Origin of the sequence: uncultured Veillonella sp. (assembly GCF_900545205.1) — a bacterium.
Lineage (GTDB): Bacteria > Bacillota > Negativicutes > Veillonellales > Veillonellaceae > Veillonella.
Genome location: NZ_UQYC01000004.1, coordinates 1 through 43209 on the forward strand (window position 1 = coordinate 1; position 43209 = coordinate 43209).

General features: G+C 39.3%; 41 protein-coding genes and 3 tRNA genes. 10 read left to right on the forward strand and 34 right to left on the reverse strand.

The window, feature by feature from the left end; translation table 11 throughout:
* Positions 1–401: 401 nt before the first annotated feature.
* On the reverse strand, positions 402–1967 hold the full coding sequence (gene hcp / locus QZR70_RS00695) for a hydroxylamine reductase (protein WP_295792391.1): 1566 nt from the start codon (positions 1965–1967) through the stop codon (positions 402–404).
* Between the two features lie 272 nt (positions 1968–2239).
* On the opposite strand from hcp, the gene QZR70_RS00700 reads away from it, so the two are divergent.
* A complete protein-coding gene (locus QZR70_RS00700) occupies positions 2240–2965 on the forward strand; it encodes a Crp/Fnr family transcriptional regulator (RefSeq protein WP_295792393.1) in 726 nt (241 codons plus the stop codon).
* 125 nt (positions 2966–3090) lie between these two features.
* Here the strand turns inward: QZR70_RS00700 and QZR70_RS00705 are convergent, their stop codons facing one another.
* The 4 genes from QZR70_RS00705 to QZR70_RS00720 form a co-directional block, all read right to left on the reverse strand.
* Positions 3091–4932 (reverse strand): LPO_1073/Vpar_1526 family protein, encoded by a 1842-nt coding sequence (locus QZR70_RS00705; RefSeq protein ID WP_295792396.1) that lies wholly within the window; start codon positions 4930–4932, stop codon positions 3091–3093.
* Positions 4933–4941: 9 nt separating this feature from the next.
* Positions 4942–5493 carry a TIGR01440 family protein gene (locus QZR70_RS00710; RefSeq protein ID WP_005385443.1) on the reverse strand — a complete coding sequence of 184 codons (552 nt, stop codon included), beginning with the start codon at positions 5491–5493 and terminating at the stop codon, positions 4942–4944.
* A 264-nt stretch (positions 5494–5757) separates the two neighbouring features.
* Positions 5758–6318 (reverse strand): Fe-S-containing hydro-lyase, encoded by a 561-nt coding sequence (locus tag QZR70_RS00715; protein ID WP_005385442.1) that lies wholly within the window; start codon positions 6316–6318, stop codon positions 5758–5760.
* 19 nt (positions 6319–6337) lie between these two features.
* Positions 6338–7180 carry a fumarate hydratase gene (locus QZR70_RS00720; protein ID WP_039968967.1) on the reverse strand — a complete coding sequence of 281 codons (843 nt, stop codon included), beginning with the start codon at positions 7178–7180 and terminating at the stop codon, positions 6338–6340.
* A gap of 742 nt (positions 7181–7922) precedes the next feature.
* Between QZR70_RS00720 and QZR70_RS00725 the strand changes: the two genes are divergently transcribed.
* From QZR70_RS00725 to QZR70_RS00740, 4 genes are all read left to right on the forward strand, one after another.
* A tRNA-Asn gene (locus QZR70_RS00725) sits at positions 7923–7998 on the forward strand.
* Positions 7999–8002: 4 nt separating this feature from the next.
* Positions 8003–8077, forward strand: a tRNA-Glu gene (locus tag QZR70_RS00730).
* 3 nt (positions 8078–8080) lie between these two features.
* Positions 8081–8156 (forward strand) — tRNA-Val (locus QZR70_RS00735).
* Between the two features lie 107 nt (positions 8157–8263).
* Positions 8264–9172: a hypothetical protein gene (locus QZR70_RS00740; RefSeq protein WP_295792397.1), complete on the forward strand. Its 909-nt coding sequence runs from the start codon at positions 8264–8266 to the stop codon at positions 9170–9172.
* Positions 9173–9243: 71 nt separating this feature from the next.
* Here QZR70_RS00740 and QZR70_RS00745 read toward each other — a convergent pair whose 3' ends face one another.
* From QZR70_RS00745 to QZR70_RS00825, 17 genes are all read right to left on the reverse strand, one after another.
* A complete protein-coding gene (locus QZR70_RS00745; RefSeq protein WP_105089722.1) occupies positions 9244–9600 on the reverse strand; it encodes a hypothetical protein in 357 nt (118 codons plus the stop codon).
* A gap of 148 nt (positions 9601–9748) precedes the next feature.
* On the reverse strand, positions 9749–10156 hold the full coding sequence (gene atpC, locus QZR70_RS00750) for an ATP synthase F1 subunit epsilon (RefSeq protein WP_105089723.1): 408 nt from the start codon (positions 10154–10156) through the stop codon (positions 9749–9751).
* A 3-nt stretch (positions 10157–10159) separates the two neighbouring features.
* The gene (atpD, locus tag QZR70_RS00755; protein WP_005385435.1) at positions 10160–11584 is read right to left on the reverse strand and encodes a F0F1 ATP synthase subunit beta; all 1425 of its coding nucleotides are present in this window, start codon (positions 11582–11584) and stop codon (positions 10160–10162) included.
* A gap of 18 nt (positions 11585–11602) precedes the next feature.
* A complete protein-coding gene (gene atpG, locus QZR70_RS00760; protein WP_295792398.1) occupies positions 11603–12457 on the reverse strand; it encodes an ATP synthase F1 subunit gamma in 855 nt (284 codons plus the stop codon).
* Between the two features lie 3 nt (positions 12458–12460).
* On the reverse strand, positions 12461–13999 hold the full coding sequence (atpA, locus tag QZR70_RS00765; protein WP_005385431.1) for a F0F1 ATP synthase subunit alpha: 1539 nt from the start codon (positions 13997–13999) through the stop codon (positions 12461–12463).
* Between the two features lie 16 nt (positions 14000–14015).
* Positions 14016–14567, reverse strand: a complete 552-nt coding sequence (gene atpH / locus QZR70_RS00770; RefSeq protein ID WP_105089725.1) for an ATP synthase F1 subunit delta — start codon at positions 14565–14567, stop codon at positions 14016–14018.
* 4 nt (positions 14568–14571) lie between these two features.
* Positions 14572–15069: a F0F1 ATP synthase subunit B gene (gene atpF, locus QZR70_RS00775; RefSeq protein WP_105089726.1), complete on the reverse strand. Its 498-nt coding sequence runs from the start codon at positions 15067–15069 to the stop codon at positions 14572–14574.
* An 18-nt stretch (positions 15070–15087) separates the two neighbouring features.
* Positions 15088–15315: a F0F1 ATP synthase subunit C gene (gene atpE, locus QZR70_RS00780; protein WP_004695064.1), complete on the reverse strand. Its 228-nt coding sequence runs from the start codon at positions 15313–15315 to the stop codon at positions 15088–15090.
* Positions 15316–15338: 23 nt separating this feature from the next.
* Entirely contained in the window at positions 15339–16037 is a 699-nt protein-coding gene (gene atpB / locus QZR70_RS00785) for a F0F1 ATP synthase subunit A (protein WP_295792401.1), read from the reverse strand.
* Between the two features lie 174 nt (positions 16038–16211).
* Positions 16212–16580, reverse strand: a complete 369-nt coding sequence (locus tag QZR70_RS00790) for a hypothetical protein (RefSeq protein WP_005385424.1) — start codon at positions 16578–16580, stop codon at positions 16212–16214.
* Between the two features lie 10 nt (positions 16581–16590).
* Complete coding sequence (locus QZR70_RS00795) at positions 16591–16785, reverse strand: AtpZ/AtpI family protein (protein ID WP_105089727.1); 195 nt, start codon at positions 16783–16785, stop codon at positions 16591–16593.
* 1 nt (position 16786) lies between these two features.
* Positions 16787–17929, reverse strand: coding sequence for a non-hydrolyzing UDP-N-acetylglucosamine 2-epimerase (wecB, locus tag QZR70_RS00800; protein ID WP_295792404.1), 1143 nt, complete (start codon positions 17927–17929; stop codon positions 16787–16789).
* A 55-nt stretch (positions 17930–17984) separates the two neighbouring features.
* Complete coding sequence (locus QZR70_RS00805; protein WP_227721101.1) at positions 17985–19136, reverse strand: glycosyltransferase family 4 protein; 1152 nt, start codon at positions 19134–19136, stop codon at positions 17985–17987.
* Positions 19137–19168: 32 nt separating this feature from the next.
* On the reverse strand, positions 19169–20527 hold the full coding sequence (locus QZR70_RS00810; RefSeq protein WP_227721100.1) for a PFL family protein: 1359 nt from the start codon (positions 20525–20527) through the stop codon (positions 19169–19171).
* An 8-nt stretch (positions 20528–20535) separates the two neighbouring features.
* A complete protein-coding gene (locus QZR70_RS00815; protein ID WP_039968964.1) occupies positions 20536–20811 on the reverse strand; it encodes an ACT domain-containing protein in 276 nt (91 codons plus the stop codon).
* Between the two features lie 134 nt (positions 20812–20945).
* Complete coding sequence (locus QZR70_RS00820; RefSeq protein ID WP_295792407.1) at positions 20946–22583, reverse strand: phosphoglucomutase; 1638 nt, start codon at positions 22581–22583, stop codon at positions 20946–20948.
* A gap of 123 nt (positions 22584–22706) precedes the next feature.
* Positions 22707–23636, reverse strand: a complete 930-nt coding sequence (locus QZR70_RS00825) for a YitT family protein (protein WP_295792409.1) — start codon at positions 23634–23636, stop codon at positions 22707–22709.
* Between the two features lie 205 nt (positions 23637–23841).
* Between QZR70_RS00825 and ispE the strand changes: the two genes are divergently transcribed.
* The 4 genes from ispE to QZR70_RS00845 all read left to right on the forward strand — a co-directional run bounded on the left by ispE (position 23842) and on the right by QZR70_RS00845 (position 28567).
* Positions 23842–24738, forward strand: coding sequence for a 4-(cytidine 5'-diphospho)-2-C-methyl-D-erythritol kinase (ispE, locus tag QZR70_RS00830; RefSeq protein WP_295792411.1), 897 nt, complete (start codon positions 23842–23844; stop codon positions 24736–24738).
* Positions 24735–25427, forward strand: a complete 693-nt coding sequence (locus QZR70_RS00835; protein ID WP_024065887.1) for a GntR family transcriptional regulator — start codon at positions 24735–24737, stop codon at positions 25425–25427. The genes ispE and QZR70_RS00835 overlap by 4 nt, the downstream gene beginning before the upstream one ends.
* Before the next feature lie 145 nt (positions 25428–25572).
* Entirely contained in the window at positions 25573–27033 is a 1461-nt protein-coding gene (locus QZR70_RS00840; RefSeq protein ID WP_295792413.1) for a sodium:alanine symporter family protein, read from the forward strand.
* Between the two features lie 277 nt (positions 27034–27310).
* Positions 27311–28567 (forward strand): Glu/Leu/Phe/Val dehydrogenase, encoded by a 1257-nt coding sequence (locus tag QZR70_RS00845; protein WP_005385406.1) that lies wholly within the window; start codon positions 27311–27313, stop codon positions 28565–28567.
* An 84-nt stretch (positions 28568–28651) separates the two neighbouring features.
* On the opposite strand, the gene QZR70_RS00850 is transcribed toward QZR70_RS00845, so the two are convergent.
* From QZR70_RS00850 to QZR70_RS00885, 8 genes are all read right to left on the reverse strand, one after another.
* A complete protein-coding gene (locus QZR70_RS00850) occupies positions 28652–29143 on the reverse strand; it encodes a QueT transporter family protein (protein WP_119208972.1) in 492 nt (163 codons plus the stop codon).
* Between the two features lie 590 nt (positions 29144–29733).
* The gene (gene queC, locus QZR70_RS00855) at positions 29734–30423 is read right to left on the reverse strand and encodes a 7-cyano-7-deazaguanine synthase QueC (protein WP_295792415.1); all 690 of its coding nucleotides are present in this window, start codon (positions 30421–30423) and stop codon (positions 29734–29736) included.
* Positions 30424–30491: 68 nt separating this feature from the next.
* Complete coding sequence (locus tag QZR70_RS00860) at positions 30492–31247, reverse strand: exodeoxyribonuclease III (protein ID WP_054748264.1); 756 nt, start codon at positions 31245–31247, stop codon at positions 30492–30494.
* A gap of 149 nt (positions 31248–31396) precedes the next feature.
* Positions 31397–31543: a hypothetical protein gene (locus tag QZR70_RS00865; RefSeq protein ID WP_241567136.1), complete on the reverse strand. Its 147-nt coding sequence runs from the start codon at positions 31541–31543 to the stop codon at positions 31397–31399.
* Positions 31544–31634: 91 nt separating this feature from the next.
* The gene (locus QZR70_RS00870) at positions 31635–32453 is read right to left on the reverse strand and encodes a sulfurtransferase (protein WP_295792418.1); all 819 of its coding nucleotides are present in this window, start codon (positions 32451–32453) and stop codon (positions 31635–31637) included.
* A gap of 249 nt (positions 32454–32702) precedes the next feature.
* Entirely contained in the window at positions 32703–33248 is a 546-nt protein-coding gene (locus tag QZR70_RS00875) for a hypothetical protein (RefSeq protein ID WP_295792419.1), read from the reverse strand.
* Positions 33249–33368: 120 nt separating this feature from the next.
* On the reverse strand, positions 33369–33773 hold the full coding sequence (locus tag QZR70_RS00880) for a (deoxy)nucleoside triphosphate pyrophosphohydrolase (RefSeq protein ID WP_105084958.1): 405 nt from the start codon (positions 33771–33773) through the stop codon (positions 33369–33371).
* Between the two features lie 6 nt (positions 33774–33779).
* Positions 33780–36683 (reverse strand): DUF3427 domain-containing protein, encoded by a 2904-nt coding sequence (locus tag QZR70_RS00885; RefSeq protein WP_295792421.1) that lies wholly within the window; start codon positions 36681–36683, stop codon positions 33780–33782.
* A 315-nt stretch (positions 36684–36998) separates the two neighbouring features.
* Between QZR70_RS00885 and QZR70_RS00890 the strand changes: the two genes are divergently transcribed.
* Positions 36999–37934 carry a DUF3829 domain-containing protein gene (locus QZR70_RS00890; protein WP_105084960.1) on the forward strand — a complete coding sequence of 312 codons (936 nt, stop codon included), beginning with the start codon at positions 36999–37001 and terminating at the stop codon, positions 37932–37934.
* 106 nt (positions 37935–38040) lie between these two features.
* On the opposite strand, the gene QZR70_RS00895 is transcribed toward QZR70_RS00890, so the two are convergent.
* The 4 genes from QZR70_RS00895 to QZR70_RS00910 form a co-directional block, all read right to left on the reverse strand.
* Complete coding sequence (locus tag QZR70_RS00895; RefSeq protein WP_295792424.1) at positions 38041–39594, reverse strand: ABC transporter substrate-binding protein; 1554 nt, start codon at positions 39592–39594, stop codon at positions 38041–38043.
* Between the two features lie 318 nt (positions 39595–39912).
* Positions 39913–40728, reverse strand: coding sequence for an ABC transporter ATP-binding protein (locus tag QZR70_RS00900; protein WP_295792427.1), 816 nt, complete (start codon positions 40726–40728; stop codon positions 39913–39915).
* The gene (locus QZR70_RS00905) at positions 40721–41518 is read right to left on the reverse strand and encodes an ABC transporter ATP-binding protein (RefSeq protein ID WP_295792431.1); all 798 of its coding nucleotides are present in this window, start codon (positions 41516–41518) and stop codon (positions 40721–40723) included. The genes QZR70_RS00900 and QZR70_RS00905 overlap by 8 nt, the downstream gene beginning before the upstream one ends.
* A 12-nt stretch (positions 41519–41530) precedes the next feature.
* Entirely contained in the window at positions 41531–43099 is a 1569-nt protein-coding gene (locus QZR70_RS00910; RefSeq protein WP_295792432.1) for an ABC transporter substrate-binding protein, read from the reverse strand.
* Between the last annotated feature and the right edge of the window lie 110 nt (positions 43100–43209).

The following is a 43209-nucleotide window of genomic DNA, read 5'->3' on the forward strand; positions in this document are numbered from 1 at the left end:
ATCTCTTACTTACCTATAGTATAACAATCAATATCGAGCCTTGTCTATATGCACATTAGGGGCATCTTTGTGCGTCTATGAGGGACTACTATTTATATGAAAACTATCAAAGAGCAGTATATTGATGGGACTTATATTTTAGAAACGTTTTACTAATGAGCATAACCTATTGAGGGCCGACTTACGCTGAGTATGGAGGCATGAGATAGGTTATGCCCATTAGTAATCTAGTTGTCGCAATACTGTCAGGCCCCATCAATAAACACTCGATAGATAGCTTTCACAATAATAGTAAAAAAAACGCACCTAAGGATAACCCTAGGTGCGTTATTTATAACAACAGTCCTAAATCATAAAAGAGAGGGGAAGTAGGACTGTGGTTAACAGATTAATGGATCCGATTAGCCCAAGATAGCTTTCATGTCAGCTTCTGGAGTTGTAATTGGATGTAATTGGAATTTTTCTACCAAAATGTTCAATACATTGCTGGAGAAGAATTTAGGCAAGGAAGGTCCGATGTAGATGTTGCGGATACCCAATGCCAACAATGTTAACAAGATACATACCGCTTTTTGTTCGTACCAGGACAATACCAATGTTAATGGCAAGTCGTTTACGTCACATTCAAATGCACCAGCCAAAGCTACTGCTACTTGAATAGCGGAGTAAGCATCGTTACATTGACCCATATCAAGGATACGAGGAATACCACCGATTTCACCGATGTTAAGGTCGTTGAAGCGGAATTTACCACAAGCCAATGTCAATACTACAGTATCATCTGGAGTTTGTTTTACGAATTCTGTGTAGTAGTTACGGCCTACTTTAGCACCGTCGCAACCACCAACTAAGAAGAAGTGTTTAATTGCGCCAGCTTTTACAGCATCGATTACTTTATCAGCAATGCCCAATACTGTACCATGACCGAAACCAGTAGTTACTTCGTGACCACCGTTGATACCAGTGAATTCTTGAGCTTCTTTGTAGCCGCCCAATTCGATTGCACGGTTAATAACAGCGGAGAAGTCTTTAGTGCCGTCTTCTTTTTCTTCTACGTGTGCACAACCGTCAAAACCTACCATATCTGTAGTGAAGATATTTGCTCTGTAGTTTTCTTTTGGTGGCATAATGCAGTTTGTAGTGAATAAGAATGCGCCAGGAACGTCAACGAATTCTTTTTGTTGGTTTTGCCATGCAGTACCGAAGTTACCTTTCAATTGAGGATGTTTTTTCAATTCAGGGTAAGCGTGGCAAGGTAACATTTCACCATGAGTATAGATGTTTACGCCTTTACCATCTGTTTGTTCCAACAATTGGTTCAAGTCATGAAGGTCATGACCAGTTACAACGATGAAAGGACCTGGTTCTACAGTCAAAGGTACTGTAGTTGGTACTGGAGTACCATATGTTTCAGTGTTAGCTTTATCAAGAATAGCCATGCATTTCAAGTTGATTTGGCCGAATTCCATCAACAAGTTCAACCATTCTTCAGCGCTATGATCTTTAGCGAATTCTACCATGCCTTTGATGAACCAAGCATCAACTTCAGGATCATGGAAACCAAGGCGTGCAGCATGCCATGCATAAGCAGCCATACCACGCATACCTAACAATAATGTGGAACGAAGAGATACGATATCTTCTTCACCTTTCCATAATTGTTCCCAATCGAAGTTTTGTGCTGCGCTATCGATTTTTGCATGATAAGCGTTTACTTCGTCGATGAATTCTTGAACGCGTTCTTCAGAGAAGTTTACGTTTGTTACACACATGAACAAACCACGCATTAAATAGTCAACGCCTTCTTTAGTTTGGCCTTTTACGTCTAAAGCGCGTGCTAAACCAACTAAAGCAGCAGTTAATTCGTCTTGTAAGTTAGCAACTGGTGCAGTTTTACCACATACACCTTGTACAGTACAGCCGCCTGGTGCTGCAGATTGTTCGCATTGATAACAGAACATGCTCATTTAAAAATCCTCCTTTGCGAGACTTTCTCGCATACAAGCTAGATAATATCAAACCTATACATTACACTGATGAATTATCAGGTGTCTGATTGATTACATTTGAAAGTATAACGTAAAGATGATACAATTTCTGTAGCTTGAGCAACAAATAAAAACTTTTTCAAAAATTTTCCTTGCTCCCCTTTTGGAACAGGTAGACCATTCGATCTAACTATATTATTATACAATAATCATTTTAAATTACTATAAACTTTTTCACACTGGAGGTATCTATGAAGCAAATACTTTCAAACGATATTATCAACCAATATCTACCTACCCTCATACATTGTCCTCTATTCAATAAATTAGGTGAGCCTGAATTAAGAGGCTATTTACATAATGCAAAGGTTATTGTACATAGCTATAAGAAAAACGATTTCATTGCCCTCTCTGGGGATCCTATGGAAGGTATCGGTGTTATTCTTGAAGGCAGTGCCTTGCTCACACGTGAAAATGTAATGGGCCAACGGGTCATCATGGCAAACCTTGAACAATCCGATATTTTTGGTGAAGCACTACTATTTAGTAAACAACCACTATGGCCTGCTACTATTAAGGCTACAAAGGTAACCAAGATTATGTTCATCCCTCTCGAAACATTTATCGATACATTGCCAGATTGCCAACAATGCCAAACTAAAATCTTATCTAACCTATTAGAGGACTTATCTGAAAAGGCTATTCTCCTAACAAGAAAAGTTCATTACCTAACACTAAAAGGTATGCGCGAAAAGATTTTTGCGTACTTAACAGATATTTATAAGCGCCAACACTCTACAACAATTCATCTACCGCATAACCGCGAGCAAATGGCAGAGGTGCTAAACGTATCCCGTACAGCACTTAGCCGTGAGCTCGGTCGACTTCGCGATGAAGGCATTATCGATATTACAGGTCGCACGGTAACGTTAAAAGATATTGAAGGAATTGAAGAATTTGGTTTTAATAGTTTCTAACATGTAACCAAATCGTCGTTTCTAATAAATAATACAATTATTCTTTCTAACATATAATCAAACGAAAAAGGTCTCCCTAGATCATCTAGGGAGACCTTTTATAGTTTAATTATTTTCTTTGGTTATTAGAACCAATGAGATAAATCGAATTCTTCACCAATAGTTGCTTTCACATGAGCACGGCCTAAGTAAAGGCCAAGCAATGTTAAGCTGATTTTAGACATCGGCGTATGATCAAATACATCCGCTAAATCTAGTAGAACTGGAGAAATATCATCCATAATATCACGTGCTTCTTGACCTCTGAAAGCAGTCGGTTTACTCTTCATAAGCGCAATGAGATCACGTTGAACCATAGAATCAGAAATACGAGTTTGTCTAAAGAAACGAGGTGCTAAAGACTCGTCAACTAACGCCAATTTATAAAGATTGGAATTCAAGCTACGCACCACATAACGTGGATCAACGCCATGACCATCAGTAGCACGGAAGAGTTCCTCCTTGGAGAAGCCACGATAGTTGAACACAAATGGATAGGAATTGGATAACACTTGAGCTAATGTAATTGGTTCGCGTTCCTCTTGCGTACAGCGTAAGTAGTCTAGCTGACGATAGAAAGAGTTATTTTGAGGCAAATCAGAAATGAATGGCTCAATATATTTTTCTACATAATGTTGGAAGTGAATCAATCCATAGTTATTAGAGTTTCTAGAGTATTGTAACAATAATGTCAATGCCATAACTTGGAAATGACCTAGCGTTAAATGTGGCAATACGCGTAACGCATCAAAGGCTACAAGGTACGGTGTACTAGACTTAGGCGATTGTACTACATCTAGGAATGCACCTAACGCAGCGGATTTCATCCACTCTGTATTCGTAGCAGCATACGCCTTTTGCATACTCATTAATGCTTCTTGAATAACAATATTGTCTAAAAGTGCGTTAACTTCAGCTAACTTTGTAATATTAAGTGCTGCTAACGCATCTCTTGTAATAGATTCCACATAATGTTGTGTATCACCATGTAATACACCAAAAGCATGAACAAATGGTGCAATCGCTAACTCAACACATTTGTCTTCATGTGCCGCTTTAGCCCATTGCCCTGTAGGTACCTCTTCTTCAACCATACTAGCTGCCGCTAATTGTGCCTCTATTTCAGAAGCGTCAAACAAGCGCGTTTCATCCAATACAGATGGACCTTCTGCTGTTTGTACCTCATCGGCACCACCAATCATTTGCGTAACATCTATATTCTCAGCTTCATCAGCTTCTAAGGCTTCTACAGATTCGCCCATAGCAATCGTATCTTCTACGGAATTAGCACGATTACGAATTTCATCTGTTACTGCATCGAGAACAATGGTCTTATCCATCAATGGAGTAGCATTATGCTCAACATTTTGAAGTCTATTAGCTGAAACAGCGGACATTACAATAGTTTCATCCATACCAGATGTTTTTGGAGTAGATACTGCCTCCTCTTGGGAAACAGATTCTTGTTGAATCAATTCGCCAGAAACAGTGGAATCTTGAACAGGTTCCTGTTCTTCCAAGATTGGTTTACCAGACTCTGACTGAGTTGACTCTGCATGATGACCTAATGCTAATGAATATCCTGTAGAGGAATCTTCAACATGTAATTGATTACCATCTCGTCGATTATAGGATGTATCTTCATGATTCACCATAGATTCAGAAGTTTCGGAATCCTTATTGTCCTCCATAATGGAGGCCGTATATACATTGGTTCCACCTTCATGTGTAACCGTTACATCCCCTACCTTGGATTCATTAACGGACCTTTCTTTATGATGTTCACTTTCAGGCTTAGTAACAGATCTATCACGATGCTCATGTTTCGATTGGCTTTCACCATCATTACGATTAAAAACAGCGTAACAAATAGCAAAAAATCCGAGCGCCACAACGGCTAATACAAAATACGGTATTACGTTTGACATACTAACCCCCTACATCAACGCTTCATTATATGCAGCACGTTCACCACCAATGCTCTTAGGTCGAACACGACAAGCTGTTACATGGGCCCCACCAATTTCTTTAATACTGAGTCGCACTGGTACGGTAACATGTTTCATGTGCATGCCTATAAAAGTATCCCCAATATCGATACCAGCATCAGCTTTAATAAATTCAACCATCACTGGATCTTCAAAACGTTCATAAGCAGTAACAGCCATAGCTCCACCTGCATGACGTTGAGGCACTACATTAACCTCTTCCTCCCATGTTACCGCGCTACGTTCCATAACAAGCGCACGATTAATATGTTCGCAGCATTGAACCGCCAAATTAAGACCTTTAGCTTTAACAGCTTTATATATTTCATCAAATAAGACCTGAGCCACATCAATGTGGGAATCAGTGCCTATTTTCTTACCCATAACTTCGCTAGTGGAACAACCCACAACGAATAATTGACCTTCTCGAACCTTTGCCAAATCGAGTAATTCAGCCATCGCTGTGCGCACAGACTGACGAATAGTTTCTACAGAAGTCATGATATCGCCTCACTCACTTTGAATGTATAAATCTATATGTATATTATCACAAAATGGACAGAATCGGTAGACTTTACTCTACGCAATACTAGTGAACATTACATAAGACTATAGTAATTATAAAAGTAGTTTTATTTATTACTATCATACTAATAAACAATGTAATAATCATTAAATATATACATTACAGTGATACATATGGATTTTCTACAAATAAAAAGAGGCTTGCAAATGCAAGCCTCTTTTAATCACTCAACGGTGATATTAGATTTTTCTGTAAGGTTTTTGACCTTGTTCGTAGAAGTTGTTACCTTCAGTATCGCCAACTACGATGCAAGGGAAATCTTCAACTGTCAATTCAGCCAAAGCTTCTGGACCAAGTTCACCATAAGCAAGTACTTCGTATTTTTTGATGGATTTTGCAATCAATGCTGCAGCGCCACCAACTGCTGCGAAGTATGTGCAACCATTTTTCTTCATGGATTCAACTACTGCTGGTTTACGGGAACCTTTACCGATCATGCCTTTGATACCTTGATCAAGCATTGTTGGTGTGTAAGCGTCCATACGACCAGAAGTTGTAGGACCAGCGGAACCAATTGGGTCACCAGGTTTTGCAGGTGTTGGGCCAAGGTAGTAAACGAATTTGTTAGTCCAATCGATTGGTAATTTTTCACCGCGTGCTAAAGCTTCAGTCATAACTTTATGAGCAGCGTCACGAGCGGAGTAAATTTTGCCAGTGATAAGAACGCTATCACCAACTTTTAATTTACGGGAAAACTCTTCATTATATTCTTCAGTATTAATGCGAATTGTTTCAGCCATTGTAATTACCTCCTACCGATTAAAGTACTACGTGTTTATGACGAGCAGCATGACACATAATAGTAACAGCAACAGGAAGGCCGGCGATATGAGTTGCACCCCATTCGATGTTTACACCGATACAAGTTGTTGTGCCGCCCAATTGTGGACCGATACCAGTTTTGTTAACCATTTCCAAAATTTCTTCTTCCAATTTTGCATACTCAGGATCTTTGTGAGGAGTGCTAATATCGCGAAGCAAAGCTTTTTTGGACATAACAGCTGCTTGGTCCATAGTACCACCAATACCTACGCCAAGTACGATTGGAGGGCATGGGTTAGGGCCAGCATGTTTTACGATTTCAAGAACTGCATTTTTAACGCCTTCAACGCCATCTGCAGGTACCAACATAGCTACGTCAGATTTGTTTTCGGAACCGAAACCTTTAAGTTCTACGTTGATTTCTACTTTATCGCCAGGAACGATATCGATGTAAATGATTGCAGGTGTATTGTTTTGAGTGTTTTTACGGTTGAACAATGGTTCTGCTACAACGGATTTACGAAGGTAACCTTCTACATAGCCTTGAGCAACACCTTCATTGATAGCTTCTTTAAGATCGCCACCAACAAAATGTACGTCTTGACCTACTTCTAAGAATACCAATGTCATACCAGTATCTTGGCAGTATGGACGATCTTCAGCATCAGCAATTTCTGCATTTTTGATGATTTGATCGAGAACGATGCAACCAACTGGAGACTCTTCTGTTTCACGGCCTTTTTTCAAGCCTTCATAGATGTCTTTTGGCAAGTGGTAAGCTGCGTCCATACACATTTGACGGACTGTTTTTGTGATTTCAGATACTTGAATCTCGCGCAAGATAATCCCTCCTCAGGAACATAGTTGAATATTAATTCTAATTACCGTGAGATAACTTTTTTCTCTCAAGTATAATGAGATATATGTATCTCATATACATCGAGATTAACTCTATGCATCAATCGTAACACACAATATACAGGCTTTCAACGGCTCAACTATACAGTTTTCTCAATGCTTTTTCATATTTTGAGAATAATTTTCATGAATATTGTTGTATATATTTCGGCATGTCACCATCACTTTTTTACCGTTTCCCGCATCCCAAAAATCACTTCAGCGATGTGATAAAAGTCATAGTTAATCATAGGTTAAAAGTATTTTTATACTCTATATCACAATCGACTTTTAGAGGTAAGAATTAGGTTAAAAGCACCTTATAAATCCAGAGTATATCTAAGATGATGAATACACTTTTAAGCTACTTGATATTACTTTTCAAATAAAAGGTTTAAACTTTTTTACAATGCATATGTATACCGATTATATTCAATATACTTATATTGCTAACTCTTAAGAAAATATACATTATGAATCCCCTATAAATATAGGAATTATCTAAGTTTATTCATCTCTATAGATTATATTAATTTTAATGACTTACTTATCACTATTTTTGATAAGCTATTTTTTGTATAAAGTTATGTGTTTTAGTCATAATTAACGCTTTTTGATTTATAGTAATTTTAAAAAAAACGCTTGCTTTTATAATTAATCTAACATATAATAACAATCGTACCATTCCTCGATAGCTCAGTTGGTAGAGCAATCGGCTGTTAACCGATCGGTCGTAGGTTCGAGTCCTACTCGAGGAGCCATTCTGGCCCGTTGGTCAAGCGGTTAAGACACCGCCCTTTCACGGCGGTATCCCGGGTTCGATTCCCGGACGGGTCACCACATGGACGATTAGCTCAGCTGGGAGAGCGCCTGCCTTACAAGCAGGATGTCGGCAGTTCGATCCTGTCATCGTCCACCAGACCAAGAAGCAAGCATAAAGCTTGCTTCTTTTTTTTGTATATGTGATATAATAGTACCAGTTGTTTTGTTTGTAAATTTCAAAGAGTTTTATTAAGAGGAGGAACTATGTTTCGTAAATTCGGACGCTATAAACGTTCGCTACTTACAGTACTAGGTGTACTATTGGCATCTACACTTGCTACAGCAAGTGCGGCCACAATTAATATGAGTCAATTAACATCCAATAGGACTCAACCGGTTGTTATTAACTCTGTGCAATCCAATGTAGATACAACTACACCTACATTACAATCCGATAATAATGGTCAACCTATTTTGAAGGTTGCCAACACACCGGTTTCTACTCCAGTTGTAGGAACACCTGAAAAAGCGACGATCAACACATCTAATTCTAATTATGATGGTCATTTAGATAATTTCCCTAGTCGCAAAGTAACAATCGTAGTACCTGCCAAGTTGCGCAATGAAAATACAGCACAATTTGGTCGTTACATGACAGATCGTCTATCTAACACACTTAAATATCCGTACTACGATACAGCAATCGTAAGTACTAATACGCCAACAGCAGAAATTAGAGCTGTTGACCTTGCACAAATTGCATCTGCGCAGAACTCTGAAATTGTTATCATGCCTGTACCATTGCAAGATGTATACGTACAAATCAATGGTGTAAATAGCCCATACGCATATAACAATGATGATCGCGAAATGTACATTGCAGCAAAAGTTAATGCATTGTTATATTACTACGATGTGAATGATCAAGTTATTCACACTGTACGCAGTGGATTCAATCAAACAGATGATTCCTTAACAATGCCAACACATAAGGCTGTATGGAATAAAGTTATGACTGTATTACTTGATAAATTACCGTATAAACGCATTCCAACAGACCGTGACCGCTATCAAGCGCCTGGCATCAACTCTGAATCTCCAGTTGTACTTGACTTCCAAGTAGAACAACCTAGAAATACTGCTTACTCCTTAAAAGGTGTTAGTGTATTATAAGAGACAATAAAGAAGACCGTTAAGCAATTGCTTAACGGTCTTTTGGTATTCACCTATTAACGATACATAACTTAGTGAATCAAGCCGATTAATCTAAGTTGATGCTCTGTAAAACCAGCATTTCTTAAAAGTGCAGTAAATGAACTACGGAAGGAATCAGATAAATCGCTTACGTAATAAATTGAATCATCATCTTTTGCACTTGCTGTACTTGTATTAGTAGTCACAGCATATTTAGCATTATCAGCTTCATTTTGTTTAACCATGTTAGCTCTAAAAGCATCATTTGTAGGAGTTTCTACTGGTGGACGAACCGAGTCAGTATATTTATAACCATAAGATGCGTCTACATGTGTTCCTAGTGTAGATGCACCAAAACAGCATGCTAATACAGCAAAAGCAATGAAAGATTTTTTTGATACGTTCATTAGAAAACCTCCAAATTAACACAATAAGTCATTAAATTTAAATGACAAATTTTAGTATAAGCAGATGACCTTAATGTTAGATGAGTGTTTCCTATAAACAAAATGAAATTCTATAGAAAAAGGCTAGCCCTATGGCTAGCCTTTTACTTTATAGTTGTTTAGTTACATGCAAGCGCAATAATGCACGTTGCAATGCTGCTTCTGCGCGTTCTACATCGATATCTGGTGTAGGATTAGATAACCGGCCTTCTGCACGTTCTTTAGCTCGACGAGCACGTTCCACATCAATAGATGATGGATCTTGGCAATCTGGAGTTACAATACTCACCTTATTATGTTCAATTTCACAGAAGCCACCAAATACGGCAAGTTCACGAGATGTTCCATCTGGTTGATCTATGCGTAATGGCGCTAAATCTAATGCGATAATCATAGGTGCATGATTTGGCAAAACACCAAATTGACCATCGATGGCTTTGCCTACAAAGAATGTAGACTTGCCTTCAAAGACAATCGCATCAGGTGTGATGATCTGTAGGGACATAGGTTCCGCCATGGATTATTCCCCCTTCTCTTGCATTTCCTTTGCTTTTTGAACGGCTTCATCAATGGTACCAACCATGTAGAATGCACCTTCCGGTAAATCGTCATGTTTACCATCAAGGATTTCTCTAAAGCCTCTCAATGTTTCGGACAATGGTACGTATTTACCAGGAGAACCTGTAAACACTTCGGCTACGAAGAATGGTTGACTCAAGAAACGTTGAATCTTACGAGCACGAGATACAGTCAATTTATCTTCGTCAGACAATTCTTCCATACCAAGGATTGCGATAATATCTTGAAGATCGCGGTATTTTTGCAATACTTCTTGTACGCCACGAGCTACTGTATAATGTTCTTCGCCAAGTACATGTGGGTCCAAAATACGGCTTGTAGAATCAAGTGGATCTACGGCAGGATAAATACCAAGTTCCGCGATGGAACGAGACAATACTGTTGTTGCATCCAAGTGAGCAAATGTTGCTGCTGGAGCAGGGTCAGTCAAGTCATCGGCTGGTACATATACAGCTTGTACGGAAGTAATGGAACCTTCTTTTGTAGATGTAATACGTTCTTGTAATGCACCTACGTCATTAGCCAATGTAGGTTGGTAACCTACGGCAGATGGCATACGACCTAAGAGGGCAGATACTTCGGAACCCGCTTGAATAAAGCGGAAGATGTTATCGATAAACAAGAGCACGTCTTGTTTCTTCACATCACGGAAGTATTCAGCCATTGTAAGGCCTGTAAGACCTACGCGCATACGAGCCCCAGGTGGCTCATTCATTTGGCCATATACGAGGGCCGTTTTATTGATAACGCCGGATTCTTTCATTTCATTCCACAAGTCGTTACCTTCACGAGTACGTTCGCCTACGCCGGAGAATACGGAGTAACCACCGTGCTCTGTAGCAACATTGTGAATCAATTCCATGATTAATACGGTTTTACCTACGCCGGCACCACCGAAGAGGCCAATTTTACCACCTTTTACGTAAGGAGCGATAAGGTCAACAACCTTAATACCTGTTTCCAAGATTTGTGTATCTGGAGAAAGGTCATCAAATTTAGGTGCTGGACGATGAATAGGCCATTTTTCGTCAGCTACAACTGGAGCTGGATCATGGTCTACAGTTTCACCCAATACGTTAAAGATACGACCCAATACACCTTCACCTACAGGAACGGCAATTGCAGCACCAGTATCTTCAGCATCCATATTACGGGTCATACCGTCAGTAGAGCTCATTGCAACGCAACGTACAGTATCATCACCTAAGTGTTGCATAACCTCTACTACAATTTTTTGTCTATCATGTGCCTTATGATCATGGTAGATGTTGATGGCGTTGTAGATGCTTGGCAAATGACCAGCATCGAAGCGCACGTCTACAACTGGGCCAATGACCTGCACAACTTTACCAATATTATTACTCATCGACAGATGTCTCCTTATTTATTGCAAGGCATTAGCGCCACCAACGATTTCAGAAATTTCGTTTGTAATGCTAGATTGACGTAACTTGTTATATTCAAGCCCCAAGGAATCAATGAGTTCCCCTGCATTGTCTGTAGCAGATGTCATGGCTGTCATGCGAGCACCAAGTTCACTTGCTGCAGATTGCAACAATCCATTATAAACAGTAATTTCTAAATATTTTGGTAGCAACGCCTCCAAGACAGATACAGCGGAAGGCATAAAGTCATATTCTTCCCCTTTTACCTCATCTTGTGGTTGCTCTATTGGCAACAAGCGCTCAGCCTGTGCAATTTGCGTCATAGAATTTACAAAACGTGTATATATCATGATGACTTCGTCAACTTCATGACTTTCGTATAGTGAAAGTGCTTCATGCATAATGGCACGCGCATGTTCATAGGAAGGTTTATCAGAGAAGCCCGCATAGGACTTATCGATATGAATTCCTCTGGATTTCATGCTGTCTCTTGGCTTTTTACCAGCCGTGATAACACGATATGTATCGGAAGATTTGCCATGCAATTGCTCCATAGCAAATTTCAATACATTAGACGAGAATGCCCCTGCAAGGCCCTTATCAGCACCTATTACAACATAGCATGTGCGTTTTATAGGACGTACCTCTAGTAAAGGACTGCTAAAGCCTTCTAAATCACTATTAGACATATGACGCAAGATTTGCCCAATTTTTTCTGCGTAAGGACGTGTAGATTCCGCTTTTGTTTGTGCCCTACGAAGACGAGCTGAAGCAACCATCTTCATCGCTTTTGTAATTTGTTGCGTATTGGTAACACTTTTTATGCGTTTTCGCAAATCTTGTGCACTAGCCATACATTACGCCTCCTTATGAGACACTAATGTATGCGTAGAACCAAATGCTTCTACACATTCTGGGATTGCTTGCTTCAATAGATTTTCAGTATCTTCATCAATTTTCTTAGACGTTTCAATATTCGTGATAATTTCAGGATAGTTAGCTTTCACAAAACGTAAAAGTTCAGATTCAAATGATAATACATCAGCTACTTGAATATTAGCTAAGTATCCTTTTGTACCAGCGTAAAGATTGATAACCATTTCTGCTACGCTCATAGGTTCATATTGACCTTGTTTTAACATTTCAGTCAAACGTTCACCGCGGTCTAATTGTGCTTTAGTAGCCGCATCAAGATCAGAACCGAACTGTGCGAAGGCTGCCAATTCACGATATTGTGCAAGGTCCAAACGCAATTGGCCTGCTACTTGTTTCATCGCTTTAGTTTGTGCACTACCACCTACACGGGATACGGACAAACCTACGTCAACAGCTGGACGGATACCAGAGTAGAACATATCTGTCCCCAAGAAAATTTGACCATCAGTGATGGAGATTACGTTTGTTGGGATGTATGCAGATACGTCACCGGCTTGTGTTTCAATGATTGGCAACGCTGTAATAGAACCACCGCCAAGTTCTGGTGAAAGTTTAGCAGCACGTTCTAATAGGCGGCTGTGTAAGTAGAATACGTCGCCTGGATACGCTTCACGCCCTGGTGGACGGCGTAATAATAGAGACATAGCACGGTAAGCAGCTGCTTGCTTAGTTAAGTCATCATATACGCAAAGTACATGTTTGCCTTTGTACATGAAGTATTCACCCATAGCAACCCCTGCATACGGAGCAATGTATTGTAATGGAGCACCTGTAGAAGCACTAGCAGAAACGACGATTGTATAATCCAACGCACCTGTTTCTTCTAATTTTTGTACTACACGAGCTACGGTAGATTCTTTTTGACCAATAGCTACATAGATACAAATAACATCTTTACCTTTTTGGTTGATGATTGTATCAAGAGCGATTGCAGTTTTACCAGTACCACGGTCACCAATGATGAGCTCACGTTGGCCACGGCCAATTGGTACCATTGCATCAATGGCTTTCAAACCAGTTTGCAAAGGTTCATTTACGGATTGACGATCCGCAATACCAGGAGCTGGATGTTCTACAGGACGACGTTCTGTCGCTTGAATAGCACCCTTACCATCGATAGGCTGACCCAACGGATTTACTACACGACCAATAAGTGCATCACCTACTGGTACGTCCATAATTTTGCCAGTACGGCGTACTTGGTCACCTTCTTTAATCAAGAAGTCATCACCCAATAGTACGGCACCAACATTATCTAATTCTAAGTTCAAAACCAAGCCATATACGCCGTGTGGTAACTCTAACAACTCACCGGCCATGGCTCTTTCAAGACCATAAATATGGGCGATGCCATCCCCTACGTCGAGAACAGTACCCACGTCATCGACATTGAGGTCAACATCATAGTCCTGAATCTGCTGTTTGATTATAGCAGTGATTTCTTCAGGCTTCATTTTCATATATACCCATTCACCCCTATCTAATAGAGTTCGTTCTTAATAAAGATTTTTCTAATTCTTGCAAGCGACGAGATACAGAGCCATCAATGCGTTTATCCCCTACTTGAATGATAATACCACCCATAATGGAAGGATCTTGACGCACGGATAGAATAACATCTTTGCCCGTTACCTCTCGTAATTTAGCTTGTACAGATGCTTCTATATCAGCTGTGATTGGTTCTGCTACAGTGACAGTAGCTTCTAGAATACCACGAGCTTCGCGTGATTTCTTAATAAATGCCGCAATAGTCTGCTTTATATAGCGATCACGACCACGTTTAATCATCACATAAATAAAATGCAAAGCAACCTTATCGAGACTAGATTCAAAAATTTTACCAATCAGCTTAATCTTTGCATCTTCTGTAACAGTTGGATTTTCAAGGAATGAGCTTAATTCAGGTTGCTCATCCATTACAGATGCTACATAGCCTAATTGCTCCTCCATGAGATCCAACTTATTTTGTTCTTGAGCTAATTCAAACATAGCTGAACTGTATTTATCTGCTACAATTTCTATGCTCATCGTATCACAACCCTATCGTTTTACTATCAAGTTGACGAATAGCGTCTTCGATCAATTTCGTATTAGTTTCGCTGTTCATATCTTTAGCAACAACTTTACCAGCCATAGCTACAGATAAGGAAACAACTTCATTGCGCAAGCTGTTCATAGCACGATCACGTTCAATGGCAATATCTTGACGAGCACGATTTTTTTCTTGTTCAATTTGCTCGCGAGCTGTTGCTAATTGTTCACGTGTTGTATTTTCTGCTTCTTGAATTGCTTTTTCAACAATTTTTTGTGCCTCTACACGAGCATTAGAAATTTGAGCTGCATAATCAGCTTTAAATTCCTCTGCTTCTGCACGAGCTTTTTCTGCAGCTTCTAAGTCTTTAGCAATTCGTTCTTTACGTTCTGTCATCATAGCCAATAATGGTTTATATGCAAAACGAGCCAATAGCCAAACTAATATAAAAAAGTTCAACATTTGAGCAAGAATCGTTCCAAGGCTTAAGTCAACCAAGGTTATTCCTCCTCGTTATTATCTGAATAACAAAATAAATGCTACTACTACACCGATGATAGGCATCGCTTCGATCAAACCAATCGCTACGAACATTGTAGACATCAATTGACCACGTAATTCTGGTTGGCGTGTAATACCTTCGATTACTTTGCTAGATACAAGACCATCACCGATACCTGCACCAATGGCACCACAACCTACTGCGATTGCTGCTGCTAATGCGAATAAACCTTGAGCTTCCATAATATATCCTCCATATAAAATAATTAATGTTCCTCACTAAGAGCCATCCCCAAGTAGGAGGCAGTAAGAACTGTGAAAATAAAGGCTTGAATAATACCGATAAATAAACTAAAAGCAATCCAAACCCATGGTACAGGTACAAACCAAGGCAAGTTATACAATACTTCTAACAAAATTTCACCAGCTACGATATTGCCGAATAGACGGAAAGCAAGTGTAACTGGTTTTGCAATTTCCTCAAAAATATTAAGGATTAGCAAAGCCTTATAAGGTTGTACAAAATGATTGAAATAGGATAAGCCTTTAACTTTAATCCCCATAACCCATACCACTAATGTGCTACATAGAGCTAATGCAATTGTAGTATTAATATCGGATGTTGGTGATGTTAAAGCCTTAAACGTTGGCATTAAACCCAGTTCGTTCCCTACAAAAATAAATAAGAAAAACGTAAATAACAAGGAACTTACCATCGGCCAATGACGACCCAAGTTCGGAGCTAGCTGCCCCTCTAAGCCTTCTAATATAGCTTCCACTATATTTTGCAAGCCTACAGGCACCAATTTACGTCCTCGGGTGGCCGATACTGTTACCAGTATTACAATAGCCATAGTAACCCATGTAGCAATCAAGGTATCAATATTAAATGTTAACCCCAACCACTGCACGACCTCATGGTGTCCCGCATGTAATTCCACGTTCTCAACCCCTTCCATAGTCATAATAAAAACCTTATATATTTACAATTAATATAAATATATTATATATGTATCATCATACATCGTTATAGATATATAATCAACACTTACAAGGTAAACAATTCCAATTACTCATAATCACATTGTGTATAATGCATTATCGGTATACACCTATCATTCTTACTGCTACTTACGGGGTCAGAAATGCCGACTAAGCCACCAATACACCACATATAATGCCGGTTGTATGAGTGCAATACCTATAAACATGCTAACAGCTTCAACACCAGGTATTTTTAATCCTAAGACGACCAAAGAGCCTACTAACATAAGACGCCATATCATCTGCCTGCGAGCTTTACGTACGGCTTTATAAGGGTCTCCTGACACAATAGATTGTCCATGCAAAGCCAAGCTAAGCAAGTAGAGTACCATTATAAAAATGCCCCAAAGCCATCCCCATAGATACACTTCTAAGCCACATAAAACTTGTATTATACCGCCTAAAAAGGCAATAAAAAAACAAGTTAGTAGCACACGCACTATGAATTTAATATATTGATTCATATATACCTCACTACTTAACTTGTTTATATAACATATAAAAGCCTGTTATAGCTCCAATAAGACCAAATATAACCATACATAATGGTTCAGTTCTAAACCAACCATCTAGTATATATCCAATCCCAATAAAGCCACCTATACAGAAAACGAGTGTGAGCCCCGCCGATGTTGCCATGGCGAGGGCTTTCACAAGGTCCTTATCCATATTATTTACCAAAACGTTCAGGACGATTAGGATCGCCTAAAAATTCATGGCGCAACGCTTGGATGATGCGTTCAGATGCTTTGCCGTCACCATATGGGTTAACGGAATTAGACATCAATTTATAAGCCTCTGCATTGCTCAACAATTCATGAGCTGCTGCATGTACAGCGTCTTTGTCAGTACCTACAAGGCGCACAGTACCAGCTTCAACAGCTTCTGGGCGTTCTGTAGTATCACGCAATACGAGAACTGGTTTACCAAGAGCTGGTGCTTCCTCTTGAATCCCACCAGAATCAGTAAGAATCAAATAGGATTTAGCCATCAAATTAGCAAATGGTTCGTAATCAAGCGGGTCAATCAATGTAACACGTTCTACAGAACCGAGTTCTTCTTGTACAACTTGGCGAACCTTAGGATTCTTATGTACAGGGAAGACCACTTGAATATCTTTAAATTCATCAAGCAAATCACGAATAGCTTGGTATACATGGCGCATAGGCTCACCCAAGTTTTCACGGCGATGTGTCGTAACAAGCACTGTACGTTTTTCAGGATCTAATGCATTGATAGCAGCATCATCAAACACATAGTTTTCTTGTACTGTTGTATCAAGGGCATCAATAACCGTATTGCCTGTTACATACAAATGGTCTGCATTTATATTTTCTTTTTTTAGATTACTTTCAGAACTAGCTGTTGGTGCAAAATGATATGTCGCAATAGAACCAGTCAACTTGCGGTTCATCTCTTCTGGGAATGGAGAGTAAATATCACCAGTGCGAAGGCCTGCTTCTACATGGCCTACAGGAATTTCTTGATAGAAGGACGCCAAAGCACCTGCAAAGGTAGTTGTAGTATCACCATGTACAAGAACCACATCAGGTTTAGCTTCTTCTAATACATCTTTAAGGCCCATCAACGCACGGTTTGTTACATCGTACAATGTTTGACCTTGGCTCATAATATTCAAGTCGTAATCAGGGGTAATATTAAACAAGTTTAGTACTTGATCGAGCATATCGCGATGTTGTGCCGTAACGGTTACAATCGGTTCCATATCCGGTGCTGCTTCTAATGCTTTTACAAGAGGAGCCATCTTGATAGCCTCAGGTCTTGTACCAAAGATTGTCATAACTTTTAACATAGTTGCCTCCAACATAGTAGGATAGAAAAAATGGGGCGCCAAGCGCCCCACATGGTTATTTCTTATGGGAATCTTCAGATTCCTCTAAAGCTTTTGCCAATTCTTCACGATCAAAGGAAATAGTTTCATCTGAATCGCTGCGTTCAATTGTAGGACGTGGTAGTGGATGACCTGCCGCATCACTGTGAGTAATAACACCAAGGCGACGAGCCACATAAATACTACCTAAGAAGATAACGAGTACTAATGCGATACCAATCCAAGCATTGACCTCTGCTACGATGACGGATACGCCACCAAAGAGAGCCGTTACAGCATACATCATTAGCACCGCTTGTTTTTGAGATAAGCCCTGTGCTAACAAACGATGATGCACATGGCCTTTATCAGGCTTGAAAATCGGACGACCGCTGATTTTACGGCGCACGATAGCAAACAATGTATCGAGAATTGGTAAGCCTAGCACGATAGCTGGTACCACTAATGCAATAGTAGCCGCCGTTTTAACAGCCCCCATTACAGAAATAGCGGCTAATGTATAACCAAGGAGCATAGAGCCCGTATCACCCATGAAGATTTTCGCTGGGTTAAAGTTATACCGCAAGAACCCTACTGTTGCACCTGCTAGTGCCAATGAAATACAGGCAAGGTCTGTTTGACCAAGTTGTAATGTCATAGCACAAACAGCAATACAAGCAATAAAGGAAATGCCTGCTGCCAAGCCATCAAGTCCATCGATAAGGTTTACGATATTCGTAAAGCCTACAATCCAGAAAATAGTCAATGGAGCAGACCAATATTTAAGGTATACCACACCACCCCAAGGAAGGTTGATGAAGTCTACGCGAATATCGTAAGCTACCAAAATAGCTGCCGCTATGATTTGGCCCATCAACTTAGTCTTTGGCTCAATTTGTTTAATATCATCCCATATGCCGACAAGCACAAGGATAACGGTACCAAGCACAAAGCCAAATAGTTTATGGTCATGTGGGATAGATCCATTAAAGAGGACCGATCCTATATAACCGAGGAAGATTGCTAACCCACCAAGTCGTGGAATAGCACCATGATGTACCTTGCGGGCATCAGGTTTATCTATTGCCCCAACAGCAACGGCAAAGCGTTTCACCAAAGGGGTAAGTGCAAAGGTTATGACGAGCGCCAGAGCAAAGGCCCATACATAATCGAGCACATAATCACTCATAAGACACCTCCAACAACTGGGTTAAAACAATATTAGTTCGTTAAGCTACGAATAGGTGCAGGAATACGACCACCACGTGCGATGAACTCAGCTGCACTATATGGGCTTACTTCAATGATTGGAGCATAGCCTAACAAGCCACCAAACTCAACAACCTCACCTACTGTTTTACCAGGTACAGGAATTACACGAACCGCAGTTGTCTTATTATTAATCATACCAATAGCAGATTCATCAGCAATGATTGCAGAAATTGTATCTGCTGTTGTGTCACCAGGAATAGCAATCATGTCAAGGCCCACAGAACATACGCATGTCATAGCCTCTAATTTATCGAGGGATAAACTGCCACAAGATACAGCATCAATCATACCCGCATCTTCAGATACTGGAATAAATGCACCACTGAGACCGCCTACGTGAGAAGATGCCATAAGGCCACCTTTTTTCACTGCATCATTAAGCAATGCAAGTGCTGCTGTAGTACCGTGACAACCACAAGAGGATAAGCCCATTTCTTCAAGAACGTGAGCTACCGAGTCACCTACAGCTGGTGTTGGTGCCAAGGACAAGTCAATGATACCGAATGGTTTGCCAAGACGGCGAGATGCCTCTTGTGCTACCAATTGGCCTACACGAGTAATTTTGAAAGCAGTGCGTTTAATCGTTTCTGCTACAACGTCAAAGGATTGACCACGTACAGATTCTAGTGCGTGTTTTACAACGCCTGGACCAGATACGCCTACAGAAATAGCGCTATCCCCTTCAGTTACACCGAAGAAGGCACCGGCCATGAATGGATTATCCTCTACAGGATTACAGAAAATAACAAGCTTAGCACAACCAAGAGCATCATTATCCTTTGTAAGTTCTGCCGTTTTCTTAACGATGATACCCATGTCGCGAACTGCGTCCATGTTGATACCCGTTTTAGTAGAGCCCACACCTACAGAGCTACATACGATATCTGTAGTTGCCAGCGCTTCTGGGATGGAATCAATCAAAATGCGGTCAGCCCGTGTAGCACCTTTTGTTACAAGAGCAGAGAAACCGCCGATAAAGTTTACACCTACTGTTTTTGCAGCGCGATCCATCGCTTCTGCAATAGGAACATAGGATGTTAAATCACTACCACCAGCCACTAATGAGATCGGTGTTACAGAAATACGTTTGTTAATGATAGGAATACCAAACTCGCGCTCAATATCCTCACCAGTAGACACAAGGTGCTCTGCTTCTTTCGTAATACGATCATAAATGCGATCACACAACTCTTTACCAGAGCTAGATGCACATTCAAGCAAGCTAATACCCATTGTAATGGTACGTACGTCAAGCTTGTTATCATGAATCATCTGATTCGTTTCTAAAATATTGTCGATAGATAACATAGTGCCTCCTATCCTACACGGTGCATGCTTAAGAAAATATCAGCATGTTGTGCACGGATTTCAACACCAAGTTCTTTACCGAGTGCATTCAAAGCATCTTGAATAGATGTCAAATCTTTCACATCTTCAGACTTTGTTTCACACATCATAATCATATTGAAAACGCCATCAAGAATGGTTTGATTTATAGACATAATGTTTACGCCGTGGTTAGCAAGTACAGTACTAACCCCTGCAATGATACCAACGCGGTCAACGCCGACAACGGTAACAACTAATTTCATAACATCACCTTTTCTGAGCACTACAAACTATTTGCCCCATATAGGGTATTCAATAAACTATATTAATATATTATATCACATTTATTACTTTTCTACGGTGAAATCTTCATGAGTTTTCATGTAAAAATAGTATTTTACACTTCGTCGGATAATGCAGCCGTTACGATAGCCTCTCCTGCTGTCAATAACGCGACTAAACCTTTATCCCCTTTATAGCTTTCACCATAAATTTTATACAAATCCTCTGTACCGGACGGACGCGCTACAAACCAACCTGTTTCAGTTTCTACGCGAACCCCATCGATGGGCATATCCTTGTATAAGGATGTAGTGCGTATATTAGTAATAGCGTCTCCATCTACCTCTGTAGCTGTAATGGAACTTGCATTCAACTGTTTCAACTTAGCCTTTGCTGCCTTTGTACAAGCCGCATCAATGCGACCAAATCGTGGGTCACCACAACCTTCAACAATATTATTGTAGAGGCGATCAACAGTTGCGCCCATAACGGCATACATTTCCATTGCTAGAAGCGCCATTACCATGCCGTCTTTATCGGTAGTCCATACGGTGCCGTCCTTTTTAAGGAACGATGCGCCTGCAGATTCTTCACCGCCGATACCAATCTCACCATCAAATAATAAAGAGCTAAAATATTTAAAGCCTACCGGAACCTCATAAACCGGAATGTCTTTAACAGCCGCCCATTTATCAATCATAGTGGTACAAACAACGGTTTTACCTACCCCTTTATCTGTCCAACCACGGGTTGTAAACAAATAATCTGCAGCAACCGTAAGGAACGCATTAGGAGAAGCAAGTCCCTCTGCAGTAACGATACCGTAGCGATCATAATCAGGGTCATTACCAACAGCGAGATCATAATTGCCAATTTGTTTAGTTACATCCGCCATCGCATATTCAGAAGAACAATCCATACGCACCTTGCCATCATGGTCATAGGTCATAAAGCTAAAGGTTGGATCGTACTCATCATTGATAATATCCATATTAAGATTATATCGTTCTTTAATGGCCCGCCAATAACCAAGGCCACTACCACCTAATGCATTGACAAGAACTTTAGGCTTCGCACTTTGAATGGCCTCCATATTAATAATAGAGGATAATTCTTCCACATATAAGCCCTTATAGTCATACGGAACTTGTTGATCTGGTTCAATATTATCAATACTAATGCGTTTGAACCCTTCTAATCCACAATAAGCACGAACGTACTCATTGGCGCGGGTTTCAATCCATTTTGTAATCAACGTATCTGCAGGGCCACCGTTGGTAGCATTATACTTAATGCCCCCATTATCTGGAGGATTGTGAGATGGTGTAATAACGATACCATCTGCTTTTTTATCGTTACTTTCATTATATCGAATGATTGCACGAGACACAGATGGCGTTGGAACAAAGTCCATATCCGCATCAACCATGGCAGTCACACCATTACCAGCAAGTACCTCAAGCACTGTTACTAATGCAGGCTGAGATAAAGCATGTGTATCTTGGCCCACAAAAATGGGTCCTGTCGCACCAAATTGACCACGACCATCACAGATTGCCTGTGTAATAGCCGCTACGTGTAAATCCGTAAAGGTACCATTTAAAGAGGTACCACGGTGGCCTGATGTACCAAAGGATACGAGTTGTGTCGGATCAGTTACATCTGGCGCATTGTCAAAATAGGCATCTACCAGAGTTTGTACATCTATAATATCTTGTTCTTGTACAGGCGTACCTGCTAATTTATGAGCCATAGGAACCTCCTAATCTCAAATGTATATGTCATTCATAAAATGTTATATTTACACATAATTAATATGAGATGACTAATGCTTACATTTTGAATTTTACTTTTCTGATTTTACATTTTGCTTTACTTAGCGATTATGTACAGTCTGTGTATTATCCTCTTGTGTGGTACTCTTATCTTTTAACTGTTCACACACTTCAGTAGGAATAATCGGTTGCGTAAAGCCTTGCCCAATGACCTCTTGCGCATCAGTTATCAAGATAAATACATTTGGATCCGCCTCTTGAATAACCTCTTTCAATTTATTTACTTGCAAAAGATTAACGGCTACCATAACGATTTGCTTCGGTGTCCGTGTATAAGCACCAATACCATTAATGATAGTTGCTCCACGACCAACCTTATTGATGATACATTCACACACCTCATCAGTACGATAGGTAATGATGAAAGCAACCTTCCGCTGATTAAAGCCGATAACCACCTTATTCGTGATGATGGTATACACATAGACACTAATAAGCGTAACCGCAACCGCTTCAAGGCCAACAACACCAATGGCGGCCACAAGAATAGCACAGTTGATGGCACTATTAATGGACCCCATTTGAAGTCCATAATACTTGCGTACAATAAGAGCAATCGGATCAAGACCGCCCGTGTTACCACCGACGCGGTACACAATGCCAAGGCCTACACCAGTAGTAATACCAGCCATCATGGAACTCAATAAAGGATCCTTAATAATCATGTCATATTGCAAGAAGTTAAATAAATCAACCATCCAAGACAGCATCAATGTGCCATACAAGGTTTTGATAACAACACGGGTGCCTAGCCACTTCCAAGCAGCCCAGAATATAGGAATATTTAAAATCATATTCCAAGAACCAACGGATAAGCCCGTTAAATAATACAAAATCAAGCCTACCCCACTAATACCAGTACTCACCAATTTGTGTGGCAATACAAAGGCATCAAGGCCGGCACCAAATATGGCACATCCAAGAATGACCATAAGGCTTTCATAGATAACACTTTTATACTTAGCGAACATAGCTTCCTCCAAATTGCCATTTCACTATAAATATTCTATAATGAACTAACTAAAACATACGCTATTTACAATACATTTAGTAATAAAACAATATGCGTATACAAATTCATCATAAACCACTTAATGGTTATTTTCAATCACTTTATAAGAGTATAAAATAAACATATAAATTGCATATATTCTGTATGTTACAAACGAGGCTATCATGAGTAAAAGTTTTGAGCAACTCGGTTGCAGTAAAATCAATATTGGACTTGCCATTACGGGCAAGCGTGAAGACGGATATCACGATATCGACTCTATCTTCCAATCCATTCGCCTTAGCGACTCCATTTATTTTGCGAAGCATCATTCCGTAGTTTTCTCCGGTGGCGCTCCAGAATTACCTGAGTATATGCAAAAATTAGTTACTTATGGTGAAGAAAATCTTGCCCTCAAAGCATTACGAGCAGTCCAAGAATATACCGGCTGCAAAGCAGGAGCTGCCATTCACCTATTAAAACGGGTACCTATTCAAGCCGGTCTTGGCGGTGGTAGTGCTGATGCGGCTGCTATGTTAGTAGGTCTCAATCGATTCTGGGACTTACGACTCACCCAAGAGGAACTTTTACAAATCGGTGCTACTCTTGGATCCGATGTGCCATTCCTATTGCAAGGTGGTACAGCACGTGGCACAGGGCGTGGCGAAATATTAACGTACGGAAAATCCCCTGCGCCACATTGGCTATTGCTAGTGAAGCCTAAGGTTTCTGTATCTACAGGGGCTGCTTATGGACGCTTCAATGGTAAATCAGTGGCAACAAAGCAAACCATAGATGCCGTCCACAATCACTTAGAAAACAATGACTTAAAATCTGCTTTCCTTGCTAGTGCTAATACATTTGAAGAACTACTCTTCCCTGACCACGAAGAACTTGTCATTTGTAAAGAATTCTTCACTAGTCGTGAATATCCAACGATTATGACCGGTAGTGGTCCTACAATGGTGGTATTGCTGGATAAACCAATGGAAGCATTACAACTGCAAGAAGAGATCAAAGCAGCAGGCCATGATTGGCTATCGCTCATTACAAAAACATGTACACAGGAGGACTTACCATGACAAAACGGTTACAACCAATACGCTTAGATGCGTATAAACCTCTACGCGAAGTCGTAAGTGAAACATTACGTCAAGCCATTCAAGACGGCGTGTTAAAACCAGGCGAACGCCTTATGGAAATTCCTCTAGCTGAAGAACTCGGTGTGAGCCGTACACCAATTCGCGAAGCCATTCGTAAGCTTGAGCTCGAAGGTTTTGTTGTCATGGTTCCTCGCCGTGGTACATATGTAGCCAATATATCGTTAAAGGATATTACTCAAGTATTTGAAATTCGGTCTGCCCTAGAAGAACTCGCAGCAGGCCTTGCTGCCGAACGCATAACCGAAGAGGAAATCGAAACACTAGAACGAATGCTCGTAGCGATCGGCGACCATATGGAGAATAAAGATATGGAGTCCGTCGTAACAGCAGACGTAGAATTCCATGAAGTACTATATCGTGCATCTCGTAACGAACGTTTAGCAGATATCGTACACAACTTGCGGGAGCAAACCTATCGATTCCGTAGCTTCTCTATGAATCAACCGGGCCGACTAAGAAAGACATGGGAAGAGCACCGTCAATTGGTGGAGGCCATTGCTTCACATAATGCTACTCAAGCTCGTAAGTTGGCAAGAATTCACATGGAACATTCCGAACAAACCTTATTACAAGGCATGGAGGAATCACCGGAATTCACTAAAGCTTAAAGAAACATCTTAGTTGCTATACAATAATAAACTATTAATAAAATCCTTCACTCTTGTGAGGGATTTTGTTTTACATAGTCTATAGAAATTGATACAATATTATTAATAATTATAAGAATTCTTTTTATGAGAAAGGAGCGTTTTTATGGAAGCAATGCTCAATGATGCTATTTCTACCATTAATGGCTATTTATGGAGTTATTTCATCATCTTTATCCTCATCGGCGCAGGTCTCTTCTTTACGATGACAACGAATTTTGTACAAATTCGTATGATCAAAGAAATGGTTCGCCTCGTAATCAATGGTGCAGGTAGTTCTACAGAAAAAAATCATGTATCCTCATTCCAAGCATTCTGTGTTAGTACCGCATCTCGTGTAGGTGTTGGTAATATCGCAGGTATTGCGATTGCTGTTGTACTCGGTGGTCCTGGTGCTATTTTCTGGATGTGGGTTATCGCTCTTATTGGTGCTGCTACAGGTTTCATCGAATCTACATTAGCACAAATCTACAAAGAACCTGTTGCTAAAGGCGGCTTTTACGGCGGCCCAGCATACTATATTCGCTATGGCTTAAACAACAAAGCATTATCTGTTTTATTTGCAATTTTGATCAGTATTACATACGGTTGGATTTACAACTCTGTACAAGCTAATACATTAGCTGCATCTCTTCAAGTATTCAACTTTGATGTATCCTATACAGGCGCTGTAGTAGCAATACTTCTTGGCCTCATTATTTTTGGTGGTATTCATCGCGTTGCAAAAGCATCTGAAATCATCGTTCCTATCATGGCGGTTTTATATATTGCTACTGCATTATTCGTAGTCATTATGAATATCACTCAATTCCCACATGTAATCTATACTATTATCTCCTCTGCTTTTGAACCAGTAGCAGCAGGTGGTGGCTTATTAGGTGCTACTGTAATGAATGGTATTAAACGTGGTCTATTCTCCAACGAAGCCGGTGAAGGTTCTGTGCCTAATGCAGCGGCTACTGCGGCTGTTAACCATCCTGTTGAACAAGGTCTTGTACAAGCATTTGGTGTATTCCTTGATACTTTCATCATTTGTACAGCTTCAGCATTCATTGTACTCATGGTTGGCGACTATAGCACAACAGGTTTAACTGGTGTTGCTCTAGTACAACATAATCTAGAACAACAACTTGGTTCTTGGGCTCCAACAGCGGTAGCAATCTTTATCGTAATGTTCTCCTTCAGTTCCTTAATTGGTAACTATTACTACGGCGAAATTAATATTAGCCACTTAACAGAAAAGAAATTCTATCTTCATTTATTCCGTATTGGTGTAATAATCATGACATTCGTAGGCTCTATTGCCTCCCTTGATCTAGTATGGAATTTAGCCGATTTATTCATGGCCTTCTTAGTATTAACTAATATTAGTTCCATCGTACGTATGGGACGTACTGCAGGTCTTGCTCTTGATGACTATATCAAACAACGCAAGGCAGGCATCGAAACACCTGTATTTAACCGTTCTGTTCTTAATCATTCATACGGTATCGTATGGTGGGGTGACGGTCAAACTACAGACTCTTCTGTACCTCCTACTCCAGTGGAAGATACAATGGAAAAATAAAATATATTCTCTTATGAGACCGGTGAAAGTATCTTTCATCGGTCTCTTTTTATTTTTTGTAAAAGTATCCATTTATAGTGTAAAAACTACGATTTACCTCTAACTCCAGGAGTGACTATAATCACAGTAAATATCTATATTCTATACACTTTTCAAGCATTAAAAACTATAGAATATAGTTATAAAATTATAAAGGGTATTATGTATACAACGTCGAATACTACAGTATGTCTAAAATTAGCAAAACTTAATTTACTCTTATATACAGGAGGTTATTATGAGTGGTTATAATCCTTATGAAAACATGCTAAATACGTTAGATGTAGCAGCAGAAAAGCTCGGTTATTCTCGTAGTGAGTACGAAGTATTACGTCATCCTGAACGAGAACTAAAAGTAGCTGTACCTCTTCAACTAGACAATGGTGAAGTTCGCGTATATGAAGGTTACCGTTGCCAACACTCCACATTACGTGGTAGCGCTAAAGGTGGTCTTCGCTTCCATCCTGACTCCGACGAAAACGAAGTTCGTGCATTGGCAGCTTGGATGACTATTAAAAATGCTATCGCTAATATTCCTTATGGCGGTGGTAAAGGCGGTATCAAGGTTGATCCTAAAACATTGAACCCTCGCGAATTAGAACGCTTGACTCGTAACTTTGTACGTCGTATTGCTCCTATCATTGGCGTAAATACTGACGTGCCTGCACCAGACGTAAATACAAACGCCCAAATCATGAGCTGGATTGCTGATGAATACAGCACATTAAAAGGCGAATGGAGCCCTGGTATCGTTACTGGTAAACCTATTGAAGTAGGCGGATCCTTAGGTCGTAATGAAGCAACTGGTCGCGGCTGTCTCATCGCATTACAAAGTTACTTAGCTAAGAAAAACTTAGACATTAAAAACCTTACTGTAGCAGTTCAAGGCTTCGGTAACGTAGGTTCCGTAGGTGCTCGTCTCATTGCGCAAGCAGGCGCTAAAGTTGTTGCTATCGGCGACGTAAGCGTTAACATCTACAATCCTAACGGTATTGATGTGGAAAAAGCATACGAATATGCTAACTCCCATGGTCGTTCCCTTGAAGGTTACAGCGAGCCAGGTATGACTACAATTGGTGCGCAAGAATTATTGGCTCAACCAGTTGATGTATTGTACATGGCAGCTCTTGAAAACCAATTGAACAAAGACAACATGGAAAACATCCAAGCTAAAATCATCTTGGAAGGTGCTAATGGCCCTACTACTAATGATGCAGACAAATACTTCTATGAAAAAGGTATCGACATCATTCCTGACGTTCTTGCAAACGGCGGCGGCGTAGTTGTATCCTACTATGAATGGGTACAAAACAAAGCAAGCTTCTACTGGACTGAAGAAGAAGTTAATGAACGCTTAACTAAAAATATGCAAAATAGTTTTGAAGCAGTTTGGGAAATGCAACATAAATACAATGTACCACCTCGTCAAGCAGCGTACATGGTTGCCCTTGAACGCCTCGTAGTAGAAACTAAATGGCGCGGCTACAACTGCTAATACTTTCAACCTCCATAACATTTAGCCATAAAAAAGGCGTAAGCTCATATCGAGCTTACGCCTTTTTGTTTCACTATAATTTTTTTATTTGAAAGCACCTAATAAAGCAGCCATGCTAGGACGGCTGATCAATGCTTTCACCAAAACAGAGCCAAGCACTGCTGGAATTGTTTGACCTACGATGAGGTTCAATACCAATGGCCAGTATGGAAGGCCAAGTAATGGGCTGAGCCATAACGGTACACATAATGCTGGAACAAAGATAATAGGCAAAATTGCCCACCAAGCACTAAGGCCAAGCTTACGCATACCTACGATTATACCTGTTGTTAAGATGCCAACACCAAAGCCACCTACCATATCGAGGATACCGAGACCACCGAATAGGAAATTAGAAATGAGGTTACCAATCCCCATTGGAATTACCAAAAACGGAAAGGCATAAGCAAGTGCATATAATGATGTTGCTATACGAATTTGATACGCTCCGAAAGAAACGCTTTGCGTTAAATATAGTACGACGATGTACAATGCCACAACCATGGCAGAAATAGTCAATTTACGTGTAGTAATCATAACACTCACCTCCTCAAAATAAAAAAGCATGGCAAAACTACCATGCTATAAATGCTTATGAATTTCCGTAGTTTTGTTTAGAGACAGGATGGTTTCAAACTGTCTTATTTAGTTGTCGCCTTTAGGCAGTTCTAATATTAACATATATCTAATATTTTCGCAATCAATTTGGTTGTAGGCGGACTTATATGTAAATCTACTATTAGTGTTAAGTTGGTAAGGACGGGGTGTCAGGAGATACCTTTCCTCATCGCTCCACTGGCTATACGGTCATCGGCCTAGGGCCTCGACCTGCCAAAGTCGCTCTTTGAAAAGGTATCTCCTGCCACTGCGAATTTAGCAAATCAACGTTACGTATATTAGTAATTCTAAAGGCCGCTTTAACTTAGCATCCCCCAAATGATAAATAATACGAAGTATATTACTCATCAAAGCGCCTCAACTAGTCTAAGCCAGTTGAGGAGAGTTAGCGACGTAGAAGTCCGCCTCAAGGCAAACATGGTATCTTATCTACTAGTTTATATGCAAAGTAATCACCTAAATGGCGGCTACTAATATAATCCAGTTTTGGTGGGTGTAGAGAAGTTCTATTATTGTGCTGGGTCTTCGACGCCGTTGGCGCGGAATGCTTCGGCTCTATCGATACAGGTGCCGCAGTGTCCGCATGGTTTGTCGTCGCCTTCGTAGCAGGACCATGTTAGGTGGTATGGTACGCCGAGTCGTAGGCCTTCTTTTACGACGTCTGCTTTGTTATGGTTGATGAATGGTGCTTCTAAGGAGCATTCTTTGCCGGATCCTTCGAAGATAGCATCGCCCATAGATTTATAGAAGTGTTCTGTACAGTCTGGGTATGCGTTACCAGCCGCATCATCGCTATGGGCACCGTAGTAGATATAGCCACAGTCTAGAGATAAGGCTAAGGAAGCCGCCGCAGATAGGAAAAGACCATTTCTAAATGGCACATAGGTGCTAACCGTACCTTCCCCTTCTGCTTCTTGTTGTTCCTTGTATGAACCTTGAGGTATTTCCTCTGTGGATTGGGTCAATAAAGAGCAATTGCTGAAAGCAAACAATTTAGTGACATCCATCGTTTTACCTTCAACTCCATAATAAGCGAGAATAGATGCAGCAGCCTCTAGTTCTTTACTATGTTTTTGACCATATTGAATGGATAACGGCACTATATTGTCTTTACCAAATCTTTCAATAGCTAGCGCTAAACATGTAGTACTATCTACCCCACCGCTGAATAAGACAACAGCCTTTTGTTTTTGAGCCATAAGGTCTCCTTTCACCTATTATAACAGCCCCATCCTAAGATGAGGCTGTAGATTATACTTTCAATATATTATAAATCGATATCTAATTCTACTGGGCAGTGATCAGAGCCAAAGATTTGTTGGTGAATTTTAGCTTCTTGAATTTTGTCGTCAAGACGTTTAGAGGTGATGAAATAGTCAATTCTCCATCCTGTATTCCTCTCACGAGCTTTGCCCATGTAGGACCACCAGCTGTATTCTTCAATAGCATCTGGATAAAGATGACGGAATGTGTCTGTAAAACCAGCACCTAACAGTTCTGTCATTTTAGCCCGTTCTTCGTCGGAGAAGCCTGCATTTTTACGGTTTGTCTTAGGATTTTTAAGGTCGATTTCTTGGTGAGCTACGTTAAGGTCACCACATAGAATGACTGGTTTTTTCTTATCTAATTCAAGCAAATAGTTACGGAATGCATCTTCCCAAGTCATACGGTACTCAAGACGAGCCAATTCACGTTGGCTATTTGGCGTATAGCAGCATACTAAATAGAAATTATCATATTCAGCAGTAATAACACGGCCCTCTTGATCATGTTCTTCAATGCCAATACCGTTAGTTACGGACAACGGTTTAATACGCGTGAATACAGCCGTACCACTATAGCCTTTTTTCACAGCGCTATTCCAGTATTGCTCATAGCCTGGCAATTCCAAAGAAATTTGATCAGGTTGCAATTTTGTTTCTTGTAAACAGAAAATATCCGCATCTAGTTCGTTAAAGGATTCCATAAATCCTTTTGTTACAGCGGCACGAAGGCCGTTTACATTCCAAGAAATTAATTTCACTGCTTACTCCTTATTCTAATAGTGCTTTTACATACTAATATAATTTGTGAAAGCCTCTATTTCAACATTTTCCTTATATTTCAAAAATATTCTTATTTATACTAGCAATTATAGTATGTTATACAGTTCAGCCAGAAAGTTGTACATTACTATTGTTTGTGTTTCTTTGCATGTCTTGCTTCCGCACGAGCCTTTCGAGCGTTTTCGTTTGCTTTAAGATCACTTTCACGTTTTTCACGGAAATAATTAGCTATGGAAGATAAAACAAGAATTACCAACACCGTAACATTAAACATGCCGGGCCCGAAGGTATAGATGTGATAACACAAATAACCAAACGCAACAAGGGTTAGTAGATGTTTTAATATTTTCATTTGCCCTCCTGTATTATCGTAATGTTTCTACACCAGTCTTAAGTGGGAAACCGTCATAGGTTACCCAATCACTAGAGCTACCAACATATAAAGCCGATTCAAGCCCTACTTCGCTCATAGTTAACAGCGCATTACAAGCGGTTACCCCTGAGCCACAGTAAGTCACAACAGGTCTATTTTGGTAGATTTCATTATAGTACTCGGCTTCTAAATCTTTTACAGACTTAGGCCCATCTACGGTATAACCACTTTCATAAAAATGATTAACAGCACCAGGAATGTGACCAGTCATGCCATCCATCGTATCTACTTGAGACCCATCGTAGCGGAACGGCGCACGAGCATCAATGATAACATGATCGCCGCTTTCACTAGCCTTGAGAACCTCATCTCGACTCATAACCATGTGAGTTTGCAATTCATAATTAAAAACTGTTGGTTCTGTAGGTAATGGAGTAGGATCCTTAGTAAGAACATGACCTTCTTTAACCCAACGTTCAATACCTCCCGACAATACGCGCACATCAGATAACCCCATATAGCGCAACGTCCACCAAAGGCGGCCCGCCAAGAAAAGCCAAGAGTCGTATACGACAACCTTGGAATCACGAGTGATACCATAAGACTCGAACGTATGAGCCAACTGCTCCATATCTGGCAACGGATGACGACCACCATGCTCGCCCAAAGGACCTGTTAAATCCTTATCCAAATCCACCGGGTAAGACCCTTTAATATGGCCTTTTTTATAATCTTGATAACCTCGAGCATCTAAAATAATGACCTCGTCGAGACAAGCTAATAATTCTTTAGGAGTGATAAAATTTGACATATTGTACTCCTTTCATTGATTATATCGAAAAATACAAATTTGATAATATTATTATATACCGATATGTAGCTATGGACAATGAATATCAAAATATAATTTAAACAATACGCTAATATGTTCTAATAGCTCTTTCACATCACAAATATCCTATCCATACAAATAAAAGGTATGCCTATATTACATTATAGGCATACCCATATATAACTTGATGTATTTTAATTATAAAAGAAAAGAATTTCCACAGTGTAATTAAAAGTTAACTTTATAATATTGTTTAAATGCCTTTACTGAGATAATATATCCACTTGAAGTTGCATCAACTTTACTTTTTCCAGCCGCCTTAATTGGATTTCCAGAGTATATCTCCTTCCCATTAAAGTCATAAATAGCACTAACTTTAAGGCTATTTACAATTCCCGAATCTTTTAACTTTGATTTTTTTACTGTAGACTTAACCTTTTCTGAATTATACGGCATTTTTGCTAAGTTATTCCTTTTTATTATGCCTTCTATGGACTTATTATAATCATAATCGGCTATAACATTGCCTTCACCAATATACTTATCTTTCTTATCAACTGTATATACCTTAAATTTTAAAGTATATTTTGGAGGGTTATAAAGTGTACTTTGTATAGAGTTTAAATCGAGATACACATCAACACTACTGCTATGCCGCTCACGCCAAAACTGTGGTGAATTTTGTAATTCACCTAAAGAAATAGCAAAGCTTGCACTAGAAATACATACAAAAGCAACAATCAAAGTAAACAATCTAGTTAGACGTAACAACATAAATTATCCTCTCTCAACACTAAAGAAAAGGAGCTCTAATCTAGAGCTCCTTTATTAGATAGCATCAATCTTTTGAAGCTCCTCACATAACAAAACTAGAGTTTATACTAACACTAATAATTATAAACGTTTAGAGATCGCATCTACTGCATCAATATCAGCAGGTAACCAATCTACTGAGTATAAATTCTCTTTTGAAAGCCATTTTGCCGCTTCATGTTCTAATAGAGTAATATCAGAGTCATTTACTAAAGAACATAAATAACAATGCATTGTTAAATCAAACTTCTCATACCCTGTATATTCAATAGTAATAATATGTTCCAGAACGGTAATCTCGGCTTCTAGTTCTTCATGTATTTCTCTTTTGAGTGCTACCTCGTGAGCTTCGCCAGGCTCAACCTTACCACCTGGAAACTCCCAACCATCTTTTAGATCACCATAACCACGTTGAGTAGCTAATATAGTATTATCTTTTTTGATAATTGCTGCTACAACTTCAATATGTTTTCGTTCTTCACTCATATATCCTTACCCATTAATAATATAATCATAAATATCATCCCGTACAGGCACTTCAAGTTGATACTCTAGCTCTACTGCCATAGTACCATTTGCCATAAAGATTTCTTTAGCTCGTTCTCGTCCTGTAGAATGAATAGGACCTAAATAGTAAAACTCTTTAGACTCTTCATCATCCTTATTCTTTCTCATAAATAAGTGCATAGAAACACCTAAGGCATCAGCATTAAATGCAGTCTGCACATCATCAGAAGAAAATGATCGTTTATTTTTAGAAATAGCTTTCAATAATCCTGGATTTTCAAATCTATCTTCATACTTAATAGTATCTTGAATATCATCTGCTTTATGATAATTGATGAATACAGGATATGTCTTTGTTTCCTTATGGAATTTATATCCCCCAATATTCAATGGCACTTCATTTTGAGGCCATTCTAATAATTGGCACACTTGTTCATAGGTATACTTTTCATATAAAGCAAAAGGAGTATTCGGATAAATCTTACCTTTATATTTATTATCAAACTGTTTCAAACCATAGTTAACAAGTTCTTGCACTTGCTCTTTAAAGTTACTATTTTCTAATGCATCTTTAAATGCTTGAGATATTCCATAACGACCATTAGATAATTCAATAAATACACTATCTTCAAATGTTTTTTGTGCCGCTTTCACACCGAATTGATTTGTCATAACATTAATGAGATTAATTCGCCCATGCTCAGATAATTCTACATTATATGTATTTAAAAGCTCATTAGATACATATGTAATAACATCCTGCTTTTCTTCTAATAATGCTTGTAATACTAATAGCTCTCGTACACGTATTCCTGTTGTTAGTTTTTGAGATATAAAATGTAACATCCGTTCCTGAATAGGTGTAAATGATACATCATAGTCTTTATCTTTAATTTTTATCAAGAAATTATGATAAGACTTAAATTTATTGAAAATCCGACTAATATCAATAGATCCATGCTCTGCAAAATCAGAAATTCTAGGAATACGGCCTAATTTAAAGCGCAAATTAAAATAGGCTTCTTTTATTAATTTCATATCAGAAAACTTTGCTGTATCAATAGATTCATAAATACGTTGTTTCGCAATTTTATCAAAATGTACTGTTGAGCTACCAGGGATAATACGATTACCTGCTTGTACATATCGACGCAATGTATCTTTGTTATAACTTCTATCACCAGATAGTGCCAAGGGAATCATAAAGTTATTTGTATAGTTTCCAATAAAATCAAGGATAACTACATATTCCTTATCTTCAAACTTACGAAGTCCACGCCCTAACTGTTGAATAAAAATTATTGGGCTTTCAGTTTGACGTAACATAATAACTTGATTGATTTCAGGTATATCAACGCCTTCATTAAATATATCTACAGTAAAGATATAATCTAACTGCTCATCAAGTCTACCTTGATACTCCCCAGTTCCTGTTAATCGAGCGATCGTTTTCTCTCTAATTTCTTGGCTATCCTCACCCGTCAAGCGTACCGTGCGATAAATTCCCCGCTCATTAAAAGCGTCAGATAAAGCCTTTGCTTCAACGCGATTACTGCAGAATACCAGGCCTTTTACTCGACTACCACTATGTCCAAAGTAGCGAATCTTTTCAATAATTTTATCTACACGCTCCTTTGTTGATAAATTAGAAAAAGTAACCTCCATATCACCAATCGGTTCGTCTGTATCAACCCATAAGTCACTAATACCAAAATAGTGGAATGGACACAATAAATCTTCCTCTAGAGCCTGTTGTAATCGAATTTCATAAATAATATTATGATCAAAGAGCTCATATAAATCATAACCATCAGTCCGCTCCGGACTTGCAGTCATACCTAATAGAAACTGTGGTTTAAAATAGTCGATAATACGTTGATAACTTTCAGAGCCTGCACGATGTACTTCGTCAATAATAATACAATCAAAAGTTTTTGGATCGTATTGTTTCATTACATCATAACGCCCCATCATTTGCATTGTAGAAAATACATGGGTAGCATCATATTTTTTAACATTACCAGATACTAACCCAAACGTTATAGATGGATCATTATAAACCCGTGAAAAACTTGCCATTGCTTGTTTTGCTATTTGTTCTCGATGCACTATAAATAATATTCTTTTCGGATTCATTTCGCGCATCGCAAAAGCCGCTGCATAGGTTTTCCCCGTCCCCGTAGCAGAAATTAGAAGTCCTCGTTTAGCATGATTCGCTCTTAATTCATTAAAGTTGGCAATAAACTGCTGTTGCATCATATTAGGTTCTAAGGCCGGTAAATCTACCTTCTTAAATTGTTCCGCTACAGACCTTTGTGAAAAACGCTCTGGACGAACCCATCTAGGCTTATACCAAGGTATAAACTCTTCATAAGGAATGGCAAATTTTGAATTCCAATACAGTTCAAATTCCTCATTAATCTCTCGAGCATAAGTATCGCTACCATGTACTTCAGAACGGGTATTCCACTCTCTATTGCTCTTTAGCGCATTAATAGTTAAATTAGAACTACCTATTATAATTTGATAGGATTCATCTTTCCTAAAAATATATCCCTTTGTGTGAAAACCATGTCCACTACCTTGAGTAGTACAATATACCTTCAAATCAATATTCTTTAGATTACCTAAATCTTCTAGAACTTGTGGACTATTAAAACCAAGATAATCTGTTGTTAATATGCGACCATGTACGCCTCGATTTTCTAACTCTTTAAGTATTGGCTTTAATGTTAGTAATCCTTCTGGTGTTATAAATGCTACAGATATTAAAAACTCATCACAATTACGCAAGCCATCTTCTATAGCAGATAGCACATTGCGCCCTTCCCCATTTGCTATGAGTTCTGAAGATGTAGCAAAGTTGAGCAAACGATTCGATTCTGACATAAAAAACTCCCCATATAATGAATACTATACTTGCTATTATACCAGCCGCAGCTGTAGCGTCTAGAGAAATATATTTTTATGCAGAATAGCTTATTTATGTGAAAGCCTTTTAAGGCTATCCCTCTACAAATCATTAATTACAAATATTAATACATGTTCACATAACATAATTTCATCTATTACTTATGATTCTCCGCTCTATACGTCTTTTTTGGTACTTAAGTTTATGATATAATATAACTAATTACTCTTAGGGGCGTAGTCCGCCCAAACGGATCCAAAAAGAGTTAGTGTGTTTTCAAGGAGCGTGCGCAGTTGAAAAAGGGGTACATCAAGTTAATAGCAGCCGTTATACTTGGCATCGCTATTATCGGTGGTGGGATCTACGGGGTGTATACACTCTTGTCATCCAATACAACGACAATTTTATATCGATCAACCGTTGACGACAAGATCAACGCTATCCGACCTTATATCGTCGCATTAGACTCATATAACGCGTACAGTGTAGCCTATGCAAATCAATTACAACCAACTCTTGAAGAGTTACGTAATGGGTCCCATAACACGACGATTACATTACCTAAATACAAAGATCTTAAAACAGCATTAGAGGCTGCAAAGCAAGATAGCCCTACTCCATACGAAGATGTAAATCAATCAACTAATGATGTATTAGCAGTGCTAGATCAATTGATACCTGTTGCGGATCAATTGCAAGCCTACTATGTAGAACGTCGTTTTGAAAAAGATAATTTCAAAGGTAGCGATGAGTTAGCGGCACAGTATGTACCTCTAGCTGAACAATTCTACGCTACATACAACGCTTTAGATTTAGCCTTAGATAATCGTAATAATGAGCTCTATACAGAACGCATGACTGAATATCAAGGTGAAAAACGTGAAAATGCAGTTAACTTCATCGAGTTAAATCTCATGACTGCCCAAACAATCGATCTTATCGATCCAGATGGAAATACGGATACCCAAAAGGTTGAAGCAAACTTGCAACAAATCACGCAACGCATCAACAAATTACAACCTGGTACAACATCAGAAACGCAAAACGCAGTTCGCGAGTATCAAGATTCTGTAAAAGAATTTGTCGCAGAGGCTCGCAACTATATCATCATCAATTCTTCCTACGGCGAAGCATATACACAACTTTTTATAAAATATAACAAAATGGTTGGTAAAGCAAATGTCGTAAATATGGCAGAACTTGATGCAACAGAGCAAAAGAAAAAATAACTAACTACACAAAGAGGACTAGCCATGGCTAGTCCTCTTTTGATATATCTACAACTACTTTAAATTATATTAACAAGTTTCATTACTATAAGTTTATATAATAAAATTATTTCCGTTTTAAGTCTTTCGTAATGATATAGTATTCAGATGGAGATATCTTAATACCATCGATATGGTTATTCCCTACAATATTAATCTTAGGATATCCAAGGAAGAGTGCTATCGAATCATCTAGCATCAATTGTTGTGCATTGATCACCGCATTACGACGCACCAGTGGATCGTTAGCGCTTTCACCAAGAGCTAACAATTCATCGAAACGTGGATTAGAGAATCCAGAGCCGTTTGCATCACTACCTGTCCCCCAGTATTGTTTCAAGAACCATACAGGTTGGCCAGTATTAGCAGTAACTACACTAGAGATGAGCATATCGTAATCTCCAGATTGCGCCAATGTATCGATCACAGCATAGTCTACGATCTTAATTTGTAAATCTACACCAATTTTCTTATAGTCCGCTTGTAATGCCTCTGCATATAATGGCAATTCAGGGCGAGATGTATAGGCATAGAAATCAAGAACTAGGTTTTCACCATCTTTATCTACAATACCATCACCATTTGTATCAATATAACCTTCACGTTTAAGTAATTCTTTAGCACGTTCAACATTATATGTATTAGGGTCCCGCAATTGATTGAATCCATAATCAATGGACGGTGGCAATGGAGCCTTACCGGCAACAAAGGTATCCTTCATAAGGTTCTTTGCATAGGACTCACGGTCTGCTCCGGCAATAAGGGCAGCTCGAAGATTAGCATTCTTAAGCTTGCCTTTTTGGCTCATCCGAACGAATACATCACGTAAGGATGATTCTTCATAAATAGTAAATTTCTTATCGTTTTGGAAGATACCATATTCGCCAGGTCCAATGCTAACGGCCATATCTACATCACCCGCTTGCAATGCCATAGCTCGTGTATTGGCATCGTTAATAGATGGAATTTCAACCTTACCGAAGCCTGGCTTGCCATCCCAGTAGTTATCATTCCGTGCTAGCTCAGCACGCTCTTTTGTAAATGATGTCACTACATAAGGCCCAGTCCCAATAGGACCTTCCTTTGCTATATCACGACCACTTGCCTCAGCAGTTACATCCATAATAAGGAACAATGGATCCCCCAACAAGTTTGGCAAATTATAATAAGGTTTATCAGTCTTAATTGTAAGCTCTTGACCATTAGCCGTCATTTCAGTGTAATTAAAGAATGTTTTTGCCCGTTTACTCTTCGCAAAGGTTCGTTCCAAAGACGCCTTTACGGCCTCAGCAGTAAGGGCATTACCATTAGAGAACTTAACCTTATCGTTGATGGTAAAAGTCCAGGTCAGCTTGTCATCACTTTGTTTCCAAGATGATGCCAACCATGGTTTAGCATTCATATGATCATCAAACTTGGTGAGTGTTTCGCCAACACCGTACCGTACAACAGCCCAGCTAAAATAGTTTTCTGTTGGTTCCAAGGTACCCGCAAAGCTAATTGCCCCTACCTTTAATACATCATTAGATGAATCGGAGGATTGATTTATGCAGCCTACAGTACCAAGGACCGTAACACCCAGCATCATGCTAATCAGTAATGCCTTACGTAATCCTTTCATTCACACACCTAACCTTTCTCTATATGTATATCACTTCATATGAGCATATTCCAATTATACCCATGGGGGTATGTTACTTAGTCAACTATACTATATATTTAGTGTTAACACAATCATTTCTAAGAAAATTTTCGATATAATTATATATATGAGAAAATCTGTATAGATACGTAACATACAAAAATAGCAGTTAGCTCTAAAGCTAACTGCTATTATATATGTACCTATTGTATTTTACCCATATTAGTAGGCGAATCCTCTAGTCGAATACACTAGGCGATCGCTACAATGAGAAGTCGGATACGTTGTGTCAAAGTCCTATGCTTCTACAGCCGCTTCTTCTAAAGTAAGTGGCTTATGATCTTGGCCAATTTCAAAGATGGAGCTCAATAGAACTTTTGTATAAGGATGCTTCGCATCAGCTAAGTGAAATGCATCTAGCTCTTCAACAATAGCGCCTTTGTGCATTACGACCACCTTGTGGCACATAGTACGAATGAACGCAATATCATGAGCGATAAATAGGTATGTTAAATTTTTCTTCTTTTGTAAACGCGCCAACAAATAGGCAATGGAGTCTTGTACGGATACGTCTAGAGCACTAGTAGCCTCGTCTAATACGAGAATTTCAGGCTCTAATACGATAGCACGAGCAATGGCAACACGTTGACGTTGTCCACCAGACATTTCATGAGGATAGCGATTCATGAACTCACGAGGTAAATCTACCATTTCAAGATAATCACCAGCAATCTGTTCTTCTTTTCCTTTTTCTAGAAGACCAAAGTTGTATAGTGGCTCAAGAATAATATCTTTTACCTTCATACGCGGATTGAAGGCTGCAGATGGATCTTGGAATACCATTTGAATTTTCTTGCGGTATTCTTTTGTTTGCTCAGAGTTCATATGTTGAATCTCTACACCATCTACATAAATCTCGCCTTCTGTAATAGGCAGCATCTTCATGATCATACGAACCAAAGTCGTTTTACCAGAGCCAGACTCACCTACAATCCCAAGGGACTCGCCTTTTTCTAAGGTAATATTGATATCCTTACATGCTTCGAGCTCACCACCAGTAGGAAGTGGGAATCGTTTATATACATTTTTTAATTCTACAGCGTAGTTAGTCAATGTAACGACCTCCTCCCAATGTTGGTACAGCATCTTTTAATTGTTTCGTATATTCATTAGATGGATTTTCTAAAATATCTTGCGGTGTGCCAGCATCAACAACACGACCCTTTTTCATAACAATGATATAGTCGGACATATAGGCCGCTACACCAAGGTTATGCGTAACCATTACGATAGCAGAATTATGCTCTTTAGCAAGTTCTAGCATTTGCATAACAACTTGTGATTGTGTTGTTACATCTAAAGCAGATGTAGGTTCATCACCAATTAATAACGCAGGATCCATCGCTAATGCCATAGCAATGCCCACACGTTGGCGTTGACCACCAGATAATTCGTGAGGATAACGACATAATATATCTGCCCCATTAGGAAGAGAAACAGATTCTAATAGCTCAATTGCTCGTCGATCACATTCATCATTGGTAATTTCCACATGAGATTTAAATAATTCTCTAAACTGTTTACCAATGCGAACTATTGGGTCTAAAGCACTACCACTATCTTGGAAAATCATGGCCATATCTTTACCACGTATGGCTCTCCATTCTGACTTAGATAGGGTGCGAAGATCTTGACCATTAAAGATCATGGTACCATCTGTGACCTCACCACCTACAGGCAATAAACCCATGAGGGCCCGGATCACGGTAGTTTTACCGGATCCGGATTCCCCTACAATGGTCAATACCTTACCGCGTTCCAAGGTAAAGTTTACATCCATAACAGCAGGCACACCTTGGTACGCGATGTTAAGGTTCTCTACAGTTAGTATGTTTTCTGCCATTATAGCTCCTTATTATTTTGTAATTTTATTAGTAATCCAGTAGTAGTCACTTGGGTACATGACAGCACCTTTCAAGTAAGAACCAGTAACGATATTAGTTTTAGGGTAACCTAAGAACAATGCAGCACCATCATTCATCAATAATTGTTGAATTTGAATTGCATAGTCACGACGTTTTGCAGGATCGAATTCAGTTTCAGCAGCATCTAACAATTGGTCAACTTGTGGATTGGAGTAACCAGAACCGTTTTGAGGGTTGGAACCATTGTTATTAGTGTGCCAGTAGTTAGCTAAGAACCAGATTGGATCACCTGTATTAGCAGTTACGATGTTGGAGATAAGCATATCATAGTCGCCATCTTGACCCATTTTATCGATCAAGTTATAGTCAACTGTTTTAATTTTCATGTCAATACCAACTTTTTTGAGGTCAGCTTGAACAGCTTCTGCATAAAGTGGTAATTCAGCACGAGAATTATATACTACGAAGTTGAATGTTAATGGTTTGCCATCTTTATCAAGGATGCCATCGCCATCAGTATCTTTCCAACCATCTTCGGCTAACAATTGTTTTGCACGATCAGGATTATAGGCATTAGGATCTTTCAAATCTTTGAAACCATAGTCCATGGATGGTGGAATTGGAGCAGAACCAGGAATGAATGTACCTTTTAACAATACATCAGCATAGTTTTTGCGGTCTGTGGCAGAGATAACAGCAGCACGAACTTTGTCATCACCAAGAATCCCTTTTTGGTTAATACGAGCCAATACTACGCGAAGGGATGCAATTTCATCAACCTTAAACTTATCGTTATTTTGGAATAAGCCGATTTCACCAGGACCGATGTTAACCGCCATATCAACATCGCCAGATTGCAAGCTCATAGCACGCGTATTAGGATCGTCGATAGAAGGAATTTCCACAGTTTTGAAAGGTACTGTACCATCCCAGTAATTTTCGTTGGCCGCCATTTCAGCACGTTCTTTTGTGAAAGATTTAACTACGTATGGACCTGTACCGATAGGACCTTCTTTAGCAAAGTTACGGCCATCTTTTTCAGCTTGGACATCAACAATTAAGAATAATGGGTCAGCCAAAAGGCCAGGCATATTAGGATATTCTTTTGTTGTATGAATAACTAATTGTTGACCATTAGCTTCCATAGAGTCATATTCGAAGAATGTTTTCGCACGATTGGATTTTTCAAAAGCTCGTTCGATAGATGCTTTAACAGCTGCAGCATCAACTTTTTTACCATTGGAGAATTTCACTTTGTCATTGATTGTGAAAGTCCAAGTTTTATGGTCTGGAGATACTTCCCATTTTGATGCAATCCAAGGTTGTGGTTTCATTTGTTCATCAAACTTCGCCAATGTTTCGCCTACACCATAACGCATGACAACCCAAGCGAAGAAGTTTTCAGTAGGTTCTAATGTGGATGCGAAGTTAGTTACACCAACTTTTAAAACATCCTTATTAGCAGCACCATTATTATTAGAGCCGCAACCAGCGATAAAGGACCCCATCATTACAATGCTAAGACCTGCTAAGAGGGCTTTTTTCCAAGATTTTTTCATTTAAAATCTCCTTATTAACACAATATACAAAGCTTATATATCATTATTATGCCGCAAAGGCCTAATAAAGATTCCAAAAACTAAGATTAACCTTGATTTTTAGGATCCAC

Excerpts from the sequence above, each read along its gene's own strand:
- QZR70_RS00745 (WP_105089722.1), bottom strand. The coding sequence starts at position 9,600 with ATGAACGTATCAAAAAAATCTTTCATTGCTTTTGCTGTATTAGCATGC.
- QZR70_RS00895 (WP_295792424.1), bottom strand. The coding sequence starts at position 39,594 with ATGAAAGGATTACGTAAGGCATTACTGATTAGCATGATGCTGGGTGTT.
- QZR70_RS00850 (WP_119208972.1), bottom strand. The coding sequence starts at position 29,143 with ATGATTACTACACGTAAATTGACTATTTCTGCCATGGTTGTGGCATTG.
- QZR70_RS00835 (WP_024065887.1), top strand. The coding sequence starts at position 24,735 with ATGACAAAACGGTTACAACCAATACGCTTAGATGCGTATAAACCTCTA.
- atpC (WP_105089723.1), bottom strand. The coding sequence starts at position 10,156 with ATGGCGGAACCTATGTCCCTACAGATCATCACACCTGATGCGATTGTC.
- atpD (WP_005385435.1), bottom strand. The coding sequence starts at position 11,584 with ATGAGTAATAATATTGGTAAAGTTGTGCAGGTCATTGGCCCAGTTGTA.
- atpA (WP_005385431.1), bottom strand. The coding sequence starts at position 13,999 with ATGAAAATGAAGCCTGAAGAAATCACTGCTATAATCAAACAGCAGATT.
- hcp (WP_295792391.1), bottom strand. The coding sequence starts at position 1,967 with ATGAGCATGTTCTGTTATCAATGCGAACAATCTGCAGCACCAGGCGGC.
- QZR70_RS00715 (WP_005385442.1), bottom strand. The coding sequence starts at position 6,318 with ATGGCTGAAACAATTCGCATTAATACTGAAGAATATAATGAAGAGTTT.
- atpB (WP_295792401.1), bottom strand. The coding sequence starts at position 16,037 with ATGACTATGGAAGGGGTTGAGAACGTGGAATTACATGCGGGACACCAT.
- QZR70_RS00870 (WP_295792418.1), bottom strand. The coding sequence starts at position 32,453 with ATGTCAAATTTTATCACTCCTAAAGAATTATTAGCTTGTCTCGACGAG.
- atpH (WP_105089725.1), bottom strand. The coding sequence starts at position 14,567 with ATGAGCATAGAAATTGTAGCAGATAAATACAGTTCAGCTATGTTTGAA.
- QZR70_RS00705 (WP_295792396.1), bottom strand. The coding sequence starts at position 4,932 with ATGTCAAACGTAATACCGTATTTTGTATTAGCCGTTGTGGCGCTCGGA.
- QZR70_RS00820 (WP_295792407.1), bottom strand. The coding sequence starts at position 22,583 with ATGGCTCATAAATTAGCAGGTACGCCTGTACAAGAACAAGATATTATA.
- QZR70_RS00885 (WP_295792421.1), bottom strand. The coding sequence starts at position 36,683 with ATGTCAGAATCGAATCGTTTGCTCAACTTTGCTACATCTTCAGAACTC.
- QZR70_RS00700 (WP_295792393.1), top strand. The coding sequence starts at position 2,240 with ATGAAGCAAATACTTTCAAACGATATTATCAACCAATATCTACCTACC.
- wecB (WP_295792404.1), bottom strand. The coding sequence starts at position 17,929 with ATGTTAAAAGTTATGACAATCTTTGGTACAAGACCTGAGGCTATCAAG.
- QZR70_RS00795 (WP_105089727.1), bottom strand. The coding sequence starts at position 16,785 with ATGGATAAGGACCTTGTGAAAGCCCTCGCCATGGCAACATCGGCGGGG.
- QZR70_RS00810 (WP_227721100.1), bottom strand. The coding sequence starts at position 20,527 with ATGTTATCTATCGACAATATTTTAGAAACGAATCAGATGATTCATGAT.
- ispE (WP_295792411.1), top strand. The coding sequence starts at position 23,842 with ATGAGTAAAAGTTTTGAGCAACTCGGTTGCAGTAAAATCAATATTGGA.
- QZR70_RS00815 (WP_039968964.1), bottom strand. The coding sequence starts at position 20,811 with ATGAAATTAGTTGTTACCGTTGTCGGCGTTGACCGCGTTGGTATCATT.
- atpG (WP_295792398.1), bottom strand. The coding sequence starts at position 12,457 with ATGGCTAGTGCACAAGATTTGCGAAAACGCATAAAAAGTGTTACCAAT.
- atpE (WP_004695064.1), bottom strand. The coding sequence starts at position 15,315 with ATGGAAGCTCAAGGTTTATTCGCATTAGCAGCAGCAATCGCAGTAGGT.
- QZR70_RS00880 (WP_105084958.1), bottom strand. The coding sequence starts at position 33,773 with ATGAGTGAAGAACGAAAACATATTGAAGTTGTAGCAGCAATTATCAAA.
- QZR70_RS00875 (WP_295792419.1), bottom strand. The coding sequence starts at position 33,248 with ATGTTGTTACGTCTAACTAGATTGTTTACTTTGATTGTTGCTTTTGTA.
- QZR70_RS00845 (WP_005385406.1), top strand. The coding sequence starts at position 27,311 with ATGAGTGGTTATAATCCTTATGAAAACATGCTAAATACGTTAGATGTA.
- QZR70_RS00790 (WP_005385424.1), bottom strand. The coding sequence starts at position 16,580 with ATGAATCAATATATTAAATTCATAGTGCGTGTGCTACTAACTTGTTTT.
- QZR70_RS00865 (WP_241567136.1), bottom strand. The coding sequence starts at position 31,543 with ATGTTTAATGTTACGGTGTTGGTAATTCTTGTTTTATCTTCCATAGCT.
- QZR70_RS00840 (WP_295792413.1), top strand. The coding sequence starts at position 25,573 with ATGGAAGCAATGCTCAATGATGCTATTTCTACCATTAATGGCTATTTA.
- queC (WP_295792415.1), bottom strand. The coding sequence starts at position 30,423 with ATGGCTCAAAAACAAAAGGCTGTTGTCTTATTCAGCGGTGGGGTAGAT.
- QZR70_RS00825 (WP_295792409.1), bottom strand. The coding sequence starts at position 23,636 with ATGTTCGCTAAGTATAAAAGTGTTATCTATGAAAGCCTTATGGTCATT.
- QZR70_RS00710 (WP_005385443.1), bottom strand. The coding sequence starts at position 5,493 with ATGACTTCTGTAGAAACTATTCGTCAGTCTGTGCGCACAGCGATGGCT.
- QZR70_RS00910 (WP_295792432.1), bottom strand. The coding sequence starts at position 43,099 with ATGAAAAAATCTTGGAAAAAAGCCCTCTTAGCAGGTCTTAGCATTGTA.
- QZR70_RS00805 (WP_227721101.1), bottom strand. The coding sequence starts at position 19,136 with ATGAGTGATTATGTGCTCGATTATGTATGGGCCTTTGCTCTGGCGCTC.
- QZR70_RS00905 (WP_295792431.1), bottom strand. The coding sequence starts at position 41,518 with ATGGCAGAAAACATACTAACTGTAGAGAACCTTAACATCGCGTACCAA.
- QZR70_RS00740 (WP_295792397.1), top strand. The coding sequence starts at position 8,264 with ATGTTTCGTAAATTCGGACGCTATAAACGTTCGCTACTTACAGTACTA.